This window comes from Parachlamydia acanthamoebae (assembly GCF_000875975.1).
Classification (GTDB): domain Bacteria; phylum Chlamydiota; class Chlamydiia; order Chlamydiales; family Parachlamydiaceae; genus Parachlamydia; species Parachlamydia acanthamoebae.
Genome location: NZ_BAWW01000002.1, coordinates 1 through 57,671, shown reverse-complemented (window position 1 = coordinate 57,671; position 57,671 = coordinate 1). Strand labels below are relative to the sequence as shown.

52 protein-coding genes and 1 tRNA gene (1 of these 53 running past the window's edge) are annotated in these 57,671 nt (G+C 38.9%); 16 read left to right on the top strand and 37 right to left on the bottom strand.

Going from position 1 to position 57,671, the window contains the following annotated elements; all coding sequences use genetic code 11:
• From AOM43_RS00445 to AOM43_RS00425, 5 genes are all read right to left on the bottom strand, one after another.
• Nucleotides 1–359 carry the start of a protein kinase domain-containing protein gene (locus AOM43_RS00445; protein WP_059358634.1) on the bottom strand. The gene continues 1,726 nt to the left of window position 1, outside the view, so only the first 359 of its 2,085 coding nucleotides appear in the window; it begins with the start codon at nucleotides 357–359; its stop codon lies beyond the left edge, outside the window.
• 124 nt (nucleotides 360–483) lie between these two features.
• Nucleotides 484–2,550 (bottom strand): protein kinase domain-containing protein, encoded by a 2,067-nt coding sequence (locus AOM43_RS00440; protein ID WP_226987334.1) that lies wholly within the window; start codon nucleotides 2,548–2,550, stop codon nucleotides 484–486.
• Between the two features lie 270 nt (nucleotides 2,551–2,820).
• Nucleotides 2,821–4,053 carry an F-box/WD repeat-containing protein gene (locus AOM43_RS00435; protein WP_059358632.1) on the bottom strand — a complete coding sequence of 411 codons (1,233 nt, stop codon included), beginning with the start codon at nucleotides 4,051–4,053 and terminating at the stop codon, nucleotides 2,821–2,823.
• Nucleotides 4,054–4,594: 541 nt separating this feature from the next.
• Nucleotides 4,595–5,230, bottom strand: coding sequence for a hypothetical protein (locus tag AOM43_RS00430; protein ID WP_059358631.1), 636 nt, complete (start codon nucleotides 5,228–5,230; stop codon nucleotides 4,595–4,597).
• Nucleotides 5,148–15,221 (bottom strand): hypothetical protein, encoded by a 10,074-nt coding sequence (locus AOM43_RS00425; protein ID WP_152618828.1) that lies wholly within the window; start codon nucleotides 15,219–15,221, stop codon nucleotides 5,148–5,150. Before AOM43_RS00425 ends, AOM43_RS00430 begins: the two co-directional genes overlap by 83 nt.
• A gap of 164 nt (nucleotides 15,222–15,385) precedes the next feature.
• Between AOM43_RS00425 and kdsB the strand changes: the two genes are divergently transcribed.
• The 4 genes from kdsB to AOM43_RS00405 are packed head-to-tail and all read left to right on the top strand — an operon-like array spanning nucleotide 15,386 to nucleotide 18,793.
• Entirely contained in the window at nucleotides 15,386–16,180 is a 795-nt protein-coding gene (gene kdsB / locus AOM43_RS00420) for a 3-deoxy-manno-octulosonate cytidylyltransferase (RefSeq protein ID WP_006339767.1), read from the top strand.
• Nucleotides 16,132–17,754: a CTP synthase gene (gene pyrG, locus AOM43_RS00415; RefSeq protein ID WP_006339768.1), complete on the top strand. Its 1,623-nt coding sequence runs from the start codon at nucleotides 16,132–16,134 to the stop codon at nucleotides 17,752–17,754. Before kdsB ends, pyrG begins: the two co-directional genes overlap by 49 nt.
• Nucleotides 17,751–18,218 carry a Holliday junction resolvase RuvX gene (gene ruvX, locus AOM43_RS00410; protein WP_006339769.1) on the top strand — a complete coding sequence of 156 codons (468 nt, stop codon included), beginning with the start codon at nucleotides 17,751–17,753 and terminating at the stop codon, nucleotides 18,216–18,218. Before pyrG ends, ruvX begins: the two co-directional genes overlap by 4 nt.
• Nucleotides 18,219–18,277: 59 nt before the next feature.
• Nucleotides 18,278–18,793, top strand: coding sequence for an EVE domain-containing protein (locus AOM43_RS00405; RefSeq protein ID WP_013925077.1), 516 nt, complete (start codon nucleotides 18,278–18,280; stop codon nucleotides 18,791–18,793).
• Nucleotides 18,794–19,091: 298 nt separating this feature from the next.
• Here AOM43_RS00405 and AOM43_RS00400 read toward each other — a convergent pair whose 3' ends face one another.
• The 19 genes from AOM43_RS00400 to AOM43_RS13225 form a co-directional block, all read right to left on the bottom strand.
• Nucleotides 19,092–19,463: a hypothetical protein gene (locus tag AOM43_RS00400; RefSeq protein WP_059358629.1), complete on the bottom strand. Its 372-nt coding sequence runs from the start codon at nucleotides 19,461–19,463 to the stop codon at nucleotides 19,092–19,094.
• Nucleotides 19,451–19,846 (bottom strand): HEPN domain-containing protein, encoded by a 396-nt coding sequence (locus AOM43_RS00395; RefSeq protein WP_059358628.1) that lies wholly within the window; start codon nucleotides 19,844–19,846, stop codon nucleotides 19,451–19,453. Before AOM43_RS00395 ends, AOM43_RS00400 begins: the two co-directional genes overlap by 13 nt.
• Before the next feature lie 130 nt (nucleotides 19,847–19,976).
• The gene (locus tag AOM43_RS00390; protein ID WP_152618826.1) at nucleotides 19,977–20,543 is read right to left on the bottom strand and encodes a hypothetical protein; all 567 of its coding nucleotides are present in this window, start codon (nucleotides 20,541–20,543) and stop codon (nucleotides 19,977–19,979) included.
• A 252-nt stretch (nucleotides 20,544–20,795) separates the two neighbouring features.
• Complete coding sequence (locus AOM43_RS00385; RefSeq protein ID WP_059358626.1) at nucleotides 20,796–21,692, bottom strand: hypothetical protein; 897 nt, start codon at nucleotides 21,690–21,692, stop codon at nucleotides 20,796–20,798.
• Nucleotides 21,693–21,818: 126 nt separating this feature from the next.
• A complete protein-coding gene (locus tag AOM43_RS00380) occupies nucleotides 21,819–22,532 on the bottom strand; it encodes a M48 family metallopeptidase (protein WP_059358625.1) in 714 nt (237 codons plus the stop codon).
• Between the two features lie 2 nt (nucleotides 22,533–22,534).
• Nucleotides 22,535–25,654, bottom strand: a complete 3,120-nt coding sequence (locus AOM43_RS00375) for a type I restriction endonuclease subunit R (protein ID WP_059358624.1) — start codon at nucleotides 25,652–25,654, stop codon at nucleotides 22,535–22,537.
• On the bottom strand, nucleotides 25,651–26,973 hold the full coding sequence (locus tag AOM43_RS00370) for a restriction endonuclease subunit S (RefSeq protein ID WP_059358623.1): 1,323 nt from the start codon (nucleotides 26,971–26,973) through the stop codon (nucleotides 25,651–25,653). Before AOM43_RS00370 ends, AOM43_RS00375 begins: the two co-directional genes overlap by 4 nt.
• Nucleotides 26,974–27,163: 190 nt before the next feature.
• Nucleotides 27,164–28,264 carry a Fic family protein gene (locus AOM43_RS00365; protein WP_059358622.1) on the bottom strand — a complete coding sequence of 367 codons (1,101 nt, stop codon included), beginning with the start codon at nucleotides 28,262–28,264 and terminating at the stop codon, nucleotides 27,164–27,166.
• Entirely contained in the window at nucleotides 28,261–30,750 is a 2,490-nt protein-coding gene (locus AOM43_RS00360; protein WP_059358621.1) for a type I restriction-modification system subunit M, read from the bottom strand. The genes AOM43_RS00365 and AOM43_RS00360 overlap by 4 nt, the downstream gene beginning before the upstream one ends.
• Nucleotides 30,740–30,970, bottom strand: a complete 231-nt coding sequence (locus tag AOM43_RS00355; protein ID WP_059358620.1) for a helix-turn-helix domain-containing protein — start codon at nucleotides 30,968–30,970, stop codon at nucleotides 30,740–30,742. Before AOM43_RS00355 ends, AOM43_RS00360 begins: the two co-directional genes overlap by 11 nt.
• A gap of 93 nt (nucleotides 30,971–31,063) precedes the next feature.
• On the bottom strand, nucleotides 31,064–31,270 hold the full coding sequence (locus AOM43_RS00350) for a hypothetical protein (protein WP_059358618.1): 207 nt from the start codon (nucleotides 31,268–31,270) through the stop codon (nucleotides 31,064–31,066).
• Complete coding sequence (locus AOM43_RS00345; RefSeq protein WP_059358616.1) at nucleotides 31,271–31,627, bottom strand: hypothetical protein; 357 nt, start codon at nucleotides 31,625–31,627, stop codon at nucleotides 31,271–31,273.
• An 82-nt stretch (nucleotides 31,628–31,709) separates the two neighbouring features.
• Nucleotides 31,710–33,884: a DUF3987 domain-containing protein gene (locus AOM43_RS00340; RefSeq protein WP_059358614.1), complete on the bottom strand. Its 2,175-nt coding sequence runs from the start codon at nucleotides 33,882–33,884 to the stop codon at nucleotides 31,710–31,712.
• Complete coding sequence (locus tag AOM43_RS00335; protein ID WP_059358612.1) at nucleotides 33,881–34,198, bottom strand: CHC2 zinc finger domain-containing protein; 318 nt, start codon at nucleotides 34,196–34,198, stop codon at nucleotides 33,881–33,883. Before AOM43_RS00335 ends, AOM43_RS00340 begins: the two co-directional genes overlap by 4 nt.
• 2 nt (nucleotides 34,199–34,200) lie before the next feature.
• The gene (locus tag AOM43_RS00330; protein WP_059358611.1) at nucleotides 34,201–34,398 is read right to left on the bottom strand and encodes a hypothetical protein; all 198 of its coding nucleotides are present in this window, start codon (nucleotides 34,396–34,398) and stop codon (nucleotides 34,201–34,203) included.
• Nucleotides 34,399–34,482: 84 nt separating this feature from the next.
• Nucleotides 34,483–35,199, bottom strand: a complete 717-nt coding sequence (locus tag AOM43_RS00325; protein WP_059358609.1) for a hypothetical protein — start codon at nucleotides 35,197–35,199, stop codon at nucleotides 34,483–34,485.
• On the bottom strand, nucleotides 35,186–35,812 hold the full coding sequence (locus tag AOM43_RS00320; RefSeq protein WP_059358608.1) for a site-specific integrase: 627 nt from the start codon (nucleotides 35,810–35,812) through the stop codon (nucleotides 35,186–35,188). Before AOM43_RS00320 ends, AOM43_RS00325 begins: the two co-directional genes overlap by 14 nt.
• Nucleotides 35,813–35,907: 95 nt before the next feature.
• Nucleotides 35,908–36,258 (bottom strand): hypothetical protein, encoded by a 351-nt coding sequence (locus AOM43_RS00315; RefSeq protein WP_059358606.1) that lies wholly within the window; start codon nucleotides 36,256–36,258, stop codon nucleotides 35,908–35,910.
• A 147-nt stretch (nucleotides 36,259–36,405) separates the two neighbouring features.
• Nucleotides 36,406–36,463 (bottom strand) — tRNA-OTHER (locus AOM43_RS13225).
• 411 nt (nucleotides 36,464–36,874) lie between these two features.
• On the opposite strand from AOM43_RS13225, the gene AOM43_RS00310 reads away from it, so the two are divergent.
• Nucleotides 36,875–37,261, top strand: a complete 387-nt coding sequence (locus AOM43_RS00310) for a RidA family protein (RefSeq protein ID WP_013925078.1) — start codon at nucleotides 36,875–36,877, stop codon at nucleotides 37,259–37,261.
• Here the strand turns inward: AOM43_RS00310 and AOM43_RS14050 are convergent.
• Nucleotides 37,226–37,453, bottom strand: a complete 228-nt coding sequence (locus tag AOM43_RS14050; protein ID WP_439709371.1) for a GNAT family N-acetyltransferase — start codon at nucleotides 37,451–37,453, stop codon at nucleotides 37,226–37,228. The two genes, AOM43_RS00310 and AOM43_RS14050, sit on opposite strands and share 36 nt — an antisense overlap.
• Nucleotides 37,454–37,532: 79 nt before the next feature.
• The gene (locus AOM43_RS00305; RefSeq protein WP_013925080.1) at nucleotides 37,533–37,751 is read right to left on the bottom strand and encodes a hypothetical protein; all 219 of its coding nucleotides are present in this window, start codon (nucleotides 37,749–37,751) and stop codon (nucleotides 37,533–37,535) included.
• Between the two features lie 87 nt (nucleotides 37,752–37,838).
• On the opposite strand from AOM43_RS00305, the gene zwf reads away from it, so the two are divergent.
• The 5 genes from zwf to AOM43_RS00280 all read left to right on the top strand — a co-directional run bounded on the left by zwf (nucleotide 37,839) and on the right by AOM43_RS00280 (nucleotide 42,421).
• The gene (zwf, locus tag AOM43_RS00300; RefSeq protein WP_006339785.1) at nucleotides 37,839–39,395 is read left to right on the top strand and encodes a glucose-6-phosphate dehydrogenase; all 1,557 of its coding nucleotides are present in this window, start codon (nucleotides 37,839–37,841) and stop codon (nucleotides 39,393–39,395) included.
• Nucleotides 39,396–39,410: 15 nt separating this feature from the next.
• Entirely contained in the window at nucleotides 39,411–40,511 is a 1,101-nt protein-coding gene (locus AOM43_RS00295) for a glucose-6-phosphate dehydrogenase assembly protein OpcA (protein ID WP_059358604.1), read from the top strand.
• A gap of 9 nt (nucleotides 40,512–40,520) precedes the next feature.
• On the top strand, nucleotides 40,521–41,288 hold the full coding sequence (gene pgl, locus AOM43_RS00290) for a 6-phosphogluconolactonase (RefSeq protein WP_059358602.1): 768 nt from the start codon (nucleotides 40,521–40,523) through the stop codon (nucleotides 41,286–41,288).
• Nucleotides 41,289–41,367: 79 nt separating this feature from the next.
• Nucleotides 41,368–41,712, top strand: a complete 345-nt coding sequence (locus AOM43_RS00285) for a chorismate mutase family protein (protein WP_059358600.1) — start codon at nucleotides 41,368–41,370, stop codon at nucleotides 41,710–41,712.
• 337 nt (nucleotides 41,713–42,049) lie between these two features.
• Nucleotides 42,050–42,421, top strand: a complete 372-nt coding sequence (locus AOM43_RS00280; protein ID WP_059358598.1) for a hypothetical protein — start codon at nucleotides 42,050–42,052, stop codon at nucleotides 42,419–42,421.
• Here AOM43_RS00280 and hemW read toward each other — a convergent pair.
• From hemW to AOM43_RS00265, 3 genes are all read right to left on the bottom strand, one after another.
• Complete coding sequence (gene hemW / locus AOM43_RS00275; RefSeq protein ID WP_226987333.1) at nucleotides 42,418–43,590, bottom strand: radical SAM family heme chaperone HemW; 1,173 nt, start codon at nucleotides 43,588–43,590, stop codon at nucleotides 42,418–42,420. The genes AOM43_RS00280 and hemW overlap by 4 nt on opposite strands.
• Nucleotides 43,591–43,627: 37 nt before the next feature.
• Nucleotides 43,628–44,119, bottom strand: coding sequence for a hypothetical protein (locus AOM43_RS00270; RefSeq protein WP_036745799.1), 492 nt, complete (start codon nucleotides 44,117–44,119; stop codon nucleotides 43,628–43,630).
• A 286-nt stretch (nucleotides 44,120–44,405) separates the two neighbouring features.
• Nucleotides 44,406–45,122 (bottom strand): SAM-dependent methyltransferase, encoded by a 717-nt coding sequence (locus AOM43_RS00265; RefSeq protein ID WP_006339800.1) that lies wholly within the window; start codon nucleotides 45,120–45,122, stop codon nucleotides 44,406–44,408.
• A gap of 205 nt (nucleotides 45,123–45,327) precedes the next feature.
• Here AOM43_RS00265 and AOM43_RS00260 point away from each other — a divergent pair, with 205 nt between their 5' ends.
• From AOM43_RS00260 to AOM43_RS00250, 3 genes are all read left to right on the top strand, one after another.
• Nucleotides 45,328–46,005, top strand: coding sequence for a hypothetical protein (locus AOM43_RS00260; protein WP_226987332.1), 678 nt, complete (start codon nucleotides 45,328–45,330; stop codon nucleotides 46,003–46,005).
• A gap of 153 nt (nucleotides 46,006–46,158) precedes the next feature.
• Nucleotides 46,159–46,338, top strand: a complete 180-nt coding sequence (locus AOM43_RS00255) for a hypothetical protein (RefSeq protein ID WP_013925087.1) — start codon at nucleotides 46,159–46,161, stop codon at nucleotides 46,336–46,338.
• Nucleotides 46,301–46,741 (top strand): hypothetical protein, encoded by a 441-nt coding sequence (locus AOM43_RS00250; protein ID WP_148265738.1) that lies wholly within the window; start codon nucleotides 46,301–46,303, stop codon nucleotides 46,739–46,741. Before AOM43_RS00255 ends, AOM43_RS00250 begins: the two co-directional genes overlap by 38 nt.
• A gap of 32 nt (nucleotides 46,742–46,773) precedes the next feature.
• Here the strand turns inward: AOM43_RS00250 and holA are convergent, their stop codons facing one another.
• Genes holA through AOM43_RS00220 form a run of 6 tightly spaced genes read right to left on the bottom strand, consistent with a single transcriptional unit; the run spans nucleotide 46,774 to nucleotide 51,784 of the window.
• Nucleotides 46,774–47,799, bottom strand: a complete 1,026-nt coding sequence (gene holA / locus AOM43_RS00245; RefSeq protein ID WP_013925089.1) for a DNA polymerase III subunit delta — start codon at nucleotides 47,797–47,799, stop codon at nucleotides 46,774–46,776.
• A gap of 59 nt (nucleotides 47,800–47,858) precedes the next feature.
• The gene (locus AOM43_RS00240) at nucleotides 47,859–48,551 is read right to left on the bottom strand and encodes a hypothetical protein (RefSeq protein WP_059358593.1); all 693 of its coding nucleotides are present in this window, start codon (nucleotides 48,549–48,551) and stop codon (nucleotides 47,859–47,861) included.
• A complete protein-coding gene (locus tag AOM43_RS00235; RefSeq protein ID WP_013925090.1) occupies nucleotides 48,514–49,179 on the bottom strand; it encodes an HAD family hydrolase in 666 nt (221 codons plus the stop codon). Before AOM43_RS00235 ends, AOM43_RS00240 begins: the two co-directional genes overlap by 38 nt.
• Nucleotides 49,176–50,744 (bottom strand): GNAT family N-acetyltransferase, encoded by a 1,569-nt coding sequence (locus tag AOM43_RS00230; protein ID WP_079978219.1) that lies wholly within the window; start codon nucleotides 50,742–50,744, stop codon nucleotides 49,176–49,178. The genes AOM43_RS00235 and AOM43_RS00230 overlap by 4 nt, the downstream gene beginning before the upstream one ends.
• Complete coding sequence (locus AOM43_RS00225) at nucleotides 50,734–51,477, bottom strand: cytidylyltransferase domain-containing protein (RefSeq protein WP_013925092.1); 744 nt, start codon at nucleotides 51,475–51,477, stop codon at nucleotides 50,734–50,736. Before AOM43_RS00225 ends, AOM43_RS00230 begins: the two co-directional genes overlap by 11 nt.
• A 58-nt stretch (nucleotides 51,478–51,535) precedes the next feature.
• Nucleotides 51,536–51,784 (bottom strand): hypothetical protein, encoded by a 249-nt coding sequence (locus AOM43_RS00220; protein ID WP_013925093.1) that lies wholly within the window; start codon nucleotides 51,782–51,784, stop codon nucleotides 51,536–51,538.
• A 183-nt stretch (nucleotides 51,785–51,967) separates the two neighbouring features.
• Here AOM43_RS00220 and dinB point away from each other — a divergent pair, with 183 nt between their 5' ends.
• Nucleotides 51,968–53,047 carry a DNA polymerase IV gene (gene dinB / locus AOM43_RS00215; RefSeq protein ID WP_013925094.1) on the top strand — a complete coding sequence of 360 codons (1,080 nt, stop codon included), beginning with the start codon at nucleotides 51,968–51,970 and terminating at the stop codon, nucleotides 53,045–53,047.
• On the opposite strand, the gene ssb is transcribed toward dinB, so the two are convergent.
• Nucleotides 53,044–53,532 (bottom strand): single-stranded DNA-binding protein, encoded by a 489-nt coding sequence (gene ssb / locus AOM43_RS00210; protein WP_006339816.1) that lies wholly within the window; start codon nucleotides 53,530–53,532, stop codon nucleotides 53,044–53,046. The two genes, dinB and ssb, sit on opposite strands and share 4 nt — an antisense overlap.
• Before the next feature lie 156 nt (nucleotides 53,533–53,688).
• Between ssb and AOM43_RS00205 the strand changes: the two genes are divergently transcribed.
• Complete coding sequence (locus AOM43_RS00205; RefSeq protein ID WP_226987331.1) at nucleotides 53,689–54,537, top strand: hypothetical protein; 849 nt, start codon at nucleotides 53,689–53,691, stop codon at nucleotides 54,535–54,537.
• Nucleotides 54,538–54,588: 51 nt separating this feature from the next.
• Here the strand turns inward: AOM43_RS00205 and AOM43_RS00200 are convergent, their stop codons facing one another.
• Complete coding sequence (locus AOM43_RS00200) at nucleotides 54,589–55,095, bottom strand: CesT family type III secretion system chaperone (protein WP_006339818.1); 507 nt, start codon at nucleotides 55,093–55,095, stop codon at nucleotides 54,589–54,591.
• 376 nt (nucleotides 55,096–55,471) lie between these two features.
• On the opposite strand from AOM43_RS00200, the gene AOM43_RS00195 reads away from it, so the two are divergent.
• Nucleotides 55,472–57,472 carry a glycogen debranching protein gene (locus tag AOM43_RS00195; RefSeq protein WP_059358591.1) on the top strand — a complete coding sequence of 667 codons (2,001 nt, stop codon included), beginning with the start codon at nucleotides 55,472–55,474 and terminating at the stop codon, nucleotides 57,470–57,472.
• The last annotated feature ends 199 nt before the right edge of the window (nucleotides 57,473–57,671 follow it).

Here is a 57,671-nt window from a genome sequence, read left to right as displayed (position 1 = left end):
AACCGTGCTTTTTTAATTCCTTTGCTTGTTAACCAAGGTTCCAAGTTCAATCGATGTTGGTAATACTTTCCTGTCAAAAAAGGAAAGGTCGAGCCATTTTTTTGGTAGATAAAAGCATGAATGTTAGAAATAAGCTTAAGCTTGGGCATTTTTTCAAGCTTTAATCCCTGAAATTTGCTCCAATGTTTTAATTCTGAAAAATCTAGACGATATGTTTTAATTCCACAGGGTGTTTTTATATTAACCTTTACACATTGATAAAAAAGAGATGTAAAGCGCCCACGGACTTTAATGCCACTCGATGGATAAGAATCAAAGTAAAATGCACCATTCTTACAAGTGCCAGATATTAGGTTCATACGAACTCCTTAGGATGATTCAATCTGTCATCCAACACTAACACTTCAGATGAATTACTTCTATAAGCATAATCACAATAGGACTGTCAGTCTATTTGCAAGATTTTTGACAGTCCTTAAATAATTAGTATAATGTTAGCTTTTTACCCTTCGAATCCATATAAGCATCAAATATTTTGGCTGCTTCATAAATGTTGATCCGCTCATCCGGATTCAAGTTCACCATTTTTTCGATTAAATCGATGATTTCCAGAGGAATTTTATTCTTTAGCAACAATTCTCGATTAAAATTCGCTTCAGGTGGAGGATGCCCTCCTGGAGCAAATGTCTTCCGACGTACAATGAATTCATCATTGTAGGGGCCATCTAAAGCTCGATTATACTCTCTTAAATGATAAGGCTCGTATCCCCCTGACAAAATAAAGTACATGGAGCTTCCCAAGGCATAGACATCTTTCAATCTAAAATACGCATCAAACAGTTCCTGATCTTCAGGAACTCCTGTATCATACTCTCGCAAAAGCAAAAGATCATTATAAGGGAAATAATTGACCGAAAATATTCCTAGGCCCCGTGCTTTGCCTAAAAAGCGCGCTCCTCCAAAATCGGACAAGTCTATTTCATATGCCTGCCCAACTTCCCTAATAAGCATGTTTTCAGGTTTAATATCTCCATGCCCTAAATTCATTTTTTTAACACAATATTCAAAGCCTTTTAGCAACTTGTATAGAGCCTGAATGGCTTTTTCATCTGGAACAATTTCGTTATCAAACGCATCTCCTATATATTGAGGAGTCAATAGAAACCCTTCTTTCCCCTTTCCTTGTGATAAGTTACTGATGGCATGTGGGGCTTTTTGGATGCCAGGAATTTTTTTCCCGCGAAATCCTCTATGCAGTTTGTGCAAAAAATCATATTCATTTTTCAAAGCGTGCCGAGCAAGTTCTGCCTCAGGAAAATCTGTTCGGATGATTTTTAAGACCTTTGGCCTACCAGACACCGGATTTTGCACACTCAGAGCTTCTATGAAAGCACCCTGATTAATTGTTTTTTTAACTGTCATATCAACGATGTGCAACTTTTTCCCTCGAAAAAGTCCAATATATTTTTTGGCCACTAAAACGGGTGGATCTCCTACTCGCATACTTTTCACAAAAGCATGAATCATTTTCATCAGCTTTTCCGGAGATAAAGAAGTTCTTCCGAGCAACCGTTGTTTTTTAAATAAACGTTTATAATTGGCAAGTACAGTTTCTAAGCATGCCAATTGATCTTCCTTAGAACTTAGGTAAGCTTCCAACTCTCCTTTTTTTGCATACTCTTCTATCTTCTCCAAAGAAAGGTGTAAGCGCTGAGCAAGCTCATTGGCATCAATATAAACAGAAACTGGTTCATTTTTCTGAAGAACAGTGATTAAGATAGGGTTTTGAGAAACCTCGTTTTTTTTCTCATAAATCTTTATGGCAAGAATTGGTGTGGGAGCCCAGCTTGAAATAAAGTGTAATTCTTTTTCTGATCCGCCTTTAAGTTCCTTCCCTTCTTTCGTAAAGGAAGAGACAGTGCTCATGTGGACAAAATTTCCAAGCAGCGCATTAGCTATTAAATCTACCTTGGAACCAGCTAAGGACTGAATCGCTAAGGATCTAATTTTATGCAAAAGACCTTCATCAGAAATCTGCCAATCGACAAAAACATGATGATTTTTTAAATTATCGATTAACTCATCCCTTTTTACTGTATATGTTGTCATTTTTTCTCCATCCCAAAGCGGAAGCTTGACAGTGTTCGTAAACAGCCATTCAAACAAGTTTGCAACTTTAATACCCGTGTCATCAGCATCTAATTTCCAAATATCGAGCTTGATTCTTCCTTTCAAACACTTTCCAGATATAAGATGCTGGCTATATTTTGCCTTAATTTCTTGCGGATAAAGAATATATTGGTGAAATAAATGGGTTAATTCTAGCTCTGAGGCATAAGGTGAAACGTCGATCTCATTTTTTTCTAAAAATTTTACGACATCCCTTGTTTTCAGATAAAAAAATTTCATTCTATTTTCTAATTCAATTTTCAATTCGATTGTATTAAAAAAAAGACATTCAATCATGGTAGGCACGCGAATAGTATTTTGATGACAATTTGTATTTTTGAACATCAAATATCCAGCCTCGTATATCCCGAACAAATTCATAACTAACCTTCCAATGTCGTTTGCTAAATCCAATTTATTTCAAAAGAAAATAATTATTTGGTTAGTTAAAAAATAGATTATAAGAATAACAGCTCTTTGCGACAGCACGCGCTTCCACAAGAAAACCTAGATAGCCTTATAACCATTTTTTTTGGCCATCCAAGTCTTTGAAATCCACACATCCTCTTATGAGGATTCGTGGATGATTACTTTTTTTTAAAGATAAAAATAAGATATTGTCAAACCTTGAAAGAGAATCCGACAAGAATTTTAAAGCACATTTTTTGATGAAAGAGCATCTTCTTCAGCAAAACTATAAATGTAGGTTCCCGAGTTTCTTCGGCAAATGATTTTTCCTTCCCAAGTCAATAAGTAGGCGCGCCAGGAACCCGCAAATTCATCAAGGTTTTTATATTCGACTCCTGTTTCTAAATCACAAATAAAGATAGAAGGTCGATCAAAAACTGTTGCATTGTTTGATATGCTTAAAATTTTTCCATCCAACAGAGCAATGGAATTAATTTTATGAAATTTTGGATTCTCAATCTGAATTTTTTGCAAAAGTTTTTTTTCTTTCCAATTCCAAACATCAATCCTTCCATCAAGAGATCCTGAAACCATTTTGTCATTGGAAATAGCAAGACAAGTTATGGCACAGACATGCCTTTCAATTTGATAAATTTGGGTCCCTAGGGATAAATCCCACATCCGGATTGTTTTATCTTTAGAAGCACTAAAAAGAATATGACCTTGAACTTTTAGGCTTAACACGGCGTGTGTGTGACCTTTGAGCTCACACATTTCATTTAAAGTTTTAAAATCCCACATGCGAATCAAACCATCATCACATCCTGCGATGATGGTTTGACCTACATGTGTCAAAGCCCAAACATCGCAAGTTAGAGGAATCGATCGAATAAGATGTCCTGTTTCCAACTCAATTAAATGAATCACTTTCTCACATCCGCAAATGATAATTTCATTTTGCATACAATCTAAACTCAGGACAAAAGAGGGACAGTCCATTTTTTTGCATTCTTGAAGTGTTGTCAGACTGCTGATTTGAAGAAAATTTGATTGATTTAAGTGATAAGCATTAATGATTCTGCCATCGTTTAAAAGAAAAGGGGGACCATTATAAAAATTTAATAAATCGGGACATAATTTATAAACTTTAGGTTGAATCTCTTTATTTTTAATGAGTCCATCTAATTTTTTGGCTTGACAATACTGAAAAGCAGTAGCCCCTTTGCTTTCAGCAGATGTTTCAGGAAACTGACTTCTATAGATTGTTTTTAGTTTATTAAGATAAACATCTTCAAAATCACAAATAATTTGTTTTAATGCCTTACAAGTAGCTCCGGTTGCAAAGATAGAACTAATATTTAAATGCGAAAGAATTTTTACAATAAGTTCCATCGGAATTTGTAAAAGTATCGGTTCTTGTAACAAATCAATATTTTTTTCTAAAGAGGTAGAATTGATGCCATAAACGCCGTTCATATTTTTCTTTTATATATGTGAGTTTTAAACGTATTTTGTAATATGCATTTACCAGATAAAAATAGTATTTTCCCTAAGAATTAATATGCAAAGCAATTTTCTAGAATACAGGAATAAAAAAAGAAGAGTGATTTAAGATGTTAAATTGCTCAAGATAATTTGATGATCGGAACCTTGTCAGGATAGCTTTCTTGTATGCCCGTTGCAATTGAAACAACTCGAACTTTAAGATCAAATGGCAAAGCGTGCTTTATTTAGTTTTTAAGCTTCTTCTTCATTCTCTTCAAATGTGACATTATCTAGATCTTTTATATGAAGTTTTAAAGCTCTTAACGAGTTTCCAATTTGTTCTAGGATACATTGAAAGATGAATTAAACGCTCAATCTGAATTGAAGCATCTAATTCACTTTGCGTGGATAGTTGAGATGATGATCTTCCAATGAAAAAAAATATTTTTTTATACTGAAAAACCTTAATCATAAAAATTATTTCGCTACATAATTATCTTTGTAGCACAGAAATAAAATCTAAAACAATCAACTACACAACGATTTTTTGGAATAATTTAATCTGCTCAATATTAGAGCGCTGATTTAACCATTTCCAATGAGCATCTATCTGCACTTTAGTTAACGTTTTTAACCAATCAGTTAAAACTTTTTCTTCTGCGGATGAATAAGAGTAATAACCAAGACGCCATTTTATCTGCACGATTTTAAGCATCATTACAGGATCTTGAATATCAGGGACATCTCCATTTACGGTATTAAATGCTAATCCTTCGGGATAGATATACCCATCGAGTGGACTTAAAATCGCATGTGGAACACCTATGAATCTTTTCATAGACCAATGGTAATCTTCCTTACCGATCAAGCACACTTGTTTTCCTTTGATAATTAAAATACGACCGAGAGGAGCTCCAACCAATGTAGGTAATTCTGATAAAACTTCGCTCATGTGATTTGAAATTGAAACATTTGCATCGAAACCGAAATTTGAGAAATCTTCCTCAATATTATTTTTTCCAACAAAATTATCTCCTAAATTTTTAACATGAAGATAAAGCTCACGAACCACCCATTCATTATTCCTATCCCATAAAGTTTGAAAATTCCCAAAATAACGCTGACCACGAGTCCATTTTTTTATATTCATAGCGATTAAATTTTCCATCTAAAATTCTATGGTGCTGCTCTTGCTGCTGTTGTTGCTGCTGCTGTTGTTGTTGCTGCTGCTGTTGTTGTTGCTGCTGCTGCTGTTGAGCTTCTTGGACTTGAACCTGAGAAGTTGCTACCGCGCCTCCATTATTTGGAACATTTGCAGGAAGATATTTTTTATGCGATTCAACTTTTTCATAAAAATCTTTTTCTAATTGCTCTAAATTAGTCATCATTGCGGTTATATCATTTTCTATATCTTGAAAACGCTGTCTAGCCCAGCCAGTTGCGCGAAATACCATACTCTTTTTGATCATTTTCACTTTATTTTTGAGCTCTTCTAATTGCCTTTTTTGTCCTTCAATATCTTTTTGAATATCCTCTTCAAATGAAATGATGGATGTAGGAGAATAATCCTGCGTAGGATCTGCTTTCTTGGATTTGCATAAAAAATCACGTGTTGCTTCATGCAAATTGATTTGAATGAGTACATCTTCTCCCCTTCGGATTGGATGTAAAATATCCCAAAATACCATTTTATCTCTTGCCGCAAGATGCTTACTTAAAATTTGTCGAATTCCCACAGGAAGAATCTCCCGGATTTTTTCTTTTGTGCCTTTTAAATTAAGTCCTTTTTGACTTTCAAGTGTTTGTTTCTTGATGTCATTAAAAAGATGCAGCCAAGATAAGTTAGAGGATTTCATATCAGTTTCTGAACAAATACGCTGAGCGATTGAATCTGGAAGTAAAAATTTTAAGCCGTGCTGTTGGCCAAGACCACGTAGGCGCCAGCAGGCTTGCATTGCACCCGGCATGATGGTAGTGGGACCAAAAACAATCACCCCATAACCAGGGGGAATGACAAAGTCTGTTCCTCGCGTATCGGGAGGACCAAAATAGAATACACAATCCTTTTTAAAGGTCGGGTTAGTGGCAATTAATTCATTTAAAGCACCTTTTGAAATTAACTCAGGTTCTTTAGCTTTTGGATACCAAACGACGGGCTTACGTGCGACAGGATCCATAAGGATAAATATCCGTTCTTTTCCCTCTGCAGTCCGACGCAATTCTTTAACAACTTGGACTGCATTTTTGCCTTCTAAAGACATGCCCTCATTAATTAACGCTTTGCAAGCAGGGTCTTTAAGATTAGCAGCAAGTTGCTGAATCAGATTCTCATCAGGAGTAATCTTCAGAACAGGCTCACCTTTATTGGCAATGCGTAAGAGCGTTTCCCCCTCAATTGTGCGAGGTGTGTAATGGGGAGTTTGCCCATGAATTTTTGGAAGAGAGTAATCATTTAATGTTCCAGTCATTCCACCAAATTGCAATCCATTTACAAGTTCTTGGACATTAATGACCATTTCTTCTTCGAAGCGCTTAATGCACATATTCTCAATAATTTCTGTTCTTAAAATGAGCAAACGTTCTTTCCAATTTTCAGGCCGATTTAAAAAATTCAAAAGATTGCGTTCCCCGAAAGCAGCAGCTCTTTGTCCAATCTCTAAATATTTTTTAGCATTTTTCTCCTGAAATGCAGCCAAAGCCTGGTGAATAAAAGGTGTATCCGGAAGCTCTGTGGCATACATGAGGTAATGATTCACAGTCACGTCGTATTCATCACCAAATATGATCGCGTCTTTATCTTGTCCGCTGACTTGTGGACCAACTGTGAAGCCATCATTTTTCTTAACTGCGACATTAATACCAGGATTTTGATTGAGAGCTACCGGAAATGTGATTTGCAAAATGTGTTTGAGCGCTCCAACACAGTTTTGGAAATTTTTTACATCTTCATCATCGATTTCCTCTGGAAACCCAGGCACTTTTTCTCCTAAACTCCTGCAAAGGTAATCGACGAAAGCATCCTTATCAGTTCCCGCTAAGCGTTTGCGCAATTCTAATTCAGGGTCTAAACCACCAGCTAAACGCAAAAATCTATCATTTGAAAGAATTTCACCTGCCAAAGCAGGTAATAGAATTTCTCTGACTTCCGAAGGGCGTAAAGTCGCTTGTTTTTTTGTGCGAATAGCTTCATGCAATTTTTTCACGTCGGGATTTTGAGAGGTAAAGATGACTTCCATCATCATTTCCATCATATCAATCACAGTGCGATTTAAAGGAATCGAATCACCGAGAGCTAAGTTATCCTCGTTAATCACATTGAGCACGTCATCGACTTCATCGATAATCGTTTGTGTTTTAAAACCAAAAAAGTTTTCATCACCATTCACAAGTGAACGGATTTTACTCAGCCAATATTGCTCTTTCTGCAATAAATGAATAGCATTGAGTTTATGGGGAAGGTCTTGCAAATTACTTGTTTTGCCAAATATTTCCTTTACCTGATCTCGCAGAAGACCTAAGCGATGCTCAATAGAAGCTTTGGTATGAATACTTGTTAAAATATACCCATTTTCTTCCTTCGCTTTAAGCAGGCGGTAATATTTTTCAGATAACACAAGAGGGCTTGTATCAGAATGTAGGTCAAAACTAAATTCAGAACTTGTTTGAAGCATCATCCTTGTGCTTCTGTCTAGCGCCTCAAGATTGTCTTTAAACAATTCTTCTTTAACAATTCCAACAGGCAGAGTTCCTTTTTCAGCTAGAAGCAGTAGTAATGCAGGAAAAATATGAGAGGTCTTGCCCAATCCCATACGCAATTCATAGTATGCACAAGGATCTTTTTCCATCGCACGAACCATATCTACTTGCTCTTGACGTAAGTTAATTTTATGTAGCCATTGTGTGACTAAAAATTTTCGATGAAAACGTGGATCCGCAAGCTTGCCTTTATCGACACCTTCTTTTACAAGGAAAAACTCCCGATTAGAAGCCGCGTTTACTAACTTATTCAAAGCAAAAGAGTGAAGACTCCATTCTTGTAACCATGACGCGTCACGTGTTTGACCTTTTTTTAAAGGTTGATCTTGTAGTTGTTGCATCTGTTTCAAAATAGATTCCACGGGATATCCGAACATTTTCGCTTCAGTATCAATAATTAAAAATTCTGTTATCTCTTTTTCCAAGATAGGAATGTTCAACTTTAATTGCTGATAAGCATGGATGACTTCATTAAAAATATCTGTTTCACCTACGACTTGCTCATTTTTAAGGGCCCATTTTACCTTGGGCGGCAAACTGTTAATATCTTTATAAGTTCGTAAAAATTCTAGAATCGCTTCCCGTTTTTTATGTGAGGCCACTTTTACGACTTTTTCATGTTCTTCAATGTGCCTTTTTAATAATTGAAATTCTTTTGGATCAAAAATTTGGCCTTGCTCAGCAACGACGTGCATCAAATTTTCAGCAGAGCTTGCAGCCCCAGCACACAACAACTCATTTTCATTTATTTCGATTTCATCACGTCCCAGAGAAGGGGCAAAAATGCTTTCAATTTCTTTTTGGGTAGCTTTAAGCCTTTTTTCTGTCATTGAAATTGCTTCGGCGGGAACAGGAATTAAAAAGTTTGCTAAACCCACTGTAGCGGACTGAAGATCTATCTTTATGGCCTCTCCGCCATCAACAGACGGCCAAGTCGTTTTTGGTTCTTGAACACGTAGTCTTTCTTCCAGATTTTCAATACGATGGCGTAATTCAGTCTCTCGAAGCTCTTCAATTACATTAAGTTTGAATTGTTGACTGATTCCAGAGACAAAAGCCTCCATTGGAACATCTTGATCAATCGGTGTGACTGCAAGAAATTTGGTAATCAAAGGTCCAGCTATGGGTCCAAATAAGTAAGGGTTTTCATTAATTTTTTCTTTTAATAGTTGAGTGTCCAATAGCTGGATTCCAGACTTTACCCCATCAACCTTGGAAAAATTGTTTTTAAAGACTTGCCCAATTTGGCCTTCCGAGAGCAAATCCGCAGGATTTTGTAAAAAGCTCTGTCCATCTTCATTTGTGCCTGTCACTTTTCTTAACTGGTTCTCAATCATCCCTATGGTTTCTGTCAGCTTCGGATCACCACGTCCTTTTTGTTTCAGAATTTTAACTCCTAATTTTGTGAAATTAGAAGGAAGTTTTTTATGAAATACATGCAACGCTGTGGTATCGAAACGAAGATCTGCTGTTTTAAAACTATCCGGTTTTTCAGCAAGATTGAGTAAAAGCTTACGCAATGCATCAAGCTGAGCCGAGGGATCTCCTTCAGCCAAGGCTTTCACTGCGGTGCCCACCCCCGTTTTCAAATTTTTCAACATGCTTTGCCCTTTTTTAACAAGATCCCTTTTTTCTATCGGGGCAAAAAATGCCAATAAATCTTCTTTCTTCAATTTCTGATCAATGACTAAATTCCAAAGCGTGAAAAAATGCCCTAAAAGCATCTCTTCATCAAGTTTATAAAGCTTAGACAATAACTCTTCGGGATGTTTCAGAGGCTTTTGCATATTGCTTATTATAAACTGACTTAATAACTTGCTAGAAATCATCGTAATATTATTGCTTAAGTCAATCGGTTTTTCACGAGATTTTAATTGCGCAAAGGCATCCTCTTTTTTCAAAATCTGAATTAAGGATTCTTCTTGAATGTGTTTGATTTCCTCAATCTCGTCTTCTGATAACCGAATTTCATGAGCATTATCCAGTGCATATGCTTCGACTAATTTTGGATCAAAAACAGATTTTGAAGAATATGTCTGGGATTTTTGAAACAATTTGCCGACGTACTGAGAATCTTCCAGAAAAACGTGCCAATCCTCTCCTGAAAAACTGACTTGTTGCGTTTGCTGTCTAATAATTTTTCGACCATATAACTCGGCCTTTAGCTTCAGTAAAGAGCTACGCACAGAATCCGCTGGAAGCGTTCGAAATAAACTCATCACTTTTGTCAAATTCTCGATTTCGCTCTCAGACTCTAAACGACCTTTTTGGGCGAGTTCTAAAAAATGAAAAGCGCGTTGATATTCATGCTTAGCCGCAAAAAGATAGGCAAGGTAAAGAAATGCGCCATTTGACCCTTCAGGGGACTTACCGTCCGAAAGAATGATTTTTAAAGGAGATCTTGCAGTATCTTTTTTATCAAGAACCATCTCCTTTTTATTTTTTACATGATGCGGCCAAATTAATAGATGCGTATCACCGCTGACAGGATCCTTCAAGGACACCCCAAATTCCTCTAAAGGAAAATCTAAAGAAGATGTAAGTTGAGCAGCTTTTCCTCCACCAATTGTCCATTGATAACCCTGATAGGGTCCTGAAGCGACGACCCACGGATTTGTCTTGTTTTTTCTTTGAAAGATTAAGCCCTGTTCGAGTAAGCGGATTTCAGCGATCCCTTTTGACCATTTTCCACGTAAAAAAACAATTTTATGATTTTCAGTTGGAGCTAACACCTTTGCAAGCCTTTCCTGCTCATCATGGATAACAGTTCGACCAGAAAGACTTTTTATGCTTGTTAAATGTTGCTTTTTATCAAAGCGCAACCGGAAAATATCATTGGATATTGGACTATCGGGTTGTAATGGCAATATGGCAAAGCCTTGGCTAGGTTTGTCTGAATTGATCCACATCCCTCGTTCAATCAAAGTTTTTTCAATGCTTTTTGCCTCACGCATTTCTTTACTTTCTAGCATTTTATTAACTTTGGGAGGGATTTTTTTCTTATCCAACTGAGAAGTTATATCATCAATGGCTTTAGTCATCGCGTCATTTTTACGCATCTTTTTCTTTTCTTCTACAGTCAAATGAGCATAAGCATCGGGATGACAAAAACGATACCATTGTGCCTTTTTCAATCCTGAAAACTCAGGTAAAAATTTCTGCTCGATGACAATGGACTCTTCTTTCACGTTATGTGTAATTTTGAAGTTATTTCCTTTTTCATCTTTAAAGCGATAGACCATTTCCCCTTTTTGCTCTCCAAGCTGTGCAAAAGCTGTAAATTCTTTTCCGCGAAATAGAAGGTCGTAGTCTGGAGATTCCAAAAGTTTTTTGGGAAGCGCCGTCTTAATACCCTTAGGTTTTTTCCCGTTAAATAAAAGGATGTGCATTGTAGACGCATCAATTTTGGACTCTCCCTTTTCCCAAATATGCGGATGTTCCTTATTTTGAATCCATACAATGCCTTCTGCTATTTCACCTTGCTGCAACTCAACCCAGCGATCAAAAGTCATATTCATTTCTTCTTTTGAAAGAGGTGCCATTGCAAGCCAAGGGAAGAAAAATTTTTCAGCCCATTCTATGCCAGATTCGGCTAATAGAGGAATTGTCCATTGTTCTTTAATCACCCGTAGACGATTGGCTGCAAGAATAAGATGAGCACGTATGGTGCTGTCGTTTAGGAGTTCCAAAGCTGCGGGGTTTTCAGCCTGAGCATCGTTCACAAAGCAACTTAAAAGGTAGGTGGAAAATTTTAGCTGCTCTTCTACAGAAGTGTCAGGAAAGCTCATCCAATTAATCATCAATTTCAAATAGCTTGAACCACTCTTTTGATCAATGGAATAGAGACTTGGCATTTGCTGGATCACCATCTGCAGTGCATCTGCATCAACGGCTTGCTCAGCGAACTCAAGCTGATATGGATCCAAATCAGAGGCATTTCCCGACCATTTTATCGCCAATTTAGCGTGATGTACAACTTGCGTATTTAGAAATAGGAGAAATGCAGCTCGGTTAAAATGACCACTTTCCACCGCTATTTTCAAAGCATTTTGCAAATCGGCAGAACGTCGAATAAAATATTGTGGGTCTCTCCTCAGAGCTCTTTGTAAAACATGAGGACGAAAAAGAACCGCCAGCAAACGACGTTGTTCATCATTCCCTTCAAAATAATTAAAACGTTGTAATGCCAAGTCAAACACTTCTTCAACATTTTTTGGAGAATAATCAAATTCGGAATCATCATCCTTCAATTCAATACATACTTTAAACCAATCATCAACAGGGCTTTCCCCCTCCACACTCATTAACTTACCCATCCATGTTGCAGACGTATTATTCACATTTAAAGGTGCTTCCATTCCTGATAAATGATGAGGATATTCCTTTCTAAAATTACCAATTGTTTTTCCAAAAAATATCCCTTTTGGCTCGCCCATTTTCTTTTCATGAATGGACTCTTTTCGCATTTGTTCCAAAAACACAAAGGCGCTAGCTAAACCAAATGGGGAAATTCCCCACCAGAATCCTTTTGTCACACCTTTATTTCCTCGTTCTTTGATTCCGCATTGATACCACCCGAATTTATCCATTGGATGAAAAACAAGATCTAATCGCTTAAGTTTTTGAAGCTTCTTAAATGTAAAAGCATTGATCCGATCCATTCTTTTTTGAGCGAGCTCCCTTTGCCTTTCAGGGTTTTTTCCATTCATGTAAAGACGAACCAACGTGGGAACATTCCCAAATACTCTAATATTTCCTTTTAAATAACCAAAAGCTGTCTCAGGATGAACTAACGACGTTAGCATGAGCTGAGAACGATACATATCCACCATTTGCCCTGGTACTTGTGGAAGATCTTCCACAGAAGTTGATGGTTTCTCTCGATTCAAAATAGTTCTCCACACAGTTTTTTCTCGAGGAGTTAAATCATAAAAACCTTTTTTGCTCTTTTGGAGATTTTTGCTCTCTTGGAGATGGGAATCTTTTTTGCCCAGATAAAGATCGGAAATTTGAGCAATTAGTTTGACATGATTAATATCTTTTCTTTCTCGTTCATCTATATAACTTACAATGCCTAATCCGTGACCTACTCCGTGAGTTTTAACGTTTCCTTTTATAAAAAGTGAACGTGCGAGCATAAAACGTTCTTCAAGTTCCGGATTCAGCGTAGGTCTTAGATGTTCTTCCGCAACCAATTTTCCAATCAGCATTTCATAATCATTTCGGCGATAGAAATCTGAAAGAAGATAAATCGTCACATCTTCTAGAGTCAGCTTTTTCTTAATTTTTTCTCTCGTCTTCGCAACTTTTAAGTCTTCAAGCGTAAATTTTTCAGGGTATATTGCCTCCACCCATTGTTTACGCCTTTCAATCAATTGATATAAAACCGCCTGGTGATTAATTGTATGCACCCATTCAGAACTTGTGAGAGGTAAATCTCTTGATTTGACTCTTGCCTCCCATGAATAATGGGTTAGCTTTTCTAAAGAAGCACTAAATTGGTCGAGCAACTCGCTTTTGCCTTCTTGAATAGCTTTTTGAAGCAAAAGATCATATATTGTCACTGGTTGCAAAGGATCTTTACTAATAGGAGAAGGGATATAAGGAATGATTGATCGGTAGAGTTCTATGGTCGCAGTGTATTTTTTTTCATCGACTAATTGATCAAGACGTTCTCCCAAAGCGAGCAGTTGTTTGGTCGTCTCTCTTACATTATCAACTGTCGGATTGGTAAAGCCTGCTTTGATATCTTCTATTAACTTTAAATCGGCTTCTGAAATTTGTATCTGAATTTCCTCTTTTCTCTTTTGCTTAGTTTGAAGCTTCAGAGGAATTTCAAGCCTAATAGGGAAATTTTTTACTTTATTGAGAATTCCAGCTCTTTTTTTGTGATAGCTGGCCTGCATTTTATCCAGCTTAGCCAACTCAATTTTTAAATCATGAATTCTTTTAGAAAATGCTGAAAAAGGACTCGCGGGATCTAAAACAAGCTCTTTGAATTGAGGATTTCCAGAGGATTTGGCAAGCTGCCTTTCTAACCTTTTTTGATCTTGTTCCAGTAGTTTTAGCCATTTTAATTTGTCTTCTAACCGCATTTGAGGTAAAGCTTTGATAACTTTTTCAAGTCGATCATTCAAAATAGCTAGTGTAAAGGTCGCTTTGTCAGCTGCTGCAGAATCACCAAACTGCAGGCGAATCATTTCGTGGATAATTTTGTCGGGGCTCGTTCGTATCTTGCCTCTTTTCTCCGCACGCGATGGAACAAATGTTGCTCCTGAACTTACCCAAATTTGTTCTCTAAATGCTTGATTTGATCCTGATTCTTCAAGAACCCCAGGAATAAAGGAAGCAGCACCTTGTATTCCTTGCTCTGCCATATTTTGCATAGCATTTTCTCTTAAATTCACAGCGCCCATCTGCAAATAGGCTGCTCGAGCTATATTTTTTGATGGAGCAGAGGTTTTGACTTTTTCTTCTAAACCTAATAAAGGAGCTAGAAATTTGCTGAACTCATCAGCATTAATCTCTTTATCCCAAACAAAATCACGAGCGTCTTTATTCTTTTTGCCATAGGTAAATTCCGTTAAGCCCAGTTTTCCTTCCGCATTTCGGTAAAAAGCCAACAAAACAGGTTGGAATGTCTTTTTTTTCCAATATCCTGTCGGAATTAACATGAGATTAATAGCATCTGGTCTTTCTTCGATTTTTTTAAATCGATCCACAATGTTATGGGCATATTTTTGCGCGAGAGTTGCTTTGGATGTGTCTCCCTGCAACAGTTTTCCTATTTGTATGGCTTCTTCAAATTGATTTGCCATCGTGAATTCTTCACCAAGCGATAACAAAGAATCTGTTTCTTTTTTTAAATCCAGCGCATGTTTGCTCCATTCCAACAAGGTTAACAAACTTTTTTCATGCTCAGGGTTTGTGGCAATATCCAAATCACCTAAATCATATTTTCTTAAAGAAAGAATGTGCATTAAAGCACATAGCGGAAGGATGGCAATTCCCCAAAAAAGCTTGATGATCGGCACACGGTTTGGCCATGTTTTTAATAATTCTTGGCGTATTTCTTTCATCGACCGTCCACTTTTGGGAAGGGCGCGAGCTGCTATTGACAAAATGCGAATTCTAAGATCAGTGGGAAGATCATTTTCTAACGCTAAATCCAACTTTTGGGTAGCGCCTTCCCCTATCCGAAATTGAATGTTTTCAGGATTTTTTATTTGGATTTTTAAATCTTTAATGGGAGTTTTAACTTGATTTAGAATGCCCTTTATAATACCAATTAATCTTTTGTCTTCAAGATTTTCATCAAGAGTGACTTGCATCGACATTTGAAACGCATGATTTTCAAATGAATTAGTTAATATTTCTTTTTGGATGAGATTTTTTTTAGTCATTCTAATGCCCATGTTATTATTTCATTTCCATTATAACATAATAATATTAAGAATAAATAAATACAGAGATACAAATAAAAATTTGCTATCAAGAACTTGTAATTGAATGTATGGCTCGAATCATGTATGATTTTTCACATAACAACTAAGCTCGGATTTGTCTTATGGAACACGCATTACAAGTCATTGGAATCATACCCGCTCGATTGAAAAGCGAACGTCTTCCTGGAAAACTTTTAATCCCTATCGCTGGCAAAACGCTTATTCAAAGAACCTATGAAAACGCCCTTCGCTGCAAACTACTGGACGACCTTATTGTAGCAACAGATAGCCCAAGCATTTTAGAACATGTGCAATCTTTTGGAGGAAAGGCTTATCTAACGTCTGAAAATTGTCGCAATGGAACAGACCGACTAGCGGAAGTTCTGACGCTAAACCCCACTCTGCAAAAAATTCCCTTTGTAATTAATATTCAAGGAGATGAACCTTTTCTTGAACCCGAGGTCATCCAAAAAGTCATTGAAGGACTTCAATCAGACAAACAAATTATGGTTTCAACGCCCATTACTCCTATTCAAACAGAAGAAGAGGCTTTAGATTCTTCCGTTGTTAAATGCGTTCGCCGCCAAGATGGAGATGCCCTTTACTTTAGCCGTGCTCTAATCCCTTCTTCGAAAAAACAAGGATATCAACCTGAAACACGTTATTATAGACATATCGGTGTGTATGGCTATCGAACAGATTTTTTATTGTTGTATACCAAACTCCCATCCACACCTCTTCAGCTGTCGGAAGATTTGGAACAACTCAAAATTTTAGAACATGGGTATCGAATCAAAACTGTTGTTGTTGATAGTATCAGCATCGGAGTTGACGAGCCCGCAGACATTAAAAAAGTTGAATATCTTTTATGCAAACAAAATACATCTTCATCACCGGAGGAGTCTGCTCTTCCCTAGGGAAAGGACTGACCTCAGCATCCATCGGAATGCTATTAGAAAAAAAAGGTTTAAGCATTGCAATGCTTAAATTGGATCCCTATCTAAATGTAGATCCTGGCACAATGAGTCCCTATCAGCATGGTGAGGTTTATGTCACCGACGATGGGGCTGAAACAGATTTAGACCTCGGGCATTATTACCGGTACACGAACTCCCCCCTCACGCGAGCATCTAATGCAACATCTGGTCAGATATATCACCAAGTCATTAAGCGTGAAAGACGGGGAGATTACCTCGGAAAAACGGTCCAAGTCATTCCACATATTACCGATGAAATCAAGCTGCGTATCCTTCAATGTGCAAAGCAAAAAGAAAATATTGATGTGGTCTTAGTTGAAATTGGAGGAACTGTCGGCGATATTGAATCCCTTCCTTTTTTGGAAGCCATTCGTCAGTTTCAATATGAACATCGGGGGAATTGCCTCAATATTCATTTAACGTACGTCCCTTTTTTAAAGGCAGCCAAAGAAGTCAAAACAAAGCCCTCTCAACATTCTGTGCAAGTTTTGCGTGAAATCGGGCTTTTCCCTGATATCATTCTTTGTCGCTGTGAAAACAATTTAGACTTAGACGTTAAAGAAAAAATCAGCTTATTTTGCAACGTTCCGCTCCAAGCCGTTATTGAAGAAACCGATGTTGAATTTAGCATTTATGAAGTTCCTTTACGATTGCATGAGCAAAAACTGGATCAAATGATCTGCGAACGACTCAATCTGCCAAATTCTTCAATAGAGCTTAAAGATTGGGAAGCTATTATAGAAAAAATTCGCCATCCAAAAGGAACGATAAAAGTTGGGATTGTGGGTAAATATGTGCAACACCACGATGCCTACAAATCTGTATTCGAAGCACTTTATCACGCCGCTATCCATGCGGGATATCAACTCGAAATCGTCCCGATAGAAGCAGACAAAGTTTCCGAAGACCCTTCGCTGCCACATGCCCTTCAAGATTGTGATGGATACCTGGTTCCGGGAGGCTTTGGAGAGAGAGGCTGGATGGGAAAAATTTTAACCGCTAAGTATTGCCGCGAAAACAATATCCCCTATTTTGGTATTTGCCTTGGCATGCAAGTCATGGCCGTTGAATTTGCACGCCATGTTCTAAACATTGAAGACGCAAACTCAACTGAAATTGAGCCGATGACTAAAAATCCCATCATTTCTTTACTCAGTGAGCAAAAAAATGTCCAGGATTTAGGGGGCACCATGCGCCTTGGAGCACACGAATGCCAACTTCAATTAGATAGTAAAGCTTTTGAAGCTTACCAAAAACCCGTTATTCTTGAACGACATCGCCATCGATATGAGTTCAATAATGCCTATCGAGAAAAAGCCGAGGAAAAAGGGCTGCGCTTAACAGGTACCTTAGCAGGAGAAGATCTCTGTGAAATTGCAGAAATTCAAAATCATCGCTGGATGATCGGTGTTCAATTTCATCCTGAGTTTCTATCGAAACCCACTCAACCTCATCCACTCTTTTTAAAATTTGTGGAAGCTATGATTCAAATGCATAAGGAAAAAACAGCATGAGCAGACCCCTCCCAAAACGAATTGTTTCTCTCGATTACGGATTAGCTCGCATTGGCATTGCGATCTCTGATGAAAGTCAAACAATCGCCTCCTCTTTAAAAACAGTTGCTGCAGAAAAAAAAGTGGAAAGAACAGTTGCTAAACTTGTTGAAGAGATAAATGCGCATCAACAAAGACTAGCATGTGAGATTGAGGAAATCGTTGTGGGTTTGCCCCTCTTAATGAGTGGTAAAAAAGGTTTTCAAGCAGATGAAGTGTTGCATTTCGTGGAGCTTTTCAAAGCAGCCACACCCATTCCTATCGTAACATGGGACGAACGGTTAACAACAGTACAAGCCGAACGTGCCCTACGTGAAGGATCATTCAATCGTAAAAAACGATCAAAAGTGATCGATGCTGTTGCAGCTGTTCTCATTCTGCAAAATTATCTCGACCACAAAAAGAATCAAACGTCAAAAAATTGACGTTAAAAACTGAAAATGTATAGTGGGGATATAAAGATTAACCCATGGGATAAACAGCAATGACGAAATATTGGCTGATGAAATCCGAACCCTCTGTTTATTCTATAGATGATTTAAAGCAAGATGGCTTTACGCTTTGGGATGGCGTTCGTAACTATCAGGCACGCAATTACATGCGCGATGAAATGGAAGTGGGTGATTTGGCCCTTTTCTATCATTCTAATGTTGCGCCTCCAGGAGTAGCCGGTATTTGTCGCATCTGTAAAACAGGCATCTATGACTTAACGGCACTAGATTCTGAAAGCCCCTATTATGATAAGCGTTCCACACAAAAAAGCCCGATTTGGGCGACTGTTGAAGTAGAGTATGTGGAAAAATTCCCCTATTTTGTTTCTTTAGCTGATCTCAAGGACTCCCCTATGTTTAAAGGGCTTGAGCTATTAAATAAAGGTTCAAGACTTTCGATTATTCCGATTGAGTATGAACATTTTGATGCTATTCGTGCCCTGGGACATAGCCCCCATGAAACGCCGGTATACATTCCCCCCAATTTCAAAGAATATTATTTTGATTAAGGATTTTAATTAGCTTTTCTTGAAATTTCCGAGGGAGTTTTCATACTCTTTTGGTCTATTGGCTTAAGCCGGCTTTTTAGACCTTCACATTACGAATGCGGGAACTATTCAGACAATCCGGTAAGAACCAGCCGCTTTACCAGTGATAATAAGCTGAAAAGGCATAAAAGGCTATTGGATTTTACCGGATTTTAATGGCAAAATATTTTTTCGTTGCACCGCGGTTGCACCGTAAAAATTAGCTGAATACTTTTAAAGAATTGCAGAAAAACAAACTTAAGTTTTGATCAAAAATCACTTAGGATAAAAGAATATAGGCTTCTAATACTTTGAAATCTGAGTTGGTAGGTAAGACTTGTGGTTCCCATAATCTCGATACTTGTTTACCTTTCACTAATTTTTTAACTGCTTTAATTAATTCATTGTTTTCTTCGCGCAGAATAACGATTCCCGCTAATTGAACTAATTCATCATTGCTCAGAATTTTTTGAATCGCCTGACTTACCACTTTATATGATTCTAAATCTCTAGGATTGAGCCAGGGTGCGGCTATAACAAAATCCCACTTTTGAAGAGCATTGTCTCTTAAAAATAGACCACAAAAGGAAACATCACCTTGTCTTTCAATTTGCTCAAGTACTAGCTGAAATTTCTGAATTAAATCTTGCATATTTTACTCTGTAGCGTTACTGCAGCATTAACCATATCCGTGGCCTCTTGCATAGAATATTGTTTTTTCACTTCATACCGCATCTCAGGCGACCAATTGGTAAAAAAAGACCAAAGCGCCAAATAATTCTTCTTAATCCTCCCTTCGATTCCCGTACATGCAAGGAGAAATGCCAAGTTATGGGTTTTAAAAGATTTAAAACAATCACTTGGAGGAGGATAGTCTGTCCATTTCAGTGTTTTACATATTTTGATTTTTAATGCCAATTCAACAATATATCCGCAAGTGTACACAGCGCCATCATATCTTTTGCATTTGAGAAGCGCCTTGGCATCTTTCTTTTTAGCCCTACACAGAGTGATTAATTCATTTAAAGTGGACATATGATATAACGGCTTATCCTTTGCACCAGAAAACTGGCGAGTATAACACATGAATTCAAAAAAAGGAATCTGTTTGGATGTGCGATTTTCGTGGTGGCTTACGAAAAAATTATCAAGGCCGCTTAAAAACCTAATGACAGATGTTACAAGCCGCTATATTTTGTATTTGTTGATCGACTTTCGCATTCGTAACTGATCGTAAAGCATCGAGCTCTCGGCTTGTAAGAATTGGGGATTGCTTTGCTTGCATAACTAAATCAAATAATGAATCCATAGGCTTGACGAAATCGGGAACACGATAGCCAGAAGAAAATGCCTCATTAATATTTGACACCCTTCTAACAAAGGGAGTGGTCCACACGAGTACATCCCATCCTTCAAAAGCCAAAACTCTACCTATTTCATGAGATTCTGTACGCAGGTGCCATAAAGGTACTGTTTTTCCTTGATTACCTTTAAGGTAAGCTTCTAGAAGTATATTAGTTGTTGTCCACGAATTCGGCACAAGTATTAATACCAATGAAAAATTTGATGGTTGAAGAAGCTGCAGCTGTAAGCACTCATCTGCATCTTCGAAATTCGTAAAAGCATCATCTCTTCTAAGAAGAGCTGGCGTATTATTCAGAGTAATACCTTCAACTAAGAGTGGTCGCACTTCATGAGCATTGGGAAAAAGGTCTCCGTTAGGATACTTCACATACTGAAGCACCCCTGTTTCTGTCCTAATATGCACTCGCTTTCTATGCCAGCTTATATGAATTGGTGGATCCGTAAGATTGTTTGAACCAAGATCAAGCACTTTTTTCGGTGCCGTTTCGGAATGATGAAAAAGATAGTATATCTCATTTTTAACAAGGTTGAAACTTAAGGTACCCAACACATACAAGTCAGAGCCAATAGAAATTTTAAGATGTATTTTTCGTGGTTTTTGAGTCATGGAGAACCTGTTCTATAAATGTGGTACCATTTTGCAGATACAATTATTTATTGGTATCCTTGGAAAATATTTTCCAACACGTTTTGAGACATTAATAAATCCTTCGTGGTCCTTAGAAGCAATTCCAATTTCAAGATCATTAGTTCTCGATCTCTTTTCGCTCGCAAATCCACGAAGGAAATGCCAAAGGGCTGCATCGTAGTCGTTAAGACCCGTACCCCAAAATATTAGCTTCTTGGTCTTGTTAAGACATCTTTGCAAGAACGGGCCTGGTATAAATCCGGCATTTAGAGCTTTGAAATCAGACGATTCTTTTGCCATTAAGCGTGAAAGGTTTTGAAGAGGAAGGATTGATTGTTTAGGATAATCGCAACGGCCATGAAGTTGAATAACATTTTTAAAATTTAAAAACAGCCCTAAATCCCAATTGGTAGTAAGAATCAATATAGAAGCAGCGTCTTGAATTTTAAAATGTTTGTTGCAGCAAGTACAATACATTGGGCGTGGCTCTGTCTCATATTTTTGAAGAGCTCCGACTATTTGATTTTTCAATTGAAGTAAAGGATCGTCAGATTCATTAAAGTTAACAGTGCGACTCATAAAATCAATATTGGCAGCCAACCATGTCAATCCTTCTTCCGGTTCTTTGTATCCATCAGGACCGGTAATTCCAATTGTATTCATTGTATTTTTGAGAATATCCCAGCAATTTAATCCATCTTTAACTTCGATAGCTCCGTTACCTGCAAGAATGATGACATCAGGTGAATAGTTTGTTAGCGCAGTACAATCAGTTTTACGGTCAAATGGCAGGTGGAGCTCGCCATCAATTTTGGTCGATGAACTTGCAATGTCAATATTAAAACTGGCTTTTACTAACAAACTCTTACAAGCTGTGCAAGTCTTCATTTATGATTCTTATTGTATAGGTTGTTTAAGCTAGAATAATATCAAAAAACAAGTTTAAGCTGTACTAGAAGATCTTGTATAGATATGGAGAATGCCTTTACACTTTTATCTATTACAAAGCACTCTTCAGTAATTCCAGCGATCGTGTCCTAGCGGTTCTCTACCAAGCTCCTCCCGATGCAAGCGCCAGTGAGGCATGAAATTGTCCATGAACGCTTTAAATCGCGCATTGTGATGTTTTTCCAGTAGATGCACCAATTCATGAACCACGATATATTCTAGGCATTGTATAGGCTTTTTGATGAGTTCAAGATTGATCCAGATCCGACGCTCACTTGTGTTACAAGACCCCCATTTTGTCTTCATTTTTTTTACGCCCCATTCTGCCGCTTCTACGTTTAGAAGAGGCTGCCATTTATCCAACATGGGAGGGATTAGACTCTTGATTTCTTTCCTATACCATTGCTGCAAGACTAGTTCGCGTTGTTCAGCATTACTTTGAGGTGGTATGTGGAGCTTAATTACAGACTTGTTGCATATAACTTTGATTGGCCCTGGACATTCAATGACATCCAAGCGGTAGCGTTGGCCTAGAAAATAGTGGCTTTCTCCGCTAACCATCTCTCGAGGTGATTGTCTAGGTTGGTTTGTAAATTTCGCCTGTTGCTGCTTGATCCACCCCATCTTCCCAATCACGGCATATCGGATCGCCTCATCATTTACCGCTAAAGGAGCCGCTACACGCACTTTTCCATCAGGAGGATAAACCCCAAGGTGTAAATTCTTTATCTCTTTGCGCACAATATCGACGGTGATACCATTCACATCAATCTGGTGCATCTTTAGTACTCCGGTTGATTTTGAACGATATCAAGAATTTTAGATGTTAATGCATCATGAGGATCTATCGATTCACCCATATAGGTGCCAGATTCTTCGCGTACCATAAAGCCATGCCGCTTATTCATAGCACTTTTGATAGCATTCTGGACTTTGATTCTCTTGATGCGGTTATTGCGCCAATCATCTTGTCGATTTTTGATTACCGCTTCATGAACAGCCAGAGCGCTTTCTTCATTTTCATTCAAGTTATCGTATAGGGCTCGTTTGCCAGCTGTATTTACTGAGGATGGATAATTTGAGTTGCTTGCTGGATTCTTTACCTGTTTGGTTAATTCAATAACCTTAGCCAAATAGCTTTCATAATCGATTGCTTGCTGCCGGCGCTGCTCTATGAGCGCGCTTAGCAGTTCAGACATTTTTTCATAATATTTGGGATTGATTGGATGTTCGTCGATGATCAGTTTTCTAACATTGTTCTCAATCGTTTCCGCAACCGCTTCTTTCTTCTGCATACTCTTGGGAAGGGATTGTACAGCGTCAGGACCGCGTTCAACAATAAGTTGTATCAAGGATAAATCATCGAACGCTGAGATTTTTTCACTCTCTTCTGCGCGAATGTAAGTGTCGATGAGATGCCGCATAGCTGGCTCATACATCTTAAGATCGATATAATCGCCACTGGCCAGCTTTACTTCGGTGCGAACTTTTTCATAGTGATCGACCTCACTCTTGAGTAAATTGATCTCTGCCAAGCTATAGCCGGCTTCCTCTAATTCATTAGCCATATTTGCAAATGCACGAATGAAAGCAGCGGTCAGTTTGTATAGAGCAAGTCGCTTCGGTTCGTTTTCCTTAAGCTGTACGGAATTTCCCGACTCCTTGGCGCAAAAGTAATGTAAATACGCAGTCGTATCTTTCGGCGGCTCTACGGACTCACAAAGACTTTTAATAGATTCTCTTGCCTGTTCTAAATGTTCTTTTGCTGTACTTAATCTATCCTGTAATAATCCTGCCACATCAGCTTTGTCATAACCTGCCAACGCCTCAGCGGTATAGTCAGTCACAGATTTTTCTAAGTGTTTGAAGAGATCTTTGTAGTCGATGATATAGCCATACTCCTTATCATCACCGTCCAAACGGTTAACCCGACAAATCGCCTGAAATAGGCCATGGTCATGCATTTGCTTATCGATATAGAGATAAGTTGCTGAAGGAGCATCAAAGCCTGTTAGAAGCTTATCTACAACGATTAAGAGCTTCATTTGACCCGGCTCATCAACAAACTTCTTCTTAACTGCCTTTTCAAAAGCATCAGGATCTTGATCTGCCAACATCTTGTTATAGATTTCATATTGACGTAGTTTTTCGGTCATGCCTTCGCCCGATTCTTCCCCCTTAATATCTGCTGGAGAGGGTTTATAAGAAGTGACAATAGCACACTTGCCAGCCAAATCAGTTTTGTCAAAGAGTTCATAAAATTTGCAGGCTGAAAAAATGCTGTCACAAACGAGCATGGCATTGCCGCGTCCACTCATTAAGCGATCCCGTGTTTCCATATCCAGAAGTATATCGGCAACGATCTTCTCAAGCCTGGACTGACTAGAAAGCACTTTTCGAAGAGTTCCCCATCGCTTTTTAAGTTGCGCTTTGGCAAGATCCGTTAGATTTTTAGTTTTCGAGGTAAACCAGAGATCAATTCTTTCTTGCGAAGTAATTTTCTGGTCAATGTCACGGGCCTCATAACGCAAATCTAGGACAACACCATCCTCCACTGCTTCGTTAAATTTATAGGTATGAATGTAGGGTCCGAAAATCTCGATACTTCGTTGCTTATCCGCCTTGAGTAACGGCGTTCCTGTAAAACCAAGAAACAGAGCGTTTGGTAAAAACGCTTTCATAGCCTTATGCAAGTCCCCTGATTGTGTGCGATGACATTCATCAACAAACACAAAAAGATTGCCTTTTGCTAGAAAGTTTGATGGGATTGCCCTCTTCATTTCTTCGATGAATTTTTTAATATCAGTTCCGTTTTCCTCTTCGTCCTTACCGCCGAATTTGTGAATAAGCGAGCAAATGAGCCAAGGAGTTGTCTGATTTAAAGTTGAAAGTAAATCGGCACCACTCTTGGTTCGATAGATCGTTTTTTCATTAACCCCTATAAAGGTCTTTTCGATTTGCTCATCTAATTCTTTGCGGTCAGTGATAATGAGAACTCTTGCGTCAGTTATATTCTCACGAATCCATTTGGCTAGCCAAACCATCGTTAAACTTTTACCAGAACCCTGCGTGTGCCAGATGATACCGCCTTCTCGTCTCTTTAAATATTCCTGGGCTGCACGGATACCAAAATATTGATTCGGGCGGCATAGCTTTTTTATGCCTGCATCAAAGACAATGTAGTTGTGAATAAGCTCTAAAAATCTGGTTTTATTGCATATTTGAGAGATGTGGCGATCGAGCGGGTTCGAAATTGAACTCTCTTCTTTCCATGTCAGGTAATATTTTTCGGGGGTTTCAATAGTCCCATAGCGAAGCCCCTCAGTATCATTGCCTGCCATAACGACTTGAATTGTTGAAAAGAAGTGCTGAATAAAGATCGATTTTTGATTATCTAGATTTTGACGAATTCCTTCGGAGACAGATACGGTAGAGCGTTTAAGCTCAATGACACCTAATGCAATACCGTTCACATATATGACAACATCAGGGCGTTTTGTATGCGACTTTGAATCAATCCCTTTGACGGTGACTTCTTCGGCTATTGCAAAGTCATTGTTTTCAGAATTGTTCCAGTCAATTATATGGATCGTTTGAGTATTTTCACCTACTTCAAGACGTACATTTACACCATAACGCAGCAACTCATAAACGTCTTTATTCCTGTCGTAAGAACTCTTGCTCTTATCATCTGCCGCTTTGCTGATCAGGTGGATTGCGCGCCTTATCAAGACGTCTTCATATCCTTGCTTTTGCAGGTATTTTAGAAGCAGATCTTCATCAATATTTCTGTTATCTGGACGATCGATCCAATTGCCAAGATAACGATATCCTAGCTCATTACAGAATAGCTTGATCACTCGTTGCTGAGTGATTTCCTCATTGTGTCCAACGTTCTTCATTTTAAACGAATCCTTCCTGTAAGCAGCTCTTGCATCATTCCGTGCTTGAGATTTCTGGCTTTATCAAGTCGCTGTTCAAGGAGGGAAAGTTCGTTGTCCATATCTGAGAGAATATTAGCAATAGCAGTCTGTTCATGAAGATAAGGAGTAAAAAAAATGATTGATTCAATATCACTTGGTTTTAAGTTATTGATGCTTGAGCCCGCTAAAAGATTTGATATGTTATTTCGATAGTGATTCGATTGAAGTAAATAGAACACGAATCTCGGATCTGCTTTTTCTATATTTGTACGAAAACACCCCATAAAAGCACCAAACGTGTATCGATATGCATCTTTAATGGTTAGAAGCCCCGCTTTGCCAACAAGTTCTTTACTTCCATTCGCCATGCAAATGAGAATATCATTATTGCGCATCACTTGATGGTCAGAGACTTTGACGGAAGCCACGTACTGAAGGTTGTTTTTAATAATTTTAGAATTTTGAATATTGTTAGATCTAAATAGTCTAATAGTATGATCATTGTCTGTTGGAGATAAATCAGTTTCACCTTTATAACTTACCCCTCTTAAACATTGCCCGAAAAACCCCAATTGTATTGCATTCCATTCACCGCTAAATCCGGGAAGGCGTTGCTTGCCAGTAAACAATTGTTGCATGGCGCCTAGCTTGATATTTCGTTTCTTAGCAATGAGTTGGTCGAGACTGTTGATCAATGAATCGATATCGTTAAGTGCAGCTGCGATAGCTTGTTGTTCCTTTAGAGGAGGAATTATAATAAAAATTTGCGATAGATCATACTGACCTATATTTGCTCGAATAGCTCCTTGACCTCTAGAAATAATTTGTGAACGAATTAGTGAAGATCGAAATGCATAACCTGAATATTTAGCATCTAGTAGGTTACCTATGGGTCTGCCTCGAATGACGAAACCTCCAAACACGATTTTCTCATTTGACTTTGATATGTAAGTGGAAGCAAGACCTAATTCTTCTTGAGTTTCAGATGTGCGGTTGAAGAGGATATCTCCATATCGAATGCCATACATGCTAGCAACGCTGACTGGTAGTGTGATTCTACCAGGAACTTTTGCAACCGAGAGATGTGAATGAGTAATTACTTCTAAAACATTAATAAAAGGAATGCCTTTCCCATAGGCTGTTTTATCTGCGTTAACTCCATTTCGAAATTCTAAGAGATCTGAAAACTGAATAATATTCCAATCTTCCGGAATCATTCCTAATTCAGATATTTTGTAACCAACAACGGCCATTTCATTGATGGGGGATGCTTCTGGATTTTCAAGAGTTAACGTCATAGTTCACCTAAACTCTTAAATATTAATAATTTGAATGATGCGCACGGAAAAACCTGATTTCTTATGCATGATGAATCAGGCATACACAAAAAACGAGCAAAACGTGTGCATGAAACGCAAGACATGCACAAGAAATAGGAGTTTCGTGTGCATGACGATTTTAAATATATACCTTTAGGGCTTAAAGCGGTCATATTTGCCTACCTTCCACGGGAGTTCGGCCGGCATTGGCTAACAGATCGAATAAAGCCGAATTGAGATAAAAATTCTCTTTACCAAGCTTATGTTTGGTCAGCAATTCGATCCTAACTAATTCCTCTAGGTATTTAACTGCCGTGTTCCTATGGATTTGCAGTTCTTGCATGACGAAATCGATCTTAGTGTAAGGGTGTCTAAAAAGATTATTTAATAGATCCTGACTGTAAATCTTGGGCAGTTCACTTCGAAGCTTATGCTTTTGATGTAGCATTAAGTCTCTCATTCCGAGGATAAGGCTTACTGTTTGCCGGGAAGTTAGCTCTACTCCTTCTAACATGTATAAGATCCAAGGTTCCCAAGAACCAGTATCGCGTACCGCTTGAAGCAATCGATAATATTCATTCTTATTTTGATTGATGTAGCGCGAAAGATAGAGAACGGGGGTATCTAGCAGCCCTTGCTTTACTAAATAGAGAATATTGATGATACGACCTGTGCGGCCATTGCCATCATAGAACGGGTGAATGCTTTCGAATTGGTGGTGAATGATCGCCATTTTGATGAGAGGGTCAGCATCGTTGAGATTATCGTCGTTCATGAATTGTTCTAAATTATTCATTAAGGTGCGAATTTGGCTTTCATCTTGAGGCGGGGTATAGACGACTTCACCGGTCTGATCATTTTTTAACATCGTTCCGGGAATTTTGCGAAAGCCTGCACTATTCTCTACAAGAGCCTGCTGAATTTCTAGGATGTGATTATTAACGAGAAGCCCAGTTTTTTTAACCTGTTGATATCCATTTTGAAGCGCAGCCGCATAACTATACACTTCCTTAGCTGCAAAATTCGCAAATTGTTTCGTAGTTGCATCGCTCTTATACAGCTCATCATGGGTCGTGATTATATTTTCAATAGCCGAGCTGTCTTTTGCCTCTTGTAAGGATAACGTGCTAATCAAAATGCTTTGGTTAGGAATCACTCCACTTACACCCTTCAATTCTGCGAGTGCCTGATGTGCTTTCATTAGCTTTTTTAGAATGGGCTTTGTTTCTAATTCAATATTCAGCGGTAGACTTGGAATTGAATAACTCATGAAACAACTCCTTCCGACTTGGATGCCACAGCTTCCCAATCAAATCCCATCCTTCTCAAATGGTTCTCGACTTTAAGCTTATAGCTTTCTACCTCTTGCTCAATAGTAGGAAGAGGGGTTGCATAACGTTCAGCTAATTCATTAATTCTGCCGGATAAAAACTGTGAGACACGATTCATTTCAGTCTGAATATCATTGGACAATGCTGTTAACCACTTATCCTCAATCACCAGAGTTTTTATTTCATCTTCGGTAAGTTTTCCGTATTGAGCGGCAACTCTAATCATAAGTTCATCTTGAGCATTACTCAATTTCTTCTTTGCAACGGTCTCTTTTTCAATTAAATCAAGATAGTTAGAGAGAACATTGCGCTCATCCTCGGCATCGGGGTCTCGTTTGATCATGGCAAGTCGAGCTTTGAGGCTTACCTTTGTCACCTTATCTTTTTCGTTCTTAGCGTCTATTAGAAGCCCTTCTTCTCCACCCTGTTCCTCATCCAATTCTTCCATTTGCTGGACAATGGTATTACAATCCATTTCGAGTTGCTCAAGGTGTCTTTGCTCTTCAAAGAAATAGCGGGCAATTACAAGAGAGGGAGGAATAAAATCAGCCTTGTATTTTTGCTTGCCAATGACCAGGTCTGCTTTTTCCTTATTTTTCTTATCCTTATCTTCAACAATCAATCTAAGCTTATTGGCGCCGCGCCATCCATCGCTTACAATCATGTAAACGTCGTCTTGCATCGTTTCAGCCCAATTGGTCATCAAATGTTGATAGACGTCGTAGGGGTCTAATAAACTTGCCTTTTGGAAAACTTCGAGCAGGCTCTCAGAAAGTTTTTTGATCAGGATTTTCGGATGGTCACTATTGGCGATATTTCTCAATCGGAGAATGTTGTGCTCCTTCCATTGGAGGAATAAAGCAGTAACACTCCTGCTAAAATTAACAAATTCCTCATGCCCAAAAATTATTGAGTTAATATCTTCGAGTGTAATTTTGAGCTGATTGTAGCCAGATCGGTTGGCAGGTGAGAAAAGAACTTCTCGCAAACTTGGGAACACTTTCCAGTATTGCTCTAGGCTATTGATGTCACGATCAGGAATTCCTCCTTTTAAATGCCCTTCTATGTCCTGTAAATCCTCCGGTTCCGTGCTGTCAATATAACGAGGAATATTGAGGTTGTAACCATTTGCTTCGATTTCGAGAAAAGGGACAAGTCGCGAATATTTGGTGATGTCTAGCTGATTGTTAAACGTATCTACAATTTTATGAATATCCTGATCGCGTAGTCGGTTTTTGTTGTCGTCTTTTATGAATCCCTTGCTTGCATCGATCATAAAAATGCCGTCGCGTGTGTCAGCATGTTCCTTGTCGAGAATGATGATACAAGCGGGAATGCCAGTTCCATAAAATAGGTTAGCAGGGAGTCCAATGATTCCTTTCACAAACCCTCGCTTAATCAATTGCTCTCGAATTGCGGCTTCAGCATTTCCACGAAATAGAACACCGTGGGGAAGAATGATCGCTCCCTTACCCGTGCTCTTTAATGACGCTAGAACATGGAGCAAAAAGGCATAGTCACCGTTTTTAGTCGGTGGAATACCATAGTTAAAACGATTGTAAGTATCGTTGTAAGGGTCGAAACCATGACTCCACGCCTTAGTGGAGAAAGGGGGATTAGAAACTACAAAATCGAATGTCTTTAATGCGCCATTTGGTTGCTTGAAATAGGGGCTTGATAGAACGTTATCTTTCCAGATTTCTGCCGTAGGACAGTGGTGTAAAATCATGTTCATTTTGGCAAGAGCGGCAGTCGCATTGTCGTTTTCTTGACCATATAGGGCAAGATCTAAGCCTGTATTTGATCGAGCTTCATCATGTGCCTTAAGAAGAAGAGACCCAGATCCGCAAGTAGGGTCATAAATCGTTTGATCAGCACTTTTTGCCGCATTGATTCCAATGACTTTTGCCATTATGCGTGATACTTCAGCTGGAGTATAGAATTGCCCTTTGCTTTTGCCGGATTCAGTTGCAAAGTGACGCATGAGATATTCATATGCATCACCTAAAATGTCGTCTCCATCAGCTCTATTATTGCGAAAGTCTAAGTCAGGCTTGTTGAAAGTAGCGATAAGTTCGGAAAGACGATCGACCATCTCCTTTCCTTTACCAAGTTTATCAGCATCATTAAAGTCTGCTACGTCAATAACTCCTTTTAGTTCATTTACTTCAGCAAGTTTACCGATAATTTTGTTTAGTTTGTCTCCAATTTCTTTATCGCCTTGGAGTGCAATCATATCAGCAAAGCTACCGCCTGGGGGAACCTCAATAAGAGCGTCTTTTTGTCCTGCATATCTGTCAGAGACATATTTGACGAACAGCAAGACTAGGACATAGTCTTTATATTGGGATGCATCCATGCCACCGCGCAATTGATCGCAGCTTTTCCATAAAGAGCTATAGAGTTCGGATTTCTTAATTGCCATTTTCAGCACCTACAAGGTCTTTTAATTTTTCTGTTTTCTTACACAAAAGGTCTATCTGCTTTTTTGCTAATTTTGAGGGTTTCGTTTGTCCATTTTCCCATCGGTTTACGCTTGTAAAACTGACACCCAATTTGTGAGCTAACTCCTCTTGGCTAAGTCCTAGTTGTTGGCGGATAGATTTGATGCGCTTGGAATAATCATCGGGTTCTTGGTTGTTCATACCTAAGCTCTCTAAAATAGATTGGTGATTAAATGACATATCATATAGCACGTGCTATATCACAAGCAAGAGAAGATTTGTTAAATCGTCAGCCTATATTTCAGCGACGTCGCGCTCAATTTTTAGATAATCCAGATATTGAACTTTTGTGATCATTTCTACTAGATAGGAAAGGCGTACGGACTCAGAAGCTGTAATACGCTCTGTATATAATTTTTTAAATAGGTAGATTTTCTCTAAAGATTCATCGGAGAAGGCTGGATATTGCTTCTTTAATTTTAAAAATAGTTTTTTACTCACCTAATCTTCCTCATAGGGTTCAAATAATAAAGATTCATTTTCTCGAAACTTTAAGACATAATTTAAAATATCATTCGCAGCTGCTCGCCTGACAGCCGGAGGGTTTTGAGAATCTAAAAGCTCGGTAAGAGTGTCAGCAGCTCTTTTGGATTCAATTTTCAATTGCTCAATCGATTGCGTCCCAATTGCACGCCGCATTTTCCAAAGCTCTCTTTTGAACTGTGGATTCTTCATCCATTGATAGAATGTTTGTTTGCTAATCCCAGCTTCAGTACAAGCTTTTTCAATATTAAGCTGGTTGCAAAAAATGGGTAGTGCCGTTCTTTGCTTTGGCGATAAAACGTCATTATTCGTCATCTTTCGTCAACCTCCTTTAAGTTGAATGTGAAATAATAGAAAACCCTGTAAACACCAAGGTTCAAAAGGTCCAAAAGGGGGCTTATGAACCTTTTGCACCCTCCTTCTCGTCAAAAAATTTTTCGTGAAGCCAATATTTGACGGTGGATCTTCCTCCGGTTTTTATTGGTGTTGCACGAAGACAGTCTTTTTCGATCAATAATTCAATAACTTCTCTAACTTCTTCTGGGTCGGTCAATCCAGTCCAATGTTTGCCATGATATACATCTCTAGCAGTAAATGGATTTGGGATTTCTTCATTTCTTACTCTACGAACAAGATCTTGAGCTGCTTTTAGAACCGCATTTGCACTGCTATTATAAATGCGACATGCATGGCTTTCAAAATAGTCCAACCATAATAAAGCAGTCCTTAGAGACTTAATTGAAATGGATTGAGGATAAAGACTCAAAAGAGCTTGGTTGAGATGCTCAATAATCAGACAGAGACTAGGGAGAAGCTTTTTGTATTTAGATAAATGGGCTTCCAAGTAGGGAGGAAGCTTGCCTGATCGAATTTTGTTTTCAAAAGTTTGTTGCCATTGATCAAAGTGTGCCTGAGCTTCAGAGGTGAATGATAAAATGACTGGATTTTTATCCTGATCGAATTCTAATCGATCTAAATGATCGAAAATTTTCTGAACAGGCTCTTCCAATTCAGAAATAGAGATTCCCTCAACTAGTTCCCAAGTGGTATTAGGTTCAGGACAAACAATCGCCTGGAATCTTTGAATAAGTCCATTATCGCCTGATCCACCTCGAACAGTATCACGAATATATTTGGATAAAGGTCCGGGCTGTATGCTTCCAAATATAGACAAGCAAAGCGCGGGTACAAACAACGACCCCCTGCCGATCCGATCCACGTCATAATCACCTTTACCACTCCAACTTTCTAAGTAAAACTCTCGGTCATTTTCGTGTCCGTGTTTTTCAAAACTATGAAACCATCCGGCAAGCTCATCACGGTACAAAAGAAGACCTTGAGGATTGTCGATAAGAAGCTCAGTCAACTTTTCTATAGTTGCATCTTGAGTTTTATACCTTTTTCTTTTGGGTTCCTGTGGAGGATCTTCTTCATGAAAGTGGATATTGGCTTGATCTTTATGGTTTTTGATAGCTTCTTTTAATTCCCTTTTGTACTCATCTTCTCTGACTTTTTTTTTAATTTGGCAGATTTCACACTCCTTTTGATACTTCTTTATGATTTGTTCAAAATGAGCTTTGGCTCTATTGGCAAGAACAACTAAAAAATGAAATGCAGCATTCATAGCTGGACTTTTCATCATCGCTGGACGTCCAACACACATTCCCCAGAGGTTTGCAAATTCTATCCAGCGACTACCCGGTCTTAATTCTAATCCACGTTTTCGGCCGATTAAGCTTCCAACACTAACTAAAAAAGGCGTGATAGCATAGTCTTCTGAAATTTGCATTTGCATCGAAACACCTTGCGTCCAGTGAACAATCGGATCTGCTAGCGTATGCAGGGGGCAGGGCAAGGTTTGAAAGGATATTTCTTCGAGAGGCTGAGGGTCTGACTCGAAAATGGGATATTCCATTTCATTAGAAAAAAATACATCTGCCTCAATGAGATTTGAAGTTGAATACTCTAAAAATGCCTTTTGTAATTCAGTAGAATTTGGCTTTTGGATTGTGTTGAAGCCGTTCCAATCTTGAGGACAAGAAAGATGTAGCTTTAACCAATCGACAAGGTCCTCACCCTTTTTCATATTCTGAAACTTACAGACAACTACTTTTGAATCAGGACATGCCTTTTGAATTTCTTTGAAAACAGCCGACATGTACCTATGTCCAGGATCATCGTTGTCCGGAACAAGCACAAATTCCTGAATATGGCGATATCTTGCAAGGATGGACCAATCTGCTTTTTCAACGTTGCTAGACCCCATCATTGAGGTAATAGCGACTAAATCAAGAGTGTGTGCAGCGGATGCACATTTTTCTCCTTCTAAAATATAAGCTCTTGTTACAGAATGGTTGGTCGAAAGCGTGTTAATGCCGTATAGGGGAGAAGGAGTTGTCGCTCCTTCTTCCCATTCTTGATTTTTAAAAGAATATTGGCGGAACCATTTCTTTGTTGGTTTATCAGGGTCTTGATATCTCGCAACCAATGAAATATCATTTCCTTGCTCATTTTTGTAAAACCAGTAATAGACCAGATTTTTCTTTTCCACTATTTTGGGAGGCTCATTCATAAGCGCCCCCATTCTTTGCAAAGTCTTTGACAAGCTTCCAAAAAGGTTATTTCATATTTTTTTTGCGTATAAGCAATGACATCTCCGCCACTGGCACCAAACGAAAAGCACTTGAAAGCTCCATTTAAGGAGCAAATGAAGAAGCTCCCTGCTTTTTGATCATTATGAAAGGGACAAAGCCCTCCTGATTTCCATTCACCTTTTTTTCTAGTCTCGAGGTCATGTCCTTCGTAATTATAAAAATCGATTGGATCTATTAATTCTTTTAGTCTCGATGTATTGATTGGTCGATGCTGTTCCCTTAAGTACTTCATGATTATTTCCTCACTTGGCTTTCAATCCATCGTTCGAATAGGTCGCGCCTTAAATAAAGACGTTTGCCGATTTTTCGAATGGCATTTTCAAGCCCATTGCGATGCCGCAGCATTAAATAATGCCTTAGTTGCCCTAAAGAAAATGGATAGCGAGAATCTTCAGAGATTTGCTGAATACTTAAGTACTCATGATCATTCATAGACACCTCCCAGTGCTGGTTGAATTGGGTAAATGTCTATATGCTAAAATGAGATGGTTTTTTGACTTGTGTTGAACAAATAAGCTATTTGTTCAACACAGATAAGTCTTTATCTAACAGTAGTTTAAGTGGGGATGGAAATTCTTGAAAAATGCTCCTGTGTTTTTCTCTTTTGTACCAAATACTCCTGATAGCTTCATAAGAAAGAGAGATCCCTACCGATTCAAGAGCAAGCTTCATCGCATCGCAGCGAGAATTCTCTTTTCCATACATCAGATCGGGATTTCTAGTGATAGGCAAATGCGTGTCATACACAGAATTTAAGAGTATTACAATATGGAAATCACGAAATAGTTTTTCATGAGAATGTCTCCCTCGTTGCCTTTTCGGCATGGTCTTTTCGTCCATCTCGATAAGAAACGATTGAAGTTCAATTGGAATCGGATCCTTTTGTTGTTGCAATCTTGCTGCAAGCTCCTTTGCTGCCATCCACGCAGATATTTTGGTTTTGGCTGCTACCAGTAACTCTTTTACATGTTCACCCGTAAATCGAATTTTAACATAAGGATCTTCCCAAGGAGGTGCGGGACGACCAAAAAAGGTATGCATTGCATAACAATATTCCAGTCCGATAGGTAATATTTTGCAGCAGCGTCCACTTTGCGAAATTAATTCTATTCCCGACAAAAACATGAAATATATTTTTGATAAAGTCATACCATCTAAACCTGCAAATGCGCCTCGAAGAGCAAAAGAAAAGTAGTTTTTTACTTCTTCAAACACAGGGTCATTTGTTCGCATATGCTTCTCCTTTGAAAAGTCTTTGCTCAATATGTTCCCCAATGAAGCGAGTGGCGTTGGCATCAAGATGAGTGTAGTGATCGGTCATACTTGCTGAAGAATGTCCTAATTGAGAACGTAGCTGTAATCCACTTGCACCAGCTTTGGCTCCCATAGAACAGTAATGATGGCGTAAGCCGTGAAAAACAAAGTTCCCAATTTCGGCTGATTGAAGAGCTGCATTCCAAGACTTTTTTATATCGACCTGACCGAAGGCTGTTTTGCTTGCAAAAACCAGGTTTTTTCTTGGATCACGACGACTTTTTATTTTTTCTAGTTCATCGATTACACATCCAACCAATCCCACACGTCTTGGATGTCCATTCTTTGAGTCTTTTATGTGTGCAATATGGATATCAAACTCAATATCATCCCACGTAAGATTGAGAATTTCGCTTTTCCGCGCGCCTGTTGTTAAGGCAATTAACACTATGCAGTACAAATAAGGACTTTTACTTTTTCGACAGGCCATCAAAAGGCGTATTTCTTCATCTTCATGAAGAGTTCTTCGAATTTTGGGATTGGTCTTCAATTTCAAAAGATTGAGGCAAGGATTTTCGTCTATCCAGCGCATGTTTTTGCAAGCATAACGAAACGCACCGCTGAGAGTTGAAAAGTATCGGTTTATGGTAGCTGGATTGAGTGTCTTTCCACGTTTATTAGGTTCACTTAACTTCTTTCTCTCAGCAATAAGAAGTTCGGGAGTAATATAAGTAAGAGCGTATTTCCAATTTTTTCTTTAAAATAGTTTAGTTGAAAAATTGTATCATCAGCAGCTTTATGATGACCAACGACACCATCTTGAATATAAAGATCAATGAGCTCAGCTACAGTTTTTTCTTTATTTTTGGCAAAGTTGTACTTGCCTTTCTTGATCTCGGTCTCAGTTTCCTTCGCCCAATCTTCAGCTGCTTTTTTACGATCGAAATGATCCGAAACTGTGGGATAATTTTTAATTCTGATGACAGCTCGCCAAACTTTGGTGCCGTCTTTATTTGTACGTTGATAGATGGATGCCATCTTAAACCTCTTGTTAGTTTTGGTTTAAGCGGCTGGCTGTGCCAAGTTATTATTTTACTGCACCGTCATTGCACCGCGAGCAGTGAATTTAGCTTAATTAAAGTTTTTAATACAAGCCAAATCACTCTCAGACAGGTGTATAAGAATTGCCCAAAGCCGGAGTCGAACCGACGACCTTCACATTACGAATGCGGCTCCTCTGGGCAATGTCAAGTCATCTCACAGCAGCTGACACGAGAGCAGAATAACTCATCTTTTCTTAATAATCTATCGCCTTTTGAGGTGACTTAAATTGTTTTGTCGACCCTATTTGATCCACGATTGGTCCATGGAATCCCAATCTTTCCTTTTGCACAATATATGCTCATTTAGGCATGGATTCTGAAATTAAATTTTCAAGATTATCAAAAGAGTCTCTAAGCGAACGGATAATTTATGATAGTTTTGCCTAGTCCGGCAAGTTTTCCCCAAGCTGAATCTGAGTGAATGGAAAGCAAAATGTTTCATTAAAATATGTTGAAAACGAAATCCGAGAACCTTTAAAACACTTTTTTCAACTTATCCGTGCAAGATGAGTGAGAATTCAAGCACATACACATTAACAAGGATGGTCACAATGCTTAAAGAAGTCATTCAAGTCCCGCATTTGTTCTCATATTCACAATATGGTTTTGAACAGTGTATTGCTTTTAATAATCTTCTCTTCATTACGGGGCAAGCCGGGATCGATAAAGATGGCCATGTAATTGCTGATGATATCGAAACTCAAACAGAAATTGCATTTAAGAATATAGAATATGCTCTAAAAGCAGGCGGGTCTAGTTTGGATCAAATTCTATCCATGACTTGCTATATCGTTGATATTCAAAAAAATGGATCCGGATTTTGGACTATGCGTAAAAAAATCATGCCCACATCTGCTTACACAAGCGCAACAATTGGGATTTCGGGTTTAGCGATGCCTAAACTACTCATCGAAGTCCAATGTATTGCAGCACGTTAAAGAAGTGATAACGCGCCATAAGCAACAAATCGCAATGCTTCCCATTTTGAATTGCAGCATACTTTTTTTGCCTTCGATCTCAAAGCCACAAGACTGGTATAAACTAATCGCTTTTTGATTGTCGCTAAAAACATCCAATTCAACTCGAACCAACTTTAACCAATTATCTGCTAAATCAAGCAATAGCTCCAGGATTTTACGCCAATTCTTGCGAGTGATAGCGTGAATCTACGGTTGAAGCCAATATAGAGGTCTGCACCATATGTGATTTTTATTCACGTGCAATCCACCCCATTCCCACGACTTGAGCTGGTTCGGCTTGCGGCTTTGCAACAACAACATGATCGCGCTCAGCCAAATTTTTTAAAAATGCCTCTGCCGCCATTTCTCGCTCAGTTAAAAGGCCCAGAATATGCTCTCGCATCCCCTCCATTGATCTTATGCGATTAATAGCTGCGGCATCTTCTGAGCGAATCACTAAATTATCCATAAAATCCTGTTCTCTTGGAAATCCGAATCGTGTAATCTGCCGAAATAGATATGATATAGGATAGACTTTTAAACAAGTGAAATCAAGATGAATACTTCTTCGCAAACGCCATTTAAGAATCCACTAGAAGAATCCACCCGTTCAACAAAAACAGCAGATCCCTGCATTTTGGTAATTTTTGGAGCTACAGGAGATCTAACGGCGCGAAAATTATTACCCGCTCTCTATAATTTGGAACGTGAAAACCAGCTTCCCTCCCATTTCGCCTGCGTTGGATTTGCCCGTAGAGAAAAAACACATGCTCAATTCCGCGATGAAATGCATGAGGCTGTTAATAAATATTCGCGTGTCAAACCAGTTGACGAGAACATATGGAATAGTTTCAGTGAGCAAATTTTTTATCACCAATCCGAGTTTGATGACGATGCTGGTTATGATCAATTAAGAGAATTCTTAAAAACCCTTGATACCCAATTTGGAACTAAAGGAAACCGGGTTTTTTATCTTTCCACGCAACCCAGCTTTTTCCCAATGATTGTTGAAAAGTTGCGTCAACATCAACTCATTTATGAAGAAAATCATCCTTCCGGAATGTGGTCGCGCATCATCATTGAAAAACCGTTTGGACACGACCTTAATTCTGCGCTTGTTCTCCAACAAGAGCTTACCAAAAACCTATCCGAAAATCAGATCTACCGCATTGATCACTATCTTGGCAAAGAAACTGTTCAAAATTTACTCGTATTTCGCTTTTCAAATCCCATTTTTGAAGCGCTTTGGAATAATCGTCATATTGATCATGTGCAAATCACTGTGGCTGAAGAAATTGGGATTGGTACGCGCGGGCATTTCTTTGAAGAAGCTGGAATGTTGCGAGACATTATTCAAAATCATATGATGCAATTGCTCTCTCTTGTCGCAATGGAACCCCCCACAAGTCTTAAAGCAGATGCCATCCGCAGTGAAAAAGTGAAGGTCCTCGAATCGATTCGTCCTTTCCCCATGGATAACTACAATCAATATATCGTGCGCGGACAATATGGCAAAGGCTACATTAATGGCCAAGAAGTTCCGGAATACCGAAAAGAAAACAACGTTTCGCCCACTTCCAAAGTAGAAACCTATGTAGGCATGGAATTGTTTATCGATAACTGGCGTTGGGCTGGTGTTCCTTTTTACTTGAGAGCAGGGAAAAGACTCCCAAAAAGGGCCACAGAAATTGCAATCACCTTTAATCGAGCCCCTGGATTTTTATTTAAGGGCCAAGGAAAGGAAATCGATCAAAACGTCCTAGTCATTCGCATTCAGCCTGATGAAGGGATTTCGCTTAAAATGAACTGCAAAGTTCCAGGCCTTAATAATCAGCTTCAACCTGTTAAAATGGATTTCCGGTATTGGTCCTACTTTGGTTCAACTCCTCCTGAAGCTTATGAACGTTTAATTTGCGATTGCATGGCGGGAGACAACACATTATTTGCACGAGCTGATGAAGTACTCGCTTCTTGGAGACTTTTCACACCGATTCTCGAGCAATGGCAAGCACACGATGTTGACAATTTCCCTAATTATGAATCAGGAATGTGGGGTCCCCACGAAGCAGACCTTCTCATTGAAAGAGAGGGAAGAAAATGGCGTTTGATTTAGCAAAAAGGTCTTTTCATGCACATACTCGATCATGTTCCAGTCGCCTCAATTGAAACCGAATTGGCAAATTTGTGGGAATCGCAGGGTGAAAAAAATAAAATTAAAGCTTGTTTGTTTAATCTTGTCATCTACACACAAGATGCTCGACGCATTCCATTTTTCGATGAGATCGTCCACTCTTTTATTGAAAAATATCCTTGTCGCGTCATTTTCATCCAAGGAAACCAGCAAGAAAAAGATGCCCCTATTAATGTAAAAGTCTCAAATGTGATTTTACAAGATGGCAACACACTCATCGGATGCGATCAAATTATCCTAGAAGCTGGAATCAACCAGATTCATCGAATTCCTTTTATTATTTTACCTTTGTTTGTTCCCGATTTACCGATTTATCTGCTTTGGGGAGAAAATCCTGCGACAGAAACCAAAATCCTTCCATACATTCTAGAATTTGCGAACAAACTTATTTTCGATTCTGAATGGACTGAAGATTTGCAAAACTTTAGCAAAAAAGTTCTTACGCAAATTGACCGTTTAAAAATAGAGGTAACAGATTTTAATTGGGCAACCTTGCGAGGATGGCGCTGTGTCCTCTCTCAAACATTTGACACACCTGATAAAATCGATATTCTTAATAAAGGTGCGGTCCTATACATCTCTTATAATAGCAAAAAAACAGAGTTCCTTTTACATAACGAAATTAACGCCTTGTATTTACAAGCCTGGCTAGCTGCTCAGCTTGGATGGAGTATTGAATCTGCGGACTGTGATATCCAAAATCGACATCTGAAATATTCCTATCAAAAACATCCGATTGAGGTGAAGTTGATCCCTGAAGAACACGACGATTCTTCACCGGGAGATATCCTTTCTATCGAAATTTACACAAAAGAGGGTTGCTCTATCGAGATTGCTAAGAAAAAAGATCTTTCTCAAGTTTATGTTCATATGGCCACCCCAGAAAAATGTGAGCTTCCTTTTACTATCTCGCTCCCTAACTTACAACGTGGATTTAACTTTATTAAGGAAGTTTTCTATCACTCGGCAAATGAGCATTATCACAATATGCTCTTAATGCTTTCAAAAACACGCTGGAATACTTATCCAAAAGACTAAGAGGAAATAATGGTTGAATTTTTTTGGGAAAAAGAGATTTTGGGATTTGATGAACGAAGGGATTTGATCATTCCAGGCAATCACGAACAAACCTTAGATTTTTGCACAGAGCATTTTATCACGCTTGCAGAACACGCGATTCAAACCAAAGGCTTTTTTAATGTTGCCTTATCGGGAGGATCCACTCCCGGTGCTTTATTTAAACGCCTAGCTAAACCTGAAAATCGGCCTAGAGTTAAATGGGAAAACGTTAGACTTTTTTGGAGTGATGAGCGTTCGGTTCCCCCATCTAATCCTGAAAGTAACTATCACATGGCCATGGAATCAGGATTTAAAGTTCTCCCTTTAAAAGTAGAGCACATTTTTCGCATGCATGCGGAAGATCATATCGAGCAAAACGCATTAGCCTATGAAAATTTAATTCTAAAATATGTACCCAACCATGCTCTGGATTTAGTCATGTTAGGAATGGGTGAAGATGGACATACAGCCTCTTTATTTCCTAAAACACATGCTTTGCATGCCCCTGAACGTTTAGTGGTGGCAAATTTCGTCCCTCAAAAAAACACCTGGCGTATGACATTCACTTTCGAATGCATCAACGCAGCTTCAGCAATTGTCATTTATGTTTTAGGAAAAGGCAAAAAAGAGATGCTAAAACATGTGTTAACTGCACCTTACGATCCTGATAATCTACCTGCTCAACGGATTGGAGTCCCAGCACATAAGGCTTTGTGGATATCTGATAACGAAGCATTACCTGAATACCCATTTTAGAACTATTAAAAAGGCTTTTCTTAAAAAATAGGTTGTTTTAGAGTTATTGATCATCAATAATTCACAAAAGGAAAATAATATGAATCTATATACCCAGTTTTTAAGTTCAAATTCTTCAGAAATAACAAAACTTTGGGAAAGCACCTGTGGAGACACGATAAAGATAGATAAGAATACTTTAAGTAAACTTAATCTAATCATTGCCAAATTAGGATTTGCCGTGCAAGTAGACCCTGAAACAGAAGATAAGCAAAAGTTTAAGCTTCGAGAAAGAATTAAAGAATTAAATCTTGATGAAGAAAGCTGTAAAAAAATTCACAAATACAAAAGCGATTTAAGTAAAATGGCCTTTCATTTTGCAAGAAAAGCTACTCATGGCAATCCAAATGCCACCTATACACCTTTTAACCGGCCAACTTACTAATCATCACTTCCAACGATTTCTGCAACGACAATGTCAAAAGTTCTTGCTTTTCAGAAAGCATTCTTCTAGCAGAAATTCAGATTAAATTTTGTATAGTCCAAGCATGGAGTGGGTTAAAGCTCCATGCCGGCTTGGAATCCTCCTAAGTTCACGCCTATTTTTTAGCACTTCCTTACCTTTGAAATTCCCGATAACTTTCCTACATGGCGTGTCTAAGAAAAAGCTCCGTCGATCACTAACCGCACTACCGAACCTGAATATCCATACAAAAAGCCTTGAATTTATAAAGCCATCACCTTAGTGTACTTCGAGACAAAAACCTTACAAAGGATTGAACATGCACTTTCAAAGCGGTTTACATGGAGAATTTTTATTTGCAAATTCTGCAGATATTATAGGCCTATGGGAAAAAACATGTGGGGCTAAAAGGAACAAACCTAAGGTTTTAATTTCGCCTGAAATTTTAAGAAAGCTTAATTTGATTCTCATAAAAAAAGGGATTGCTGCACATGTAGATTTGAACGCATATGCGAATCAGTGCCTGAAGCTGAATAAAGAAATAAAAAAGTTAAATCTCTCACAGGAGGAAATGGATAGGTTTAACAATTACGCCTTAGAGTTAATTAGAAAAGCCTATCACTTTGCAAAACACAGACTTCTTGGTGCTCAAGAAGAGACCCCTCTAAGCCAACCAAAACCTCTCTATTAATCTTCACATCCCACAATTTCTGCTGCGACTGTGTCATAAAAGTTCTTACCCTTTTCAGAAAGGATTAACACATGGTTATCTTCTAGAAGAAATTCAGATTGGATTAAAGCCCGAACTGTTTCATGCATGGAGTGTGTTAAAGCTCCATGTCGGTTGTGAAATTCTTCTAGGTTCACACCCTTCATCAAACGTAATTCAACAGCCAACAACTCTCGCAGATGCTCTTCATACCCAAGTTTTTCGCGAAAATCAACAGGAGACTCATCCTTTCGCAATTTTTCGACATACCTTCCTAGATGCGCTATATTTCGAAAACGCTCTTCTTCCCAATAGCTAAATGCGGAAGGTCCCAATCCCAAAAAGGGACGAGCCGTCCAATAACCTACATTATGCCGTGAGTAACAGGCATCGCGAGCAAAAGCGGATATTTCATACCGCTTCAAACCGTGTAATTCAAGCTGTTCAATCCCATATGTCAACATCGTAAAGCTAGTTTCGGGGTCTGGAACCACCTTTTTAAGCTGCTCTTGTTGTTTATAAAACTTTGTATGAGGCTCTATGGTCAAATTATAAAAAGAAAGGTGTGTGATGGGGAGTTTGACGACTTGTTGCAGTGTATGAACCCATTGATCAAAGGTTTGACAAGGAATGTCATACATCAAATCAACTGAAATATTCCGAATACCTGCCGTTGCAATTTCTTCTACAGCTTGGTAAGCTCTTTCGGAAGTATGTGTGCGATGTAAAATCTTTAATAAGGCTGGATCAAAAGTTTGAATACCTAAACTAACGCGATTAATTCCGGCGTTTGCATACCCTTTCATCAAGGGGGTATTCACATTTTCAGGATTTGCTTCTAAAGAGATTTCAGCATATGAATGCAAAACTCCCTCCTTTTCAATCCAAGATAGAATCTTCGCAATGGATTCTATGCCTAGCAATGAAGGAGTGCCACCCCCAAAATAAATCGAGATGACTTCACACCCAGAAAGTAATGGAAGAATTTTTTTCCATTCAAGCTCGAGACCTTCCATTAACTGTTGTTTAAAGGGATCTTTATCAGGCAAAACATAAAAATGACAATAGTCACATTTTTGCGAGCAGAAGGGGATATGAAAATAAAGGCTGATTTGTTTTTTAGAAACGGGCATGCTTAAAAATACGGGCAAGGAGAGCTCGGCTCTCCAAAATCAAAAGTAAAATTTATCACCAGTCGTCAGCATCGGGATCAATAATGCCCCCTCTTCTCCAACGATTGCGATCGCTAAAATAGGATTCATCATCTTCGTCAGATTCAGTCGCACTTCCTCGATCGTCTTCTTCATGGTTGTCATCAGTGTGCTCAGTTTCATCTCTCTCTTCAATAACAGAACTCTCAACTTCACTTGCTTCAGTTTCCATATCAAATCCGGTGTCGTGCAAGCCTGCCGCAGTATCTCCCATATCAATATCGGGAATCGTTGGCATATCCGTGTAAGCTCCGCGGTTCATGGGGCGTTTAGGAGTAATATACTCTTCACTTTCACCACTTTCCTTGAGAAACTGCAAGCGTTCTTTTTCTTCTTCAAGCTTAGCCTTCACATTTTCAATTTCTTCTTTATGCTTTTCAACGTCTTTTTTTGGAACCAATCCCAGCTTAAGCCACTGTTCAAGGTCGCTAAGCTCCACTTCAAGTTTTTTAAGTCGTTCGCTTTTGATGTGTCTCATTTCTTTCTCTTTATGTTTTTCAAAATAGAGCCATCGCTCTGCTAGCAATAGCCAGTTTTTCCATGAAGCCCAGCCTTGCTCCCATTATTCATATAGGAACAAGTGGTTTTTTTCAAGCAATTTCTTCTAGTTCATTGATTGCAAATATGATTTGTTACCAATGACTTAGAATTAAAAACACTTAATTTGTAAAAAATTCCTTACTGCAAAAATGCTCTCTTAAATGCATTCTGGGAAGCAAAGCTAAAATTATTTGCTAAAAGAATTAATTAACAACTTAGACATTCCCGTGCAACAAAAAAACAACATTTTTTTTAGCAAGGTTTGGCAAAGGCATCTTTTTCCAACTGCGAATAGGTTGGGTTACGATCCCTTGACTTGGTAAGGTTAAGTCCCAAGCCGCACAAAGAAGAGTGGAATCTTGAAGAGTATTCAATAACGTTTCCAAGGTATGTTGATTACGATGTGGAGCGTCCATGAAAATTTGAGTTGCATTTGTACGAATGGAGTTATTCTCAAACTCTTTTACTTTCTTTTCTCGATCTCCAGGCTCTTTAGGAACATAGCCATGAAAAGAAAAAGACTGCCCGGGAAGTCCAGAAAGAATTAAAGCCATCACAAAAGCGGAAGGCCCAGTAAAAGTTTGAATTGAAATACCTAATTGACGAGCGCGTCGAACTAAAAGGTAACCAGGATCAGCAATGCATGGAAGACCAGCATCAGATACAAGCCCCCATCTCTCCCCTTTACGAATCGGTTCTAAGAGAAAATCGCAATCTTCATCAGGTGTATTTTTATTTAATAAGGCAATTGGAATTTCACGAGCTGGTCGCTTTGTTTGAAATCGCCCTAGGTAACGACGCCCTGCTTTTTCACTTTCTGCAATTAATCCATCGATGGATTCTACAGCTTGATCAACGCTAGCTGGTAAAAAGAACTGATGCTGAGGCAATTCCCCAAGCAGATTAGGTAAAAGAAGCAAAGCAGGAGACATAAATTTGTACACTTTAAATATTTAAATTCGCTGAAAGCTTAGTCAAAATTCAGATAAATTGCAACTGTTATATCATTAAGGTCCTCTAAATCAATTCCCAGCTTCGCTGTCTCGTCTCTTTTAAACAAAAAACCAAACGATTATAGAGAAAAATATCTCCCTCGATTACCTGTAAACATCATAGATTTTTTACTGGAGCTTCTTCATGAATGACGTAAGTGATATAATGAATAGTTTAATGAATAGCCCGAGAGATATTCTTATCTCTTCTAAAATTATCAGTGACAAAGATAAAAATCACAACCCAGAGAAACACCTGCCCTCAATAGCGATAGCCGTCGGTGTTCTAGCTCAAATGCAATTTAGTTGTCTTATTGGGATGGAACAAGTCTATGTGAAAGCATTTTTAGGTGAAAGCTATGCTTCGGTTGTACGTCATGTGAGAGAACATCCTGATGGATTTATAACTGATAAAAGTATGGAATCATTACGCCCTATTGTTAATGGCTATAAAAAAGCTGTAGAAAAACGCTATTGCTTGATAGAAAAATGCCGTCCCTTAATTACATTTATCCAAGAATGCCCCTTTTGCTTGGTAGTAGACGACAGGTCCTTTCAATCTGAAGCCTACAATTTCAGATTTGCTAAGCAAATTGTGATAACAGAACATCAAAGCATGGAAAGTTTACTAAGAGATGAAGAACTATTGGATATGGCCCAGGAAAAGCTGTTTCGCTTATCCGATATGGAAGAAGAGACTTTACCTATTATTGCCATATCAAAAACGGCTTGGGAAATTTTGCAGCGTGTTCAAGCCACATATACCCAACCTCAAGAAGCTTTAAAAACCAAATCTAACAAAAAAGTATGCTTATTACAATAAAAGAGAAAAGGGAAACGAACGGGATAATCTCAAGTGACTCTTTAAGCTTTTGTAAAATTTTAATTCACCTAAAAAAAACGGCTCTCGTAACATAGAATTACTTTGCATATCTTGCAAAAAGGAAAATGAAATTCACGCCATAAAGGAATTCACATGAAAAAGTTTAGCCTGATTCGTTTTATTGCTTTTCTAATGCTAGTCAGTTCTTTGTATTCACAAGAAGACCCCTCATCAAATGAGGGCCTTGCCATTTTTATCGATTTAATCGAAAGCTCAGATGGATCGGGGATTGCTATTGTTGCACCACGTTACCTATCAATTGATTCGCTCTGAAGCCCCTAGTGGACTTTACATTGGCACATATGAAAAAAAATTCTATCAAGACAGTGGCTTTACGTTTTTGATTACGCGCAACAATTTTTGGTACTACAAATCGAGAAATGTCGCGGAATTTTTAGAACAAGAAGGACTCGAACACCGGGTCTTCTTTCATAACCCCATTTACACTCAGCAAGAGGGATCGAACATCCAATGTGAGGGAGACATTTTCGTGCCCAACAAAGGGATTGGACGTTTTTATTTGCTGCAGTTCATTCCGAATCAAATTTCATACCAGGCTGTATATCTAATTTATTGCTGTTTTGAGCCAGAAAATTACGACACAGCTAAAGAGGAATTTGAAAAAGTGTCTAGGCTTATTTATAGGGCTTCACGCGGTCAAATTTTATATCCTTGAAAAAAAATCAAAGGGAGGTCCGTGATCTCCCTTTAGCAAGTCAATTTAATAAAAAGTCTTTCTGCCAAGCAAGCAGTATCTGAACCACTATTTTTGGCAAGAAGCTCTGTCTCATCGATCAGCATCATTCCTTTTTTAAAACGCTCTAAACCATAAGCGCGAGCCATGCTTAAATTTTTTTCCAAAATAGCCCCTTTCATATAAGGAAACTGGGCGGCCATATCTGCAGGGCTTCCGCCGGCAGCATGAATCGAGCATAATTGATATTTTGTCTGAAACTGTGAGCGTATTTGACGCAATAGAATTAAAAAAGGAGTTCCTTCATCAAGCAAAGCCAAGCCAATACGAATCACACTTTTGATATCTCGTTGAAAAATTGCATCTCCAAGCTGCCAAATCGTTTCAGATGGCACATTCGCACAAATGGCTTGAATATCCTGCGTAGTGATGCTTGTACGGTTTCCCACATAACAGCATAGCTTTTCAAGCTCCTGATGTAACATCGATCGATTTGTTCCGACCTGCTTGACTAAGAGTTGTGCGGCACTGCTATCCATGGATTTCCCTTCAACGCGTGCATCTGCAATGACTTGCTCGATCAAATATTTTTCAAGCTCCCAAGGTTTTTTTTCCTCTACATCAAAAATAACGCCGGCTTTCTCCATTTTTTTATAGAGCTGAGTGGTCCGATTAAAAGTTGCTGCAGAGCAAACTAAACAAAGTTGTGCGGAAGGATGGAGACAGTATTCTTCTAAGTATTCCCGCTGAGGCTTTTTTAAAGCATCCAGATGCTGAATCAACACAACTCGACGTGAGGCAAACATGTCACCCGTATTCAATTCTTCTTTTAATTCTTGGATAGGCAGAGATTCAGCTTCTTTTTGGACAAAAGCATAGGGAGAAGACATCTGGCTGCCTAAAACTTCCTTGCGCAAAAGATTCTCTGCTTTTTGCCTTTCAAAATCATCGGGTGTGATAAGCAAATAAATCGGAGAAAAATGTTGAGGGGCCGAATGACGCACGTGTTTTTCAAAAGCTTGAAAGTTTGTGTATTTCATGATGCGGTCCTTTGCCAACAAAAGGGAAAATTATAGCGGAAAGCTGTTTTTTTGGGTGATTAAATCTGCTGAAGCAAGGAATAGGTAAAAGGAACAAAAGAAAGGGCGGGCTTTAATATGAACGCATGCAACTGATCAGCTTCGATCCAAAGACAGGATGAATATTCAGGAGTAGGCGCTATTTCTGCATGTGAATATTGAGGATCCAAGTGAATGTGTAGACAAACTTCATAGTCCCCCGAATATTTGTCGCGCATCAAAATCCAAGGAGCAATGGAACTTACCTCATGTTCTTGTAAGCGAACCTCTTCTTCTAGCTCAATTAAAATTTGCTTTTGAAGATCAATACAATTCCCATTCACCGCACCAAGATCGACTCCTCCAGCGGGAGCGAATTCATAATGCCCAGGATATAAAGTCACACCTTCAGAACGCTTGCCAAATAAAAACTGGTTTCTCCACTGAGTAATACCAGTCACTCCCAAAACATAGACGGGTAAAAATTCTTTTAAAGCTGAATCCCGCAGCCTGGCGAGATAAGTCTTATATTCAATAAATTGACCCGTTAATGTTTGTTCATGAAAAGAAAGCACACAGAAAATTTTCCCATTGAAAATAGGGCGCGTTAGACTTTCCTTCTCCCAGATTAAATCAATCGCTTTTATCACATCCCTAGACAAGTTTTTTTCAAAAGATGTTTGAACAATCTCAATTTTAAAATGTGTGCTCAGCTGAATAATCTGATAATTCATCATATCTTTTTAAACGTTGGTAGATTTCTTTCCAGTTCCCAGCAATCTGAGGTTTTTGTTGGCGAAGATCGATTTGAATAACAGCCAAATCCGCTGCTAAGGCCGCTTTTACTCCATTTTCTGAATCTTCTATAACACAAATATGAGGTTTTTCACACCCTGCTAAAAGAACAGCTTTTTCATAGATTTCTGGATCAGGCTTTCCCTTGATCAGGTGATCTCCTGCGCAAACAAACGCAAACCAATCGTCCATTCCGTGAGATTTTAAAAAGGCATCCGCTAATGTTTTTTTGGCAGCCGTCACTAAACCTAAATTGACACCTTGTCTCCTTAAATTCAAGAGGGTTTCTTTTGCATAAGGAGCGAGAGGGGTTTCTTTTGCGTACCCATCTAGCAAGATTTGCTCATAAGTTTGAAGTAATTGCTCCACGGGTTCTTGCAAAGCATATATTTGTTTTAAAATGCGCACAACTTCAGGAATGGTCGGGCCATTGAGGCGCTGAAACTCGTCTACATTCCCCTCTTTTCCATATCGCGCCAAGAAGGTCTGATAAAAATGATACAAAAGTGGGATGCTATCCGCTAACGTTCCATCCAGATCCACAAAAAGCATTTTTAAGGTTGTCACTCCCAGTCTCCATATTGAATGCCTTCCCCTTCAGACAAAGAACGAGTGGCTTTTTTTCCTTCCACCCGGAAGATAAATTTTGGATGAATACCTGGCTTCTGATTACCTGGACGAAGGATATCTATATTCTTCCCCTCTTCAAAAATACCCCCCTTTTTAATCGGAGCAATCGCTTGCAATCCGCGTCTGGCAAATAAACGCAATTCCGATTCGACGGCATTTTCTGTTTTAAATCCTGTTCCGAGCATTTTTTCACCCTCCCGAATCGTTTTAATCATTTCCTTGAGCTCTTCTGGAAGAAGAGCATAAGCATGATCTGGACCTGGTAGATGGCGATCGAGTGTAAAATGCTTTTCAATGGCTGTTGCACCTAGCGCGACAGCAGCTAAAGGCGCATAAAGAGGATGTAAACTATGGTCTGATAATCCAGCAGACACCCGGAAACGGGCTTTCATCCAGGCAATCGCCCTCAAGTTCAAACTATCTGGCGGTGCGGGATATGCTGCCGTGCATTGCAGAAGTGTTAAATCTTTTCCTCCATATGCCTTGAAGGTTTTCACAGCCCATGCGATCTCTGCCTCTGTAGAAGCTCCGGTGGAAAGAAAAAGGGGTTTTCCAGACTGAGCCGCCAGTTCCAATAAGCGTGGATGATTCAACTCATAAGAAGCAATCTTATGCCGCTTCACAAAAGGATCTATGAAAAGAAAATCCTGCTTAGAAAAAGGAGTCGACATAAATTCAACCCCCCATTTTTGACATGTCTTTGCCAGCTCTTCTAGCATTTCATAGGGCATTTCTAAATTTTCTAAGAGAGAATACACATCCTCATGAAATCCAGAACTTTCCAAGTACCCGATTTGTCCCGCATTTTTCACATACAAATTTTGAGCGCGATAAGTTTGAAATTTAACAGCATCGGCTCCGGCCTCTGCAGCTGCGGCAATGAGTGCTTTTCCCATTTCAAGGTCTTTAGCTGGCGAACCCACTCTCCAATTAGACCCAGCTTCTGCAATAACAAATACTTTAGAAGAGGCTTCTGACTTTGAAAGCTCGACTAAATAGCGGATAATCGGACTTTTCTGTCCAGAATCTTCCAAATGCTTGTCTGTGTGCCCGATTTCCTGATATCCCGCTTTTACGAACATCTTTTGGGAAGCAACATTCTCATCCTTAACCTCTGCATAAATCGCTTGAAAACCCTGCTGCAAAACCCATGGATGAAGTGCCTTGAGCGCTTGAACACCCACTCCTTTCCCCCGATATTCAGGAGCAATTTGAATTGAAATCTCGCAACAGGATAAAGTTTTTCCTAATGGATGTGAAATGGGATGAAAGGCCAAAAAGCCCGCACGATTCCCATCGACCAAAATGAATAAGGGTGGCAATGCAGGACAAACAAAAAAACGTTCTTGAAATTCCTTCCAAAAAGGATCCCATTCTTTAAGCTCTTGATGAAAAGACATCGCACGCGTTACAGGGTCATTCCGCCACTCCATCACCTGGTGCGCATGGTTTTCAGAAACGCACACACATTCGAATCGAATTTTTTCCATTTCACCCATCATTTTTAACACTTTTCTGTTGAATTTGCGCATTTAGAAGGAGCCATTCTGGATGCTTTTGAAGAAGTAAAAGAATGTCATCTAAAGAAAATAACGGGTTTTTAGGATAGAGCGCCTCAATCACCCGCTTGACAAGTTCAAAATCTTCGGGAGTATCAACGGTTAAACGGTAGCGAGAAAGATCTTCTTCTAACGTCACATTAAAGACACGGTACTGTTTTTGGTGAAAATAAAAGACCGGTGTCACATGCTCCTGCTCGATTAAGCTTGTTTTAAGCGAAGCAGCTTTTTCCAATTCTTTAAATGAAAAGACTTCCACTTCCATTCCATAAGGAAAGGTACGCTTTAAAGCATTCGTGATATAATCGTATTCATGGGCATGATCTCGATAAAAAGTAATCTGTTGATCGATAATCTTCGGGTCTATAATCGGGCAATCAGCCGTGATACGCACAACCGCATCAGCATGTGTGAATTTGCCCGCTTCGACATAACGGCTTAAGACGTTCTCCTCGCTTCCTCTGACAACTTGCACATTTTCCTTCTGACAGTAGTCCACTATGGCTTGGTCAAGAGGATGCGTCGTTGTAGCAATCAACAAACCATCCGCATTAGCAACAGCTTTTAGACGTTCTATCAAATAGCCAAGCAAAGGCCGCCCTAATACTGGCTTAAGAACCTTCCCGGGTAATCGTGTTGATCCCATACGTGCTTGAACGATTATCACAATGCGCAATTTTGAGCTCCTGTCCCATCAAACTTTGCTTCATCATACTCAAGCAGTCTCTTCCAAGCTATTCTTTTTTGCTAGCCATTTTTTCTTTGCGCCTTTCTCTTTTCCATCCTTCGGCAGTTTGCACTTTTATCCAAGGCTGAGCCTTATGCTCTTTCGAAATAGTGGGTTCCTTTATAGGAACTTCATTTTCATCACTTTTTTTTGCAATCGAAACGGATTTTTTTGCCGGTGCGACTGATACTTTTTTTACAATGGCTTCTTTTACCGTTTTACTCGCTTTTTCCCCTGTCTTTTTTTTCTCAATCATACCACACCTCTGACCTTAAATTATTAAGAATCTAGAAGTTAAAGAAATACCCCTCTTCCATTTAACCTTGAATAAGTGTATTCCTTCACCCATGACTTCGTAAATTCAAAAAAGATGCCAGAATGGCTTTCAATGGAGTGAATTCTCCGTGACATTTTTCTTGAGCTTTACGAAAATAGGTGAATGAATCAGCGTATTATTTTTCATATCGATATGGATGCATTTTTTGCTTCCATTGAAATTCTGCGCAATCCCTCTTTAAAGGGCAAACCGGTTATTGTTGGGGGTTCCCCCGATAAACGAGGGGTTGTTTCAACATGCTCCTATGAGGCTCGAGCCTATGGGGTCCACTCCGCCATGTCTTTATTTGAAGCAAAAAAAAAATGCCCCCACGCCATTTTTGTGGAGGGGGATTACGCTATTTACAGGAATTACTCTTCCAAAGTGATGGATATCCTATCCAGGCACTCTTCTCTGGTAGAAGTGGTCAGTATTGACGAAGCCTACATGGATGTGTCCTTCTTGAAAGATGATCCAGAAATGACAGCTAAGCAGTATGGAAGAAAACTCAAAGAAGCGGTCTTGAAAAATACGGGACTGACATGTTCTGTCGGAATTGCAAGCAACAAGTTAATTGCTAAAATCGCGTCTTCACGCGCTAAACCGAATGGTCTTTATGAAATTCCTTCTGGGGAAGAAGCTGCTTTTCTTGCAACACTCCCGATTGGAGCAATTCCGGGTATTGGCTCAAAAACCGAGAAATCTTTAATCGATGATCGTCTTTACACGATTGCTGATCTTCAAAAAATCGATTTAGATACGTTGATCGAGCGTTATGGGACGCGGGGCTACTATTTTTATCTCGCAGCTCACGGCATTGATAAGCGACCAGTTGATGGAGAAGAATACTTTCCCAAATCCATTGGAGCAGAAACAACCTTCGAAGCCGATCTTGCGGACTCGACCATTCTACTCGAAACTTTATCTGAACTCGTTCAAAAAGCGTGTAAACGATTAAAAAAATACCAAACTAGAACGCGAGGCTTTTCACTTAAATTACGCTATAGCGATTTTCGCACAGTGACACGCTCTCGCCTTTTGTTCAGCCATACACAGGATGAACAAACCATCTGGGAAGAGGCTCGCGATTTTTTCTTAAAGGTACACACAAAAGATGTGCCACTCCGTCTGATAGGCATTTCTTTGGAAAAGCTCTCAGACGGATATTGGCAACCAACTTTATGGAATTGGGAGCAACCTTAAAAAGGTAGCTTAGAATCTTCATCCTCAAAGTTTTCATAAGAAGGATTCTGTCCATAAGACCCCGCTCCCCCATTCGACTGGAACGTTTGCTCACCAAAATCAGCACGACTTTGCTGACGAGGCGCAAATCCACCACCCTGCTGAGCACCGCCCTCTCTATCGCCTTTTTCAGATTTACCAAAAGGACTAAAGCGAATGCTTTCTGCTGTGAGTTCAAGTGCAACTTGAGGTCGCCCTTCTTTATCCATATAAATTTCAGGTTTTTTCATTTCGCCCATGATGATAACAGCACTTCCCTTTTTCAAATGAGGCAAGATTTTGTCAAATTTGTCTCCCCAGCATGTCACACGCCACCAAGTGGTGACATCTTGTCCATTTTGATAAGAGTTTGTGGCAATACGTAAAGTCGTGACTTTTTGTCCACCAGGTGTAAAACGCGTTTCTGGATCTGCTCCGAGATGTCCTGCAAGATAAAGATGATTCATAGCTTTTCCTTTAATGATCTCAGAGCTTAAATTTTAAACACGTAAAAATTGAAATCCAATTTTTTAATGCTTGAAGCCCTGATGTTGATTTGTATAAAATTGCAGCTTTATACCATAAATAATATGGCCAGCAAAATCAAGGTAATTATGCACCCTATGGATCCCCAAAAAATTCGTTCGATGAAAGAAGAGCTCGATCTTCTACGACTTTCCCATACTGAAAAACAAACTTTATCTTTGCAAAGAGAGCAAGTAGAAACAGCTATAACTGAACAGGAAAAGGCTATTGAGACGTTGAAAAATACGTTATTTTATCAAAAAACATCCGATTTTTATTTAGAAGAGCAGCTTAAAGCTGCTCAAAAAATCCTTGCGGAAACAAAACAAAAACTCATAGGAATGGATCATCTTTTAGATTCTTTGGAGGATACTGCAGAAGAGAATATTGACCGGATGGAAGAAGATCTTTCCCTCATGATTCTCAGCCTTTACCCCTCCGAGCAGCCTATTTATACCGCCCTTAAAGGATCTTTAAACCATACACTTAATCTCCAGCAAAGTATTCAAGGTCTACACAACCAAACACAGCTGCTGCTTGAATTGGTGGAAGGAATCCTGAGCGTCCGTTACGCCGTAAAAAAACAAGGAATTTTATGCTATATTTTTGGAAGAAATCCTAACCAACAAATTGCCCAACATCTAGAAGCCATTCAACGGGTCATTGTGCAAACGTTAGAAACGCTTCAGCAATACCAAAATACTCTTACTGAGGATGACATTGAATTAAAAGCCCTTTCAAAATCTGCCCTTACCATCTATTCTGAACTATTAGATTTTTGCAAAAAGAAGTGGAATTTTAAAACAATCGATCAAAGCCTCATCCAGACCTATTCCGTATTAGGAGAATTACTTGAGAGTTTTCAGACAGAACTCAATCACCTGAAAAAAGAAGAACAAGATATTCGTATACAGATTAGAGATTGGATTGCCAACCACTCTGCATAAAAATGATGCACCGTTGAATCAAGAAATATTCAACGGCACATTTACAGGGGACTAGATTTTGATAAATCCTTGATTGCCTTTTTTCCCAGACAATCCACCAGGAAGCATATCGCTTTCTTTTGGCTTAGAAGCTGTATCTCTACCTTCTGAGATTTCTGCACAAAGCTTACGTAAGCCTTCTACTGTTTCTACGTAGAGAGGAGCAAACGCTCTGAGAGCTGATGGGACTGCATGTTCCATATCAATGGTGCAATGCATAAGAATTAGCTCTTCCTGCACAGCAACACCAACGCCCCCACCCGCCATTTGGCCACCGAGCATGGACATCTCTAGTAGTTTTTCGTAAAGGCGTAGTTTTGTTTTGTCGTCGCGTGGAAGTCCATCCAGAAGAGGAGAATAGAGATAGAGTCTTTTAGAATTTGGTTCGTAAGTTAAATGTAACGAAAACTCATCATCAATCCCCAAAATACAGGTATTGTTCTCGTCAAACTCTAACCCCTCTAAACCAAGCTCTTTCCCGAACTCTTTAAGGTTCTCTTTAGCATTTTCAAACGACATACACAACCTCCTAAAGGTTACGCTGCAACCTAGGGTTACAGTTTAAAAGTTTTTCATAATTTTTAAGTAAGAATCCATTCTTAAAAAAGATCAAAGATGCAAGATTGTCGTTTAAAAGTAAACTGTTTTCTCTGCAGCTTGCCCCCTAATCCCTACTCTCTAAAATCATTGATAAATTCATATAAACAATAAACTATAAACATCCTTTTTACATCTTTTTATTATAATATCTTTAAACAATAAACTGCAATTCAATCAATAAAACAAAACAATAATAATTTTAATTTAACTAATAATCCCTATAAAAAAATTTGCACATAAAATTTCAGTTCGGTATACACAAATTATCTCTAATTCCTTTAATTTAGGCAAATACGTGTCAGAGCTTCAGTCTTTTCAAGTAGAAAAAGGATCCCCTCTTAACTTAGGTATCTTTGGTGATTGCGGCGGAATCAATTTTTCCCTTTTTGTGCATCAGGCCCAAAACGTAACCCTTCATCTTTTTTTAAAACCCACTGATCCTCCCATTGCTCAAATTCCTCTTTTCCAGACCGGTGAAATTTGGCACGCATATGTGAAAAATCTTCCTGCCGATTTAATATATGCATTTGAAATAAAAAAAGAAGATGGCAGCCATTACACAAAGGTATTAGATCCCTATGCTAAATCTCTAACATCGACACATATATGGGGGAAAAGTGGCAATTACGCCCCCTCTTGTGCTCATCCTTCAGCAAACACCTTTGATTGGCAAAATGTCAAATCGCCTCACCTGCCTTTGCAAAATTTGGTCATTTATGAAATGCACGTGAGAGGATTTACACAGCACCCCTCTAGTCAAGTCTCACACCGAGGACAATTTTTAGGTGTGATTGAAAAAATTCCTCATTTAATAGACCTAGGCATTAACGCCGTCGAATTGCTCCCTATCCAAGAATTTAACGAAAATGAATACCAAAAGCTATTCCCCAATCAGGAAAAGCAACTCTATAATTATTGGGGTTATTCTACCGTTAATTTCTTTTCCCCTATGAAGCGGTATGCATCCGAAGAAAATTCAGGAGTGGTCATTCAAGAATTTAAAACAATGGTGCGGGAGCTCCATCGACATGGAATCGAAGTGATTATTGACGTCGTTTTTAACCATACGGCAGAAGGAGGAAAAAAAAAACCTGGATTTTGTTTTAGAGCTTTAGCAGATGAGATCTATTATATCCAAGATGAAGAAAAGCAATACAAAGACTATACCGGCTGCGGAAATACAGTGAATAGCAATCACCCTGTTGTGCGCGAATTCATTCTTGATTGTTTGCGATACTGGGTGGTAGAAATGCATGTGGATGGCTTTCGTTTTGATCTAGCCTCTGCTTTAACGCGCGATGAACAAGGGATTCCAGTTCCTCTTCCCCCGGTCATTGAAGCCATTTCTGAAGACCCCATTCTATCAAAAGTCAAACTAATTGCAGAACCTTGGGATGCCGGAATGCTTTACCAGGTTGGAGACTTTTATCCTCAAAAAAATCGTTGGTGTGAATGGAATGGGCGTTATCGGGATAGCATCCGAAGATTTATAAAAGGAACCGATCACCAAAAAGGGGAATTTGCGACCCGGATATCTGGTTCATCCGACATGTACGGAAATGGGCGAGCACCAACCAGCAGCATTAATTTTATCAACGTCCATGATGGTTTTACATTGCGCGATCTTGTCAGTTATAACATGAAAGACAATCTCAGCAATGGCGAGGATAATCGAGACGGCACAAACGACAATGACAGCTGGAATTGTGGCGAAGAAGGAGTCACTGAGAATGCGCAAATTCTTCAATTACGTGAAAGGCAAATGCGCAATTTTCACTTAATCCTGATGCTTTCTCAGGGTATACCCATGCTTTTAATGGGAGATGAATATGGGCACACGAAAAAAGGCAATAATAACACGTGGTGCCAAGACAACGAACTCAATTGGTTTCTCTGGGATCAATTAAAAAATCACAACGCCTTCTATCGTTATTATAAAGAGCTGATTCATTTTAGACATGCCCATCCTATTTTGCAACGATCCACATTTTTGGAACCCGATGACATCGATTGGCACGGAGAAGAGCCTTTCCAACCTCAGTGGGAGGTCGACAACCGTTTTATCGCCTTTACTCTTAAAAATCCAAATAAGAAAGGCACCTTGTATGCAGCGTTTAATGCAGATGGATTTCCAATAAAAGTACACATTCCCGCTAGCCCACTCTCCACGCAATGGTACTGGATTGTTAACACCAGCAAAGACTCACCTGACGATTTTCTTGAAAATCCCATTCCCATGAACTTAGAGCATTATGAAATGCCTCCCTATTCAGCTCTCCTTCTGGAGGCAAAGTAAGAAATGATGCCCCATATATAGGCGGTAAAACGAACAAGGGCAAATTTTGATGTCTTTGAAGAATGACTGATGACTTTTCAACTTGAAAAGCCATCAGTCATAGAATAGACATCTTTCGAAATTAAACTTTTGAGTGTATATTAGAGCCTCAAAATCAGGAGGCTACATGAAATTTGAGACAGTTAAAGAATTAGATGAA

What these genes read in the sequence shown, in the direction of transcription:
- AOM43_RS00440 (WP_226987334.1), bottom strand. Translation starts at nt 2,550, where the DNA reads ATGAATTTGTTCGGGATATACGAGGCTGGATATTTGATGTTCAAAAAT.
- AOM43_RS00435 (WP_059358632.1), bottom strand. Translation starts at nt 4,053, where the DNA reads ATGAACGGCGTTTATGGCATCAATTCTACCTCTTTAGAAAAAAATATT.
- AOM43_RS00430 (WP_059358631.1), bottom strand. Translation starts at nt 5,230, where the DNA reads ATGGAAAATTTAATCGCTATGAATATAAAAAAATGGACTCGTGGTCAG.
- AOM43_RS00425 (WP_152618828.1), bottom strand. Translation starts at nt 15,221, where the DNA reads ATGACTAAAAAAAATCTCATCCAAAAAGAAATATTAACTAATTCATTT.
- kdsB (WP_006339767.1), top strand. Translation starts at nt 15,386, where the DNA reads ATGGAACACGCATTACAAGTCATTGGAATCATACCCGCTCGATTGAAA.
- pyrG (WP_006339768.1), top strand. Translation starts at nt 16,132, where the DNA reads ATGCAAACAAAATACATCTTCATCACCGGAGGAGTCTGCTCTTCCCTA.
- ruvX (WP_006339769.1), top strand. Translation starts at nt 17,751, where the DNA reads ATGAGCAGACCCCTCCCAAAACGAATTGTTTCTCTCGATTACGGATTA.
- AOM43_RS00405 (WP_013925077.1), top strand. Translation starts at nt 18,278, where the DNA reads ATGACGAAATATTGGCTGATGAAATCCGAACCCTCTGTTTATTCTATA.
- AOM43_RS00400 (WP_059358629.1), bottom strand. Translation starts at nt 19,463, where the DNA reads ATGCAAGATTTAATTCAGAAATTTCAGCTAGTACTTGAGCAAATTGAA.
- AOM43_RS00395 (WP_059358628.1), bottom strand. Translation starts at nt 19,846, where the DNA reads ATGTCCACTTTAAATGAATTAATCACTCTGTGTAGGGCTAAAAAGAAA.
- AOM43_RS00385 (WP_059358626.1), bottom strand. Translation starts at nt 21,692, where the DNA reads ATGAAGACTTGCACAGCTTGTAAGAGTTTGTTAGTAAAAGCCAGTTTT.
- AOM43_RS00380 (WP_059358625.1), bottom strand. Translation starts at nt 22,532, where the DNA reads ATGCACCAGATTGATGTGAATGGTATCACCGTCGATATTGTGCGCAAA.
- AOM43_RS00375 (WP_059358624.1), bottom strand. Translation starts at nt 25,654, where the DNA reads ATGAAGAACGTTGGACACAATGAGGAAATCACTCAGCAACGAGTGATC.
- AOM43_RS00370 (WP_059358623.1), bottom strand. Translation starts at nt 26,973, where the DNA reads ATGACGTTAACTCTTGAAAATCCAGAAGCATCCCCCATCAATGAAATG.
- AOM43_RS00365 (WP_059358622.1), bottom strand. Translation starts at nt 28,264, where the DNA reads ATGAGTTATTCAATTCCAAGTCTACCGCTGAATATTGAATTAGAAACA.
- AOM43_RS00360 (WP_059358621.1), bottom strand. Translation starts at nt 30,750, where the DNA reads ATGGCAATTAAGAAATCCGAACTCTATAGCTCTTTATGGAAAAGCTGC.
- AOM43_RS00355 (WP_059358620.1), bottom strand. Translation starts at nt 30,970, where the DNA reads ATGAACAACCAAGAACCCGATGATTATTCCAAGCGCATCAAATCTATC.
- AOM43_RS00345 (WP_059358616.1), bottom strand. Translation starts at nt 31,627, where the DNA reads ATGACGAATAATGACGTTTTATCGCCAAAGCAAAGAACGGCACTACCC.
- AOM43_RS00340 (WP_059358614.1), bottom strand. Translation starts at nt 33,884, where the DNA reads ATGAATGAGCCTCCCAAAATAGTGGAAAAGAAAAATCTGGTCTATTAC.
- AOM43_RS00335 (WP_059358612.1), bottom strand. Translation starts at nt 34,198, where the DNA reads ATGAAGTACTTAAGGGAACAGCATCGACCAATCAATACATCGAGACTA.
- AOM43_RS00330 (WP_059358611.1), bottom strand. Translation starts at nt 34,398, where the DNA reads ATGAATGATCATGAGTACTTAAGTATTCAGCAAATCTCTGAAGATTCT.
- AOM43_RS00325 (WP_059358609.1), bottom strand. Translation starts at nt 35,199, where the DNA reads ATGCGAACAAATGACCCTGTGTTTGAAGAAGTAAAAAACTACTTTTCT.
- AOM43_RS00320 (WP_059358608.1), bottom strand. Translation starts at nt 35,812, where the DNA reads ATGCGCTGGATAGACGAAAATCCTTGCCTCAATCTTTTGAAATTGAAG.
- AOM43_RS00315 (WP_059358606.1), bottom strand. Translation starts at nt 36,258, where the DNA reads ATGGCATCCATCTATCAACGTACAAATAAAGACGGCACCAAAGTTTGG.
- AOM43_RS00310 (WP_013925078.1), top strand. Translation starts at nt 36,875, where the DNA reads ATGCTTAAAGAAGTCATTCAAGTCCCGCATTTGTTCTCATATTCACAA.
- AOM43_RS00305 (WP_013925080.1), bottom strand. Translation starts at nt 37,751, where the DNA reads ATGGATAATTTAGTGATTCGCTCAGAAGATGCCGCAGCTATTAATCGC.
- zwf (WP_006339785.1), top strand. Translation starts at nt 37,839, where the DNA reads ATGAATACTTCTTCGCAAACGCCATTTAAGAATCCACTAGAAGAATCC.
- AOM43_RS00295 (WP_059358604.1), top strand. Translation starts at nt 39,411, where the DNA reads ATGCACATACTCGATCATGTTCCAGTCGCCTCAATTGAAACCGAATTG.
- pgl (WP_059358602.1), top strand. Translation starts at nt 40,521, where the DNA reads ATGGTTGAATTTTTTTGGGAAAAAGAGATTTTGGGATTTGATGAACGA.
- AOM43_RS00285 (WP_059358600.1), top strand. Translation starts at nt 41,368, where the DNA reads ATGAATCTATATACCCAGTTTTTAAGTTCAAATTCTTCAGAAATAACA.
- AOM43_RS00280 (WP_059358598.1), top strand. Translation starts at nt 42,050, where the DNA reads ATGCACTTTCAAAGCGGTTTACATGGAGAATTTTTATTTGCAAATTCT.
- AOM43_RS00265 (WP_006339800.1), bottom strand. Translation starts at nt 45,122, where the DNA reads ATGTCTCCTGCTTTGCTTCTTTTACCTAATCTGCTTGGGGAATTGCCT.
- AOM43_RS00260 (WP_226987332.1), top strand. Translation starts at nt 45,328, where the DNA reads ATGAATGACGTAAGTGATATAATGAATAGTTTAATGAATAGCCCGAGA.
- AOM43_RS00255 (WP_013925087.1), top strand. Translation starts at nt 46,159, where the DNA reads ATGAAAAAGTTTAGCCTGATTCGTTTTATTGCTTTTCTAATGCTAGTC.
- holA (WP_013925089.1), bottom strand. Translation starts at nt 47,799, where the DNA reads ATGAAATACACAAACTTTCAAGCTTTTGAAAAACACGTGCGTCATTCG.
- AOM43_RS00240 (WP_059358593.1), bottom strand. Translation starts at nt 48,551, where the DNA reads ATGAATTATCAGATTATTCAGCTGAGCACACATTTTAAAATTGAGATT.
- AOM43_RS00230 (WP_079978219.1), bottom strand. Translation starts at nt 50,744, where the DNA reads ATGATGGGTGAAATGGAAAAAATTCGATTCGAATGTGTGTGCGTTTCT.
- AOM43_RS00220 (WP_013925093.1), bottom strand. Translation starts at nt 51,784, where the DNA reads ATGATTGAGAAAAAAAAGACAGGGGAAAAAGCGAGTAAAACGGTAAAA.
- dinB (WP_013925094.1), top strand. Translation starts at nt 51,968, where the DNA reads ATGAATCAGCGTATTATTTTTCATATCGATATGGATGCATTTTTTGCT.
- ssb (WP_006339816.1), bottom strand. Translation starts at nt 53,532, where the DNA reads ATGAATCATCTTTATCTTGCAGGACATCTCGGAGCAGATCCAGAAACG.
- AOM43_RS00205 (WP_226987331.1), top strand. Translation starts at nt 53,689, where the DNA reads ATGGATCCCCAAAAAATTCGTTCGATGAAAGAAGAGCTCGATCTTCTA.
- AOM43_RS00200 (WP_006339818.1), bottom strand. Translation starts at nt 55,095, where the DNA reads ATGTCGTTTGAAAATGCTAAAGAGAACCTTAAAGAGTTCGGGAAAGAG.